This is a genomic window from Streptomyces avicenniae (assembly GCF_000719135.1).
GTDB lineage: Bacteria > Actinomycetota > Actinomycetes > Streptomycetales > Streptomycetaceae > Streptomyces > Streptomyces avicenniae.
The window spans coordinates 113,383-171,053 of record NZ_JOEK01000011.1; the positions used below are offsets into that span (position 1 = coordinate 113,383).

The following is a 57,671-nucleotide window of genomic DNA, read 5'->3' on the forward strand; positions in this document are numbered from 1 at the left end:
GGTGTCGCGTCGGTTCCGCGCATCCGTGGGACGTACGGGGGACGGACGCCCGTGGAACCCCGGTTCCGGCCGGTCCCAGCCGGGCTCCCCACTCTGGGGAAGGGGGAGGGCCGCTGTGCGCCGCTCGTCGGCACGACGTGGCCTGACCTGCGAAGACATCGACACTGCTCCGTGTGTCGGTGGTGCCCCCGGCAGGACTCGAACCTGCGGCCAAGTGCTTAGAAGGCACCTGCTCTATCCGCTGAGCTACGGGGGCTGGTGTGGCGGTCATGGCGTGGGACGGTGCCCCCTCGGTGACCTCGCCAGCGCACAGGATAGGGCTTCGAGGGGTTCGTCCCGGTTGCTTCACGGCAGCGCCGCCGTGTGGAGGTTCAGTGAAGCAGCCCCGATAATCGCAGGCGAGTACGAGGAGCGCAGCGATTTGGGCGGCCCGCATGAGGGGTGTTGCGCACTCGTTATGCCGTCGAGACGGCCGGATATGCTTGGGAAACGGCTTCAAATTGGGCATTCTGCGCATGTGGCGATCTTGGACGCACGGCCCGAACTGCTGGACGCGCTGACCGTACTGCGGGAGCGCCTCGCTGCCGCGCGTTTCCCGCTGGAGCTGCCGGGGGCGGAACGGGCCCGGCGGTCGCGGGGCGAGCTGCTCGCGCAGCTCGACGGATACCTGCTGCCCCGGCTCCGCGAACCCACCGCACCCCTCCTCGCCGTCTTCGGCGGCTCCACCGGCGCGGGCAAGTCCACGCTGGTCAACTCGCTCGTCGGCCGCCGCGTCACCGAGGCAGGGGTGCTGCGCCCGACGACGCGCACGCCCGTGCTCGTCTGCCATCCGGACGACCGCGACTGGTTCGCGGGCGGCCACGTCCTCCCGCAGCTGGGCCGCGTCCGCATGCCACGGCAGGACGTCGAGCAGCCCCCGCCGCCGCCCCGCGACGGGCCGCCCACGCTGGCCGTGCAGACCGTCAGGGCGCTGCCGCCCGGCCTCGCCCTCCTCGACGCCCCCGACATCGACTCGCTCGTCGCCGCCAACCGCGACCTCGCCGCCGACCTGCTGTGCGCGGCCGACATCTGGGTCCTCGTCACCACCGCGTCCCGCTACGCCGACGCGCTCCCCTGGCACCTGCTGCGCAGCGCGCGCGAGTACGACGTCACGCTCGCCACCGTCCTCGACCGCGTGCCCCACCAGATCGCGGGCGAGGTGTCCCGCCACTACGCCGCGCTGCTGGAACGCGTCGGCCTCGGGGAGATCCCGTGCTTCACGGTGCCCGAGCTGCCCGAGTCCGCCGGAGGCGGCTCCGGGCTGCTGCCCGGCACGGCCGTGGCGCCGCTGCGGCAGTGGCTCGCCCGCTGCGCGCAGGACCCGACGACGCGCGCGGGCACCGTCGCCCGTACGGCGGGCGGCGCCGTCGCCTCCCTGCGCTCACGCGTCGCGGCACTGGCCGGGGAGAGCGCCGCGCAGTACGCCACCGCCGTGCGCCTCGGCCAGCGCGTCACCGAGGCGTACACCGAGGCGGAACGCGCCGTCCGCGCCTGCCTCACGGACACCGGGCTCTTCGCCGGTGAGGCCCGCGCGCACTGGCTGGCCTTCCCCGACGACGCCAGCGCCGAGGAACTGCTCGACGCACTCACCGCCGCCCTCGGCGGGCTGCTCGCCGAGGCGGTCGCCACGGCGGACGAACGCGTCGCCGCCGCCTGGCGCGGCGAACGCGGCGCGCCGCCCGGCGGCGTGGACCCGCCGGACGCCGTACGCGAGCGCGTCGGCGTCCTCGTACGCCGCCTGCGCCGCTGCGTCGAGGAACTGGCCGACGAGGCGCGCACCGGCACCGGGCTGCGCAGCGGCCCCCCCACCGCCACCGCCACCGGCCGCGGCACCGGCACGGGCCCCGCCACCAGCACGGGCACCGGCCGCCGCAGGAACCCCGGCACGGACGACGGCGAGACGGCCGCCCTCCTCGCCGCCGCCCTCCTCGGCGGCAGGACCGGCGGCGCACTCGCCCACCAGTCCCTCACCGGCGTGCTCGGCACCCGCGCCGCCGCCCGCCTGCGCGACCAGGGCCGCCAAGAGCTGAACCGCTGCGTGGACCGCGCCCTGCGCGCCGAACGGGAACGCCGCGCCGCGCCGCTGCGGGACCTCGCCATCACCGCCGAGCCGCAGGTCGCGCTCGTCGCCGCGCTCTCCGGCGTCCACGCCGCCCACACGGGCCGCGCCGCCTCCGCCGCCTCCGCCGCGGCCCCGTCCCCGCAGACCGCCACGACCGCCCCCGGAGGGACCCGGTGACCGACACCACCGCGAGCACGATCCACCACGGCCCCCTCGGCGTCCGCCTCGGCGCGCTGCGCGAACTCGTCGGCCTCTCCCGCACCCGCCTGGACGACGCCGTCCTCGCCGAGGCGGGCCGCGTCCTCGACGCCGCAGCCGCCCGCGACCGGCTCCCCACCGCGTACACCTCCGTCGCCATCGCGGGCGCCACCGGTAGCGGCAAGTCCACGCTGTTCAACGCCCTCGCCGGAGCCCAGCTCTCCGAGGCGGGCGTGCGCCGCCCCACCACCGCCACCGCCGTCTCCTGCACCTGGGAGGCGGCCCGCGACCTGCCCGCCGACGGACTCCTCGAACGTCTCGCCGTCCCCGCCCGCGCCCGCCGCCGCGCCCCCGCCCTCGACCCGGGCCTGCGCGGCCTGATCCTCCTCGACCTGCCCGACCACGACTCCATCGACCCCGCGCACCGCGAGCAGGTGGACCGGCTGCTCACCCTCGTGGACGCCGTCATCTGGGTCGTGGACCCCGAGAAGTACGCCGACGCGCTGCTCCACGAGCGGTACCTGCGCGCGTTCGCCGGGCACGCCGACGTCAGCATCATCGTCCTGAACCAGACCGACCGGCTGCCCCCCGACGCCGTGGACGCCGTCCTGGACGACCTGCGCCGCCTGCTGGACGACCACGGCGTCGCCCTCGGCGAGCACGGCGAGCCGGGCGCGGGCGTCCTGCCCGTGTCCGCGCTCACCGGCGACGGCATCGCCGAACTGCGCCAGGCGGTGGGCGAACTCGTCGCCCCGAGGACGGCCGCCGCCCGCCGCCTCGCCGCCGACGTGGACGGCGTCGCCCGCCGCCTCGGCCCCCTGTACATCGCCGACGGCGCCGAGGCGCCCCCGGGGCTCACCCCGCAGGCCCGTGAGGACTTCGAGGACCGGCTCGCCGCCGCCGTCGGCGCCCCGGCCGCCGGGCAGAACGCCGAACGGGCCTGGCTCCGCCGCGCCGACCGCGCCTGCGGTACGCCCTGGGCCCAGGCGCTGCGCCACCTCACGGGCCGTCAGGCCGAACGGCGCGGCGAGCCCGCCGCCCTCGCCGCCAAACGCGCGCAGGCCGGGCCACCGGCCGTCGCCGTGCCCGTCGTCGAACAGGCCGTCCGCCGCCTCGCCGACGAGGCCACGGAAGGGCTGCCAGGACCGTGGTCCGACGCCGTGCGCGACGCCGCCCGCCGGGGCGCCGCCGCCCTGCCCGCCGCGCTCACCGGCGTGCTCGCCGGGCAGCCGACGCAGCGGATGCCGCGCCCGCGCTGGTGGTCCGCCGCCGGAGCGGCCCAGGCCGTCCTGCTCGCCGCGCAGATCCTCGGCCTGTGCTGGCTCGTCATCGCGCTCGTGGGCCACCCGGTGGTCGCCGGATGGCTGCCGTTGCTCCTGCTCATCGGCGGCTCGTCGGGCGCGCCGCTGCTGGCCTGGGGCTGCCGGATGGCCGCGCGCGGCCCGGCCCGTGCGTCGGGCGCCCAGGAGGAGTGGCGGCTGCGGAGGATCGCCGCCGAGTGCGGCCACACGCACGTCCTCGAACCGGTCGCCGCCGAACTGCTGCGCTACCGCGAGGTGCGCGAGCGGTACGTCGTCGCCGCGTCGCCGACCGGAGAGGCCGGTCTGTCACGGACGATCCGCTGAGGTCACGACCTGCCGTTCCGTAACGATTCGACCTCACGGCACCGGAGTTGCGCCCCCCGCCGGGTGCGCCGCGCGCCGCCCCTCCTACGATCGCCCGTATGTACGGGGACGCCCGCCGGACGTCACGTCCGCGCCCTGGGGTCCCGTGCGTCACAGGAGGGGCACACCATGAATCTTGCGCGCAAGCGGGCGTTCACCCGCCTTGCCGCCTCGGCCGTCGCGACGGGCCTGCTCACCGCGGGCACGTTCGCCACCGCGACGTCCGCCACGGCCGACGACGGCCCCGGGCAGCCGGGAGGAGCCACGGCGACGCTGGGCGGCCTCGTCGTCCACGGTTCCATCGACGTCACCACCGCCGACGGGGAGACGCGCGGTGTGGAGGGCGGTCTCTTCGAGATGACCTCCGACAGCGGCAGCACGCTCCAGACGTACTGCATCGACCTGTTCACCGGGACCGTGGCCGACGCCCGCTACCAGGAGGTGGACTGGGACGCGTCCAAGCTCCACGACAACGAGGACGCCGGGCGTATCCAGTGGGTGCTCCAGAACGCGTTCCCCACGGTGAGCGCCGCCGACCTGGCCGCGCAGGCCGGGGTCGGGGAACTGGGCGACTCCCAGGCAGCCGCCGCCACGCAGGCCGCGATCTGGGAGCTGTCGGACGGCGTGGACGCCGAGCCGCGTGACGACGTCGCCGCCGAGGTGACCGACTGGCTGCTGGCCAACGCCGTGGACGCCGAGGAGCCGGGCGCCTCGCTCGCCCTGGCGCCCGACACGGTCAGCGGCGAGGCCGGGAGCCTCGTCGGGCCCGTCACCGTCTCGACCACCGCCGACGCGGTGTCCGTCGTCCTGGACCCGGCGGCCACCGCCGCCGGGCTCACCCTGGTGGACGCCGACGGCGCGCCGCTCTCGCCCGAGGGCGTGACCGACGGCCAGGAGCTGTGGTTCTCCGTGCCCGAGGGCGCGGGCGACGGCTCCGGCGGCGTCACGGCCACCGCGACCTCGACCGTGCCGATCGGCCGTGTCTTCACCGGCATCGCCACCACGACCCAGACGATGATCCTCGCCGGTACCGAGAACACCTCGGTCGAGGCGCGCGCCGGTGTCACCTGGACCGAGGCGTCCGTCGCCCCGGTCGCGGTGAGCTTCGCCGAGCGGTGCGCCGAGGAGGGCGGCGGCATCGAGGTCTCGATCACCAACCACGGCGACGAGCCCCGCAGCTTCGTCGTCGGCGACCAGACCGTGGACCTCGGTCCCGGTGAGGAGTCGGGGCCCGTGTGGGTGCCCGCGGCCGAGGACACCGAGACCACCGTCCAGGTGACGGGCGCCGACGGCACCGTCCACGGCGAGTACACCGTGACCCTCGACTGCGAGCCCACGCAGTCCGAGACCCCGGCCGCGCCGCCCGCGGGCGAGACCCCCGGCGGCGAGACCCCGCAGGACGGCAACACCCCGGCCCCCGCCGGTGACAGCGAGGACCTGGCCGAGACCGGCGGCGGCACCGACCCGGTGCTGTTCGGCGGGATCGCCGTCGCGCTGCTCGTCGTCGGCGGCGCCGTCGTGTTCCTCGTGCGCCGTCGCGGCGCCGGGAACGGCGACTGACGGCCCCGGCCGTGCACGCGTGACCGTACGGCCGCCCCGGCCGTGACGTACCGCGCAGAGAGGGGGCGGGCCCGCGCGAGGGCCCGCCCCCTCCGTCGTTCCCCGGCCACCGGTTTCCGCCGGGCAGGGGGCATGCGGCAGGATGGAGTCGCAGCCCCGCTGCCTGGGCGCCGACGACCACACACCCACCGCTGATCTGCCGGACGGTTTCTCTTGGCTGAGTACATCTACACCATGCGCAAGGCGCGCAAGGCGCACGGCGACAAAGTCATCCTCGACGACGTCACGCAGAGCTTCCTGCCCGGCGCGAAGATCGGCGTCGTGGGCCCCAACGGCGCCGGTAAGTCCACCGTGCTGAAGATCATGGCGGGCCTGGAACAGCCGTCGAACGGCGACGCGTTCCTCACCCCGGGCTACAGCGTCGGCATCCTGCTCCAGGAGCCGCCGCTCGACGAGTCCAAGACCGTCCTGGAGAACGTGCAGGAGGGCGTCGCCGAGATCAAGGGCAAGCTCGACCGCTTCAACGAGATCGCCGAACTCATGGCGACCGACTACAGCGACGCCCTGATGGAGGAGATGGGCACCCTCCAGGAACAGCTCGACCACGCGAACGCCTGGGACCTCGAAGCGCAGCTCGAACAGGCCATGGACGCCCTCGGCTGCCCGCCCGGCGACTGGCCCGTCACCACGCTCTCCGGCGGTGAGAAGCGCCGCGTCGCGCTGTGCAAGCTGCTCCTCGAACAGCCCGACCTGCTGCTGCTCGACGAGCCCACCAACCACCTCGACGCCGAGTCCGTCCAGTGGCTGGAGCAGCACCTCGCGAAGTACGCGGGCACCGTCGTCGCCATCACCCACGACCGGTACTTCCTCGACAACGTCGCGGAGTGGATCTGCGAGGTGGACCGCGGCCGGCTGCACGGCTACGAGGGCAACTACTCCAAGTACCTGGAGACCAAGCAGGCGCGCCTCAAGGTCGAGGGCCAGAAGGACGCCAAGCGCGCCAAGCGCCTGAAGGACGAGCTGGAGTGGGTCCGCTCCAACGCCAAGGGCCGCCAGGCCAAGTCCCGTGCGCGCCTCGCCCGTTACGAGGAGATGGCCGCCGAGGCGGAGAAGACCAGGAAGCTGGACTTCGAGGAGATCCAGATCCCGCCGGGCCCGCGTCTGGGCAACGTCGTGGTCGAGGTCAACGACCTGCACAAGGCGTTCGGCGACAAGGTCCTCGTGGACGGCCTGTCGTTCACGCTGCCGCGCAACGGCATCGTCGGCGTCATCGGCCCCAACGGCGCGGGCAAGACCACGCTGTTCAAGATGATCCTGGGCCTGGAGCCGGTGGACAGCGGCGACGTGCGCGTCGGCGACACCGTCAACATCTCCTACGTGGACCAGTCGCGCGCCAACATCGACCCGAAGAAGTCGCTGTGGGAGGTCGTCTCCGACGGTCTCGACCACATCAGCGTCGGCCAGGTCGAGATGCCCTCGCGCGCCTACGTCAGCGCCTTCGGCTTCAAGGGCCCCGACCAGCAGAAGCCCGCCGGGATCCTCTCCGGCGGCGAGCGCAACCGCCTGAACCTCGCGCTCACCCTCAAGCAGGGCGGCAACCTGCTGCTCCTCGACGAGCCGACGAACGACCTCGACGTGGAGACGCTCTCCTCACTGGAGAACGCGCTGCTGGAGTTCCCCGGCTGCGCCGTCGTCGTCTCCCACGACCGGTGGTTCCTCGACCGCGTCGCGACGCACATCCTGGCGTACGAGGGCGAGTCCCGCTGGTTCTGGTTCGAGGGCAACTACGAGTCCTACGAGAAGAACAAGATCCAGCGCCTCGGCGCGGAGGCGGCCCGCCCGCACCGCACCACGTACAAGAAGCTGACCCGGGGCTGAGGGGCGTGCGGCACCTCTACCAGTGCCCCCTGCGCTGGTCGGACATGGACGCCTTCGGGCACATCAACAACGTGGTCTTCCTCCGCTACCTGGAGGAGGCCAGGATCGACTTCATGTTCCGGCTGGCGCGGGAGGCCGCGTCCGGCGCGTTCACCGGCGGCTCGGTGGTGGCGCGGCACGAGATCGACTACCTGAAGCCGCTGGTCCACCGGCACACGCCGGTGACCATCGAGACGTGGGTGGCCAAGCTGGGCGGCGCGTCCGTGACGGTGGCGTACGAGATCAAGGACGAGGCGGCCGTGTACGCGCGGGCCGCCACCGTCGTGGTCCCCTACGACCTGGAGCAGGCCAGGCCGCGGCGGTTGACGCCCGAGGAGCGGACGTTCCTCCAGCAGTACGCCGACGACCGGTTCGGCGCCCCGGGCGGCGGCACGGCCCCGGAGGGCGCGCCCGCCGTATGACAGCCCACGGACAGCTGGCCCTGGCCGAGCCGGGGGAGGCCGGTGACCTCGCCGCCTTCCTCGGCCGCCAACTGCGCTGGGACCGTACGGCGGCGGCCCGGCTGCGCGCCGACGGCCCGGCCCTCGCCCTCTTCACCCGGCCCGCGCGCTTCGACGTGCTGGCCGTCCGCGTCTGCGCGCTGCGCGAGCACGCCGCGCTCGACACCACCGTGTCGGCGGGCGAGCTGCTGGAACGGCTCGACACCGAGGCGGGCACGGTCGCGGTCCCCGCCTCCGTCACCGGCCCGTCCTGGGCCGGGATGCTGCCGCCGCGCGGCAACTGGCGCGCGCTGGGCGACGTACCGGAGCACGGCGTACGCGGCGCCGCCGCCGCGGTGATCGCCGAGTTCCGCCGCCGCACCGAGGCCCTGCCGGACGCGGGCCGCACCCGCACGGCGCTCGACGCACTGGCCGACGAGATCTGGTCGCGGCACCTGCCGGGCACCACGCTGCCGCTGCGCGCCGTCCACGCGGCGCACGCCCTCGGCTTCCTGCGGGCCCCCGGCCCGGCCGCCGTCCTGACCAGCGGCCCCTGGCTGCGGCTGCGCACGGCCCTCGGCTCCGTCGCCGTCCGCCGCTCCGGCGGCCTGCCCGGCATCGGCGTCACACCGCTGACGCCCTGACACCGCCGGGGGGCGCGATGGGACGGGGCGAGCGGGACGTCCTCACGGAGGGCGCGCGGCTCCACGCGGCGGCGCGGGCGCTGACCGACGACCACGACGCGGCCCTCGCCGCCGCGCGCGCCGCCTTCGCGCCGCTGCAAACCGCCGAGGTGGACGCGATGCTGGACGCGCTCCCCGTCGCCAGGCTCCAGGAGTCCACAGGCGGACGGCTGCGGCTCGCCGCCGTCGAGAAGAGCGGGCTGCGCACCGTCCGGCAGGTGCGTGACGCCGGGGCCCACCGGCTGCGGCAGATCCCGGGCGTGGGGGAGCGTACGGTCGATCAGCTCCTCGGCGCCGCACGTCACTTGGACGAGGCGGCCCGGGAGACCGTCGCCGTGCGCATCGACGTGGACCGGCAGGACCATCCGGGCACGACCGCCCTCGTCACCGCGCTGCACGTCCTGGTCGAGGCAGGGCCGGAGGCGCGGCGTGCCGTGGAGCGGGCCGCCGCCCTCGCGCCGCGGCTCGGCCCGCTGCTCGCCGACGCGGCGCCCGCCGCGGGGCGGGTGCGCATGCTGCTGGCCGGGCGGGAGCGCAGGACGCGGGCCCTGGCGGCGGTCGAGGAGATCCGCGCGCTGCTGGCAGGGGAGGCGGCGGCCGGTACCGAGGCGGCGTTCGCCCAGGCGTCGGCCGACCTGCTGCGGGGGCCCGCGGACCCGGACGGCCTGGTCGCGTGGGTGGACTTCGAGCAGCGTCCCGCCGAGTACCACACGCTGCTCGCGGAGATCTCGGGCGCCGCCCCCGACCGGGCGGCGGCGGAGGGGTTCCTGCCGGAGGACGTCGCCGAACGGGTGCGCGGCCAGCGGCTCGACGACACGCACCGGCGCGTCTCGCTGCGCGGCTACCAGGTGTTCGGCGCGCGCTTCGTCCTCGCGCGGCGCAGGGCGATCCTGGGCGACGAGATGGGCCTCGGGAAGACCGTGCAGGCCGTCGCGGTACTGGCGCATCTGGCCGCCGAGGGCCGCAGCCGCTTCCTGGTCGTCTGCCCGGCGAGCGTCCTGGTGAACTGGGTGCGCGAGATCGAGGCCCGCAGCGCGCTGCGCGTGGTGCCGCTGCACGGCCCCGACCGGCACGACGCGTTCGCCGACTGGCAGGCGCGCGGCGGCGTCGGCGTGACGACGTTCGACGCCCTGCGCGGCTTCCCGGTGCCCGAGGGCGGCGAACTCGGGATGCTGGTCGTGGACGAGGCGCACTACGTGAAGAACCCGGAGGCGCTGCGCTCGCAGGCCGTCGCCCGCTGGGCCGGGAGCTGCGAACGGGTCCTGCTGATGACCGGCACGCCGATGGAGAACCGCGTCGGCGAGTTCCGCAGCCTGGTGCGCCTGCTCGACCCCGGGCTCGCGGACCAGTTGGGGGAGGGGGCGGCGCCGGTCGGGCCGACCGCCTTCCGGAAGGCCGTCGCGCCGGTCTACCTGCGCCGCAACCAGGTGGACGTCCTCACGGAACTGCCGGGCGTCCAGCACACGGACGAGTGGGAGGAGCTGAGCGCCGAGGACGAGGCGGCGTACCGGGAGGCCGTGCTGTCGGGGAACTTCATGGCGATGCGGCGGGCCGCGTACGCGCGTCCCGGCGCATCGGCCAAGCTCGGGCGGCTGCGGGAGATCGTCGCCGAGGCAGGCGAGAACGGGCTGAAGACCGTCGTGTTCTCGAACTTCCGCGACGTCCTCGCGACGGTCGGGGACGCGCTGGGCGGCGCGGTGTTCGGGCCGCTCACCGGCTCCGTGCCCCCGGTGCGGCGGCAGGAGGTGGTGGACGCGTTCTCCGCCGCGCCCGGGCCCGCCGTGCTGCTGGCGCAGATCCAGGCGGCGGGCGTGGGGCTGAACCTCCAGGCGGCGTCGGTCGTGATCCTGTGCGAGCCGCAGACCAAGCCGACGACCGAGCAGCAGGCCGTGGCGCGGGCGCAGCGGATGGGGCAGGTCAGGACGGTGCGCGTGCACCGGCTGCTCGCGACGGGCGGGGTGGACGAACGGCTCGTGCGGGCGCTGGCGCGCAAGTCCCGTCTGTTCGACGTGTTCGCGCGCCGCAGCGCGGTGGCGGAGGCGACGCCGGACGCCGTGGACGTCTCGGACGCGGAGCTGGCGCGGCGGATCGTCGAGGAGGAGCAGGCGCGCCTCGGCGCGGGCGCCGGGGAGCGGGCCGGTACGGCGGCCGGGGAGGACTGAGGAGCGGCCGGTGCGCCGAAGGCGCCGTGGCGGGTGGGCGGAAAGCGGCGGGAACCTGCCAGGGTGGTGGGCTTGCGGTAGGACATACGTACTCGTATGGTCACTTCGCGTGCATCCGGTGTCCGTCCGGAGCACGGCCGTCTCCCGGGAACCGGTCCGCCCCCCGCGGGCCGTACGACCGGCGCGACCTCGCCGTTCCCCCGGGTACGGCCGCCGTGCGGACGCCCGTGGTCCCGCCGTCGCCGACGGGCACCGTGTCACCGACCGCTACGAGGGGGCGAGCCGGTACCCGGCGCCGGGAGGCACCGCTCCGGTGGGACCACGCCCGCCCGTCCCCCCGGCCCAGGGCCGGGGGGCGTCTGCGACGATGGAGGGGTGACCGAGCAGCAGTCGTTCTACGAGCAGGTCGGGGGCGAGCCGACGTTCCGGCGTCTCGTCCACCGGTTCTACGAGGGGGTCGCCGCGGACCCGGTCCTGCGGCCGATGTACCCGGAGGAGGACCTCGGACCCGCCGAGGAACGGTTCACGCTCTTCCTCATGCAGTACTGGGGCGGCCCCCGCACCTACAGCGACAACCGGGGCCACCCGCGCCTGCGCATGCGGCACGCGCCGTTCGCCGTGGACCGCGCCGCGCACGACGCGTGGCTGCGGCACATGCGCGACGCGGTGGACGAGCTGGGCCTCCCGCCCGAGCAGGAGACCCAGCTGTGGAACTACCTGGTGTACGCCGCCGCGTCCATGGTCAACACCCCCGGCTGACGCGGCACATGGCCGGGCGGCGGCCCGCGCTCAGGCGTTGTCCCAGCGGAAGAAGCGGGCCGCGATCGCCGTCAGCACGGCGGTGAACAGCAGCAGCCCGCCCATCACCGGCAGCGCGTCGCCCCAGCCGCCGTCCCGCGTGAGCACGTCCATGACCGCCTCGTTCAGATGCTTGAGCGGCAGGATGTTCGAGACGGCCCGCAGCCAGCCGGGCATCATCTCGGTCGGGAAGAACGACCCGGCGAGGAACGCCATCGGCAGCACGACGCTCTGGAGCGCGCCGTTGGCCGCCTCCTCCGAGCCGACCAGCGCGCCGATCAGCAGCCCGATCGACATGAACGCCAGCGTCCCGCAGGCCACGAGCGGCAGCGTCAGCCACCAGTTGCCGCTGAGCTGGAGCCCGTAGACGGGCAGCGCCGCGACGCCGATGAAGATCGCGACCTGGACGAACGCCACGGCCAGGCTGACGCCGACCCGCGCGCCGACCACGGCCCCCGGGCTCACCGGGGCCAGCCACAGGCGCCGCAGGATGCGCTTCTTGCGCCACGTGACGAGCGTGAACGCCGACGAGTACGCGGCGCCCGTCGCGACCGCGTAGCCGAGCAGGCCCGGCGTCAGGAACTGGATGGGCTTGACCGACTCGTCCTCGACCCGGTCGGTGACGAGGGTGTGCGCCGGGTCCTGGCCGGTCGCCGCGACGTTCGCCGTCTGCACGATCGACTGCATGAGGCCCTGCGCCGTGCCCGCGCGGGCCGCGTCCGCCATGGAGATGCGCAGCTCGACCCGGCCGTCGTCCTCCCAGACGACGGCGTCCACGTCGCCGTTGCGCACGTCCTCAAGTGCCTGCGCGCGGTCGGCGGACCGTTCGATCGTCAGCGCGTCGGACAGCGCGGCGAGCTGCTCCTGCGGCATGTCGTCCAGCACGGCGACGTCGCCGACCTCCACGACCGTGACGCGCGCGCCCGCGGTGTCCTGGAACAGCAGGCCGAACAGCGCCAGGAACATGATGGGGAACAGGATCGTGAAGAAGACGGCCGTGCGGTCGCGCAGCAGCCCCTTCAGCATGGCCCGGGACAGCGCCCGGAACGCCCCGGGGCTCATCCGCGGTACTCCCGTCCGGTCAGCTGGAGGAAGACGTCCTCCAGGGTGCGCACCCCGGCCTCCGCGACGAGGTCGGCCGGTGCCCCTTCCTTGAGGATGCTGCCCTTGTCCATGATGGCGACGCGGTCGCACAGCACCTCGGCCTCGTCGAGGTAGTGCGTGGTGAGGACGACGGTGCGGCCCGAGGAGTTGATCTCCCGCAGCAGGTCCCACAGGTTGCGCCTGGCCTGCGGGTCGAGGCCGGTCGTCGGCTCGTCCAGGAAGACCAGTTCGGGATCGTGCACCAGGGCGCAGGCGATGGACAGGCGCTGCGCCTGGCCGCCGGAGAGCTTGTCGTCGCGGACGTCACGCTTCTCCGTCAGCCCGACGACCTCCAGCATCGCGTCGGCCCGCTCCGGCGGCACGCCGTACAGGGCGGCGAAGGTGTGGATCTGCTCGCGGGCGGTGAGCTTGTCGAAGAACGCGGACGCCTGCAACTGCACACCGATGCGCCGCAGCAGTTCGGGCTTGCGCGGCCACGACGGCTCACCCAGCAGCGTCACGCCGCCCTCGTCGGGTTCGCGCAGGCCCTCGACGATCTCCAGCGTGGTCGTCTTGCCCGCCCCGTTGGGGCCGAGGATCCCGAAGAACTCCCCCCGGCCCACCTCGAACGTCACGCCGTCAACGGCCTGTACATCCCCGTACCGCTTCCGCAGTCCCCGGACCGCTATCGCGGGTATGTCGTCATGGGTCACACGGCGATCGTAGGCGGCGGGCCGCGGGGGAAGGTAAAGGGACGGTTCCGGTTGCGGCGTTCCCGCCCGCGATCAGGACGGGTTGCGGTAGAGCGTCAGGGTCGTCCAGGCGCCGATGTGGACGCGGTCGCCCTCCTTCAGCGGGACGGGGACGAAGGGCTGGATCGGGTCCTCGGCCATGTTGATCGTCGTGCCGTTGGTCGAGTCCTGGTCGATCACGGCCCAGCCGCCGTCGTTCTGCTGCACGAGGACGGCGTGCTGGTGCGAGACGCCCGGGTCCTCCGGGGGGCGCGACAGGTCGATGTCGGGCGACTCGCCGGTGGACTGGCGGCGCCGTCCGACGGTGACCTGCGGGCCCGTGAGCGGCATCTGCTGGTCGGGCGCGTACGCGGGCAGGCTGAGCTGCGCGGCCTCGGGGCCCGAGCGGCGCATCATCGCCGTGAAGTACTGCGGGTCGGCGCCGATGGCGACGAGCCAGGAGCCAGACCGGTCGTCGGGCCGCGCGGGGGCGCCGGGCATCCCCGGGTACGGGGGCGGCTGGTGGGCGGGCGGCGGGGCCGCGTGGGGCTGGTGCTGCTGGTGTTGCTGGTGTTGCGGTCCTGGCGGCGGCAGCGTCCAGTCGTCGGCCGGGCGCGCGGGCGCCGGGGGGAACTGCGGGGAGGGCGCGCCGTGCTGGCCGAAGTCGGGCTCCTGCCGGGCGGGCGGGACCGGCGGGAGGTAGGCGGTCGCCGAGTTGGTGAGGAAGTTGAAGCGGCACTCCTCGCAGAACGGCGACCTGCCCTCGCGGGGGGTTCCGCACTGGGGGCACGTCTCGCCCTGGTGCGGGGCCATGTGCGGCATCGAGGAGGTCGCCTGCGCGGGCTCGCCGTAGTGCTGCGGGCCCGTGGGCTGTCCGCCGTGCCCCGGGTACGACGGAGGGGGCGGCGGCTGCGCGTGGCCGCCGGTGGCGCCTGGCCACGGCGGTGGCGCGGGCTGCCCCCCGGGGCCGCCGCCGTACCCGCCGCCCGGCGGCGGCGGAAGTGGTGGCATACCGGCGGCGGGCGCCGGTATGCGGTGCCCGCACACCTCGCACCAGTCCTCGGCCCCCGACTGGTGGCCGTTCGGGCACGTCGGCATGTGACTGCCTCCCCTTACCTCGACGTCGTCACTCGGCTTCGCTGCTCGGCTCGGCTTCTTCTCTCGCTTCGTGCGACTGCTTCACGCGGACGGTCTGCGTTGACCGGGTCGCCAAAGTCATCTCATCGGTTTGGGTGACCGCAGTCTTCAGTCGAACAGTACCCGTCGCCGCGTCCTCCACGTCCACCACCTTCGCCAGCAGTTTCGCGGTCGCCTCGTTGCCGGACGCGTACGCCAGCCGCACCGCGCGACCCAGCCGCGCCGTCGCGCCGACGCCGTCCCCCGCCTTGCGCAGCCGCAGCCCCTCGTCGATGGCACCGGCCAGTTCCGCCTGGCCCGTGTAGTGCGCCACCTGCGGGCTGATCGCCGTGACGGCCGTCACGTCGTCCGTCCACACCGCCCGCACCAGCCCCTGGCCCAGCGTCACGGCGGGCGGCCCGTCGGGCGCCGCAGGATCGGGCACGACGAGCGTCACCCGCGCCGCGAGCATCTCCTCGCCGAGACCGGCCGCCGGTACCTCGACGCACAGGTGGTAGTCCCGGCTCTCCTCGCCCCACGCGCCGGTCGGGTAGGCACCGGCACGCGGCGGCACCTCCTCCCGGCGCTCCGTCAGGTCCACGACGGTCGGCGCCACCTGCTTCACGAAGCGCACCACCGCATCGCGCGGCGTCCACACCCGCAACGACACGTCGCCGATGCCCTTGCCCATGACGGCCTCCATGAGCGCGGTGAAGTCGCCCGCCAGGCCGCCAGGTTCCGCCACGATGTCGGCCGAGCCGAGCAGCGCCCGCGCGATGCCGGTGACCTCCTCGACCTCCCAGTCGGTGCCGACGCCGCGCGCGTCACACGTGAACCGGCCCGCGCAGGCGTCCAGCGCCGCGCGCAACGCCTCGGGCTCCTCGTGCTCGTTGCGCCCGTCCGTCAGCAGGATGCCGTGCCTGACGGTGGCCTTCGTCGTGCGCAGCAGCCGCTCCGCCAGCGTGAGCCAGGTGCCGATGGCCGTGCCGCCCGACGCCTCCAGGCGCCGCAGCGCGTCCTTGGCCGCGCCCTTCGTCGTGGCGTCGGCGACGGCCAGCCGCCCGCCGCCCGGATACAGCTCCGTCGCCTCGTGCGTGCCCGTCACGACGGCGAACTCCACGCCGTCGCGCAGCGTGTCGATCGCCGCGGCCGTCGCCCGCGCGGCGCCCCGCAGCTTCGCGGGCGGGTACTGCATGGAGCCCGACACGTCGAGCATGATCACGACGGCGGCGGGCGGCAGCGCGGCGCCGCCCGAGGCCGTGACCGTCACGACCGCGTTCACCTCGCGCCCGGTCGCGGGCAGGTACTCGTTCTGGAAGACCTCGACGGCGAACCGGCTCGGTGGGCTCTTCACTCGCGGTCCTCCTTCCGGACGCCGGGCGGGGCCGTCGTCAGGCGCTGTCGGCGCGGGCGGGGAAGGGGATGACGGCCACCGTCACGTTGTCGTGCCCGCCCGAGTCGAGGGCGTGCCTGACGAGGTGGCGCGCCCCGGCCAGCGGCTGCCGCGCCACGTCGTCGGGCACCAGCGCCGCCATCTGCTCGGCGCTGTCCGCGTAGTTCCACAGGCCGTCCGTGCAGACGATGACGACGCCCGGCCTGTCCGGCTCGAACGAGGCGGTGTGCGGCTCGATCTCGACCGCGTCGGCGCCCAGCCAGGCGGTGATGGCGTGCGCGCGGTGGTCCGTCATGGCCTCCGCCTCGCTGAGCAGCCCGGCGGCCACCATCTGCGCCGCCCACGAATCGTCCTCGGTCAGCCGCGCGGACGGCGCGGCCCGGTCCTCCGGCACCCAGTAGGCGCGGCTGTCGCCGATCCAGCCGACCGTGAGGAGACGGCCGCTGGTCACCGCGCCGACGATCGTGCAGGCGGGGGAGTTGCGGCCCGGCTCGGGCGCGGTCGTCTCGGCGAGCGCGGTGACGGCGTGCGCGGCGCTCACCAGCGCGTCGTTCATCGCGCGCGGGCCAGGGACGCCCTGCGGCAGCAGGGTCAGCAGCGCCCGCAGGGCCGCGCGGGCGGCGGTCGCCGAGGCGTCGTCGGGCCGCGTGGAGGACGAGACGCCGTCGCAGACCACGGCGAGGACGGCCGGGGAGCCGTCGGGCAGCGCCGTGGTCGAGACGGTGAACGCGTCCTCGTTGCGGTGGTGCCGGTGGCCGAGGTCGCTGACGGCGGCCACGCCGCCGAGCGCGCTCTCGACATGGTCGCGGTCGCCCGGCTGGGACCGGCCGCACTCCGTGCAGAAACCGTCCTGGTCCACGAAGCCGTTGCCGCAGACCGCGCAGACGCGGCGCGGATCCTCGCGCGGCGCCCGGGCCGCCTGGTGCTGGTGCGCGCGCCGGGGGTCGGCGGGGGCGCTCGGCGGCGCGCCGTGGGCGTCGGCCGCCGGGGCGGCGGGCTCCTGCGCGGCGACGGGCGCAGGCGGTTGCGCCGGGGCCGGGGCCGGGGCCGCGGGCGCGGGGGCGGCCGGGGGAACGGGCGGCGCGGGGGAGCGCGGGTCGGGGCGGCCGACCGCGCGCGGATCGGCGGCCTGCCGCTGCCCGGACGGTGCGCCCGGCTCAGGCCCCGGCTCGATCTGCGCCTCGACGCGCGCCGCGACCGTCTCCCGGGGCGGCGGCAGCCGGAAGTCCGCCTCCGTGCCGCCCGCCTGGGGCGGACGCGCGGCGCGCGCGACGGTCGTCACGTCCGTGCCGCAGACGCCGCAGAAGCGGTCGTCGTCCTCCAGGGGCTCCCCGCAGCCGGGGCAGGTGGAGAGTTGGTCGAGCTGCGGCATCGTCACACCCAAGTTTTCGGGCGGAAGCGGTTGGCCGCCTCCACCAGTTCGGTCCGTTCACTGCTGGTCGGCGCCAGCCGGGCGAGCCGCCGGTGGGACCGTTCCAGGCCGAGCCTGATCCCGGTCTCGTCCAGCGGGCCCCCGAGCAGCCGCCCGGGAGGATCAGTCTGCGGCCGGGACGGCTCCGTGGAACCGGCGAGCACCCAGTCGAGCGCGGACCCCAGCACCTCACAGGACAACTGTTCCCCCAGCCATGGTTCCAGGCCCGCCGCGCGCAACCGCTCGACCTGCGCGCCCGCCGCCAGCAGGTCGGGCAGGAGGTCGTCCCCCGGCTCCCGCTCGCGCAGCCGCGCCCGCACGGCCGCCACCCGGGCCGCCGTCCAGTGCGCGGAGGTCTCAGGCACCGACTCCAACGCCCGTACGGCGCCCTGCCGGTTGCCGGTGGCCAGCCGCACCCTGGCCAGGCCGAAGCCCGCGCTCACATGGCTCGGGTCGGTCGTCCAGACGACGGAGTAGTAGTCCGCCGCGTTGTCCCACTGCCCCAGCACCTCCGCGCACACGGCGAGCGCCAGCTTGGGCGCGATCTCGCCGGGGAACGCGTCGTACACCGCGTCGAAGGCCAGCGCGGCGCTCTCGCGGTCGTCGGCGGCCAGCGCCACGAGCCCCCGGTACCAGACCACGCGCCAGTCGGAGCCGTACCGGCCCGCCAGCGACTCCAGGTGCGCGCGGGCCGTCTCCAGCGCCTCGGCGCCCGGCGTCTCCAAGTGGGCGCGCAGCTCGCGCAGCCGCAGCTCGACGGAGCGCGCGGGCGCCCCGGCCAGCGCCGCCACCGTGTCGCCCGGCGCGGTGCCCGTCAGACCGGCGAGGAAGCCCGCGTTCGGGTCGTCGGGGTCCACCTTGGGCGTGGGCAGCGCGAGGACGGTCGCCCGCGCGTCGAGCGTCACGGTGCGCGGCGCGCCCGGCATCGGCTCGGGGCCTTGAACGGCGGGCGGCGGCAGGGGCGGTGGCGGCGGCACGGCACGCCCCCGCCGCTGCCACGTCAGCCGCGCCGGGAGTACCGGACGCACCGGGCGGACGCCGAGGCGCGACACGGCCCCCTCGGCGCGCGGCACCAGCTCGGTGTCCACGACGCGCGGCTCTGGACCGAACAGCGCCGAGATCGCGGGCTGCGGCTGCGCCGTCCGCGTGGCGACGATCTCCCGCAGCACGCCCGTCAGTTGCTCGGCCATCTCCTGCGCCGACGCGAACCGGCGGTGCGGATCGGGGTCGGTCGCGCGCACCAGCAGCCGGTAGAACGACTCGTACTCGCGGAAGACGTCGATGTAGTCCGGGTCGGGCAGGCTGTCGCGGTAGATCGTCGTGTAGCCCTGGAAGTCGAACGTGAGGACGGCCAGGGTGCGCGCCACCGTGTACAGGTCGGACGCGACGGAGGGGCCCAGCTCCTCCACCTCGGGCGCCTGGAAGCCCGGCGTCCCGTAGATGTTGCTGACGTCGTCGTCCATGCGGCGCACGGCGCCCATGTCTATGAGCTTCAGCTGGTCGCCCTGCTGGATGGCGTTGTCCACCTTGAAGTCGCAGTAGAGCAGGTTGCGGCTGTGCAGGTACGCCAGCGCGTCCAGGGCCTCGATCCCGTAGGCGCACGCCTGCTCGACGGGCATCGGGTCGCGGCGGCCGTCGCGCGTGCGCCGGTCGTTGGCGATCTCCTTCAGCGACCGGCCGCCGACGTACTCCATGACGATGTAGCCGTCCACGCTGCCCGTGCGCTGGTCCAGATGCTCCACGAAGTTGTAGATCCGCACGATGCTGGAGTGCTCGATCTCCGCCAGGAAGCGCCGCTCCGAGATCGCGACCTGCCGCGCGTCCTCGTCGCCCGCGTCCAGCAGGCCCTTCAGCACGACCCAGCGGCGGGAGACGGCCAGGTCGATCGCCAGGTAGATCCAGCCGAGGCCGCCGTGCGCCAGGCAGCCCGCGATCTCGTACTGCCCCTTCACGACGTCGCCGGGCCGCAGCTTGGGGAGGAACGAGTAGGGGTGGCCGCACTTGGTGCAGAAGCCTTCCGTGCGGCCCGCGCGCGCCCCGCGCGAACGGCCCACGGGCGCGCCGCACTCGCCGTTGCCGCAGAACCGCTTGCGCTCGGGGACCTCCGGGTTGTCCAGCACGGCGGTCAGCGGGTCGGGGCGCGGCTCGGGCGGCATGCTGATCAGCCCGGCGCCCAGCCGGGTGCGCCCCGACCCACCGGCCGACGCGCGCGAACTGTGCACCGACACGGACCGGACGGACGGGCCGCCGCCGCGCGACTTGCCCAGCTGCCCGGAGACCGAGCGCTGCGAATAGCGGGAGCGCGCGCTCTCCGACCGCGCGGAGGATTCGGAGGGTTCGGACGCCGCGGAGCCCGACGAGGCCGAGTCCCCCGACGCCTGGCGCGGCAGCCGCCCGCCCGTCCCGCCCGTGCCGTCCCGGCCCGTCGCCATGGTCGAGGTCGCCCCGATCATGCCCTCGGCCGACACGACGGGCGCCAGCCCGCAGACGTCGCAGTACAGCGCCCCGCCGCCGACGTCCTCGTACCCGCCGGGGCAGCCGGGCCGCTGGCACAGCGCCGCGCGTTCGCCGCTCATCGGTCCCCACCTCCCGCGTCCGGCGCCCGCACGGGCCCGGACACCAGCGCCTCCGCCGTCGCCCGCTGGTAGCGCAGCACGGCGTTCTCCGCCGCCCGCAGGTCGCACGGCGCCGACCACAGCATCCGCCGCGCCACGTCGTAGCGTTCCACGAGCATCGGCTCCTCCGCCTTGCCGTACCTGGCGGCCTTCGCCTTGTACGCGTCCAGCCTGCCGCGCAGCTCCGCCCGGACCGCCAGCGGCTCCGTGACGGCCGACAGCGACGCGCGGGCCCGCTGCAACTCGTCCTCGGCGCGCACCTCCAAGTCCTCAAGGAGCGGCGAGAGGCGGTGCCACAGCGCGCGGCGCCGGTAGTCGGCGGCCAGCGCGAGCCGTTCGTGCAGCACCGTCGATGGCCCGGAGACGGCCGGTACCTCGGACGCGGCGATCTTCGCCAGCACCTCGCCGCGCGCGGTGCGGGCCTCGGCGAGCGTGCGGTCGGCGCGCGAGAGGACGTCCCGCAGCCGCACGAGCCGGGCCTCCGCGTCCTTGCGCACGTCGATGACGGCCTCGACCTCCCGCCTGATGTCGTCCAGCGCGCGCGCCGCGCGGTCGTAGCGCGCCGTGTCGGGACGGCCGCCGCCCGGCGCGCTGCTGCCGCCCGTGGGCCGCCAGAAGGCCAGCGGGTCCGCGATGACCTCGGCGCGCAGGGCCGTCAACTCCTCGGTGACGCGCGCCAGTTCGTCGCCCGCCGGGTGTGTGCCCGGCCGTACACCGGCGGCGTGCGCCAGGTCGCGCAGCCGGTGCTGCTCGGCGGCGAGGAAGTCTATGCGGGCGGGCAGCGCGGACCAGACGGCGTCGGCGGCGATCACCATGTCGAGGACGCGCGCGTACCCCGCGTTCATCCGCTCCACGAGGTCGGCCCAGGTGACGCGCTCCACGAGCCTGCCGTCCGTGCCCGCCAGGACGATGCCGTCGCCCGACACCAGCGCCGTCAGCTCGGCCAGGTCGTCGGACGACGGGTGACGGCGCCGCGCCCGCAGCCTGCGGGCGGCCGTCAGCGCGGCGCTCGCCGTGTCGAACCACTGCCACAGGGCGGTGACGGTCTCCTCGGCGTGCGACCAGCGTTCCCGTGTCGTCCCCGACAGCTCGGCGCCGTCGAGCAGCCTGCGGCCCGCGTGGTCCTGGAGGGCGAGCAGGGACGACTCGATCGCCTCGTGCTCGGCGCCACGACGCGCCAGCGCGCGGTCCACCTCGTCACGGCTGAGCACCCTGCCGCCCGCGTCCGGGGCCATCGCTCTCCCCTCGATTGTCGTGCCGCTGTCGGTCGTCCTGCTGCCGCATCCCTTCCCCGCATCGGGGGACGGTCAGTCGCGGTACACGGGGTCGGGCGGCTCGACGCTCCCGCCGAGGTGCAGGGCGAGGTCGTTGCGCCGGTACGCCTCCTCCCACGCGCTCTCCTCCCCGCCCGCCAGGTACTCCGCCAGCACGGCGTTCACCCAGGCGATGAGGTCCTCGTCGTCCTGGTGCATCGCGATGCCGTAGTACTCCTCCTGCCGCCCCTCACCGACGATCTTCATCGTCGGGTCCTGCGCGAGGTGCCCCGCGGCCAACGCCTCGTCGGTCACCAGCGCGTCGGCCTTGCCCAGCTGTATCTTCACCAGGCAGTCGAGGTGGTTGGGCGGGGTCGGCAGGAGCGGCCCGTCCTCATCTTCCACCTCGTCCCACCAGGGGTGCTCCCGGGCGAGTTCCTGGAGCAGCCGGTCGGCGGACGACGACGCGGCGCTGCACACGCGCTTGCCGTTCAGCGAGCTGTCGAAGCCGGTGATCTCCGAGTTCTGCGGCACGACGATCCGCTGACTCGTCGTGAAGTAGGGCGCGGAGAACTCGACCACGTCGGGTTCCGTCCTCTCTCTCCCGTCCTCGCCCACGCTCCTGTTCACGTCGTCGCAGTTGATCGACATCGTGCGCACCACCATGTCCACCGTGCCGCTCGCGAGGGCGGCCTCGCGCTCGCTGGTGGACAGGACGACCAGGCGCAACTCGCCGCTGCTCGGGCCGAGGACGTCCTCGGCGATCGCCTCCGCCAGGTCGATGTCGAAGCCGGAGAGTTCGGCCGTGTTCGGGTCGCGGTAACCCCACAGGAAGCTGTTCTGGTCCACGCCGATGGTGAGGCCGGGTTCCTTCCGTTGCGTGCGGTCGGCCGGGTCGGTGCGGTTGCCCGGGTCGGTGCGGTTGCCACCGGCGCGGATCAGCCTCACCGCCTCGCCCACCGTGCGCTCGGGGCGGAGGGTCGGCTCGAGACCGGCCGCCTCGCACGGCTCGTTCTCCGTGGGCACGGCGGCCGGTGCCCCGCCCGTCGCCCGCGCGGTGCCGTCCCTGGGCGGGGAGGGGGCGGCGCTGCCCGCCGAGACCGTGGTGGCGAGCAGGAGCCCGCCGCAGACCGCGAGGGTTGCCGCGCGCCGCGCCGTCCTGGCGCGCGGAGCCCGCTCCGGCACGCCGCCGTGTTCCCCGATCATCGGACCTTCCCCCTCACCGGTACTCGGAAAGCCTGCGGCCGAGGCCGAACCCCGCGCCCACGACGCCCAGCGCCGCGAGCACCCCGGCGCCCGGCGCGAGCCCGGCCAGCGCCCCGTGCGCCCGGCCGACGGCTGCGTCGAACCGCTCCTGCTCCTTCTCGGCGGCCACCTCCAACCGCCTGGTCACCGCGACGAACATCTCGCCGGTCGAGCCCTCCGCCGCGGTGACCCGATCGACGGCCTGGGCGTAGTCGCCGTCCAACTCCGCGCAGCGGGCCTGCCGGTGCAGGGCGTGCCAGTCCCTTGAGGTGGAGATCGCCTCCTCGATGGACGCGGCGCTCCCCGCGTCCTGCGCCAGGCGCGCCGCCTCGTACAGCTCACCTTCCTGCTCCTCCTCGGCCGTCGCGCCCAGGACCCGGGGCTCCGCCGTTTCCTCGGGGCAGCGGAAGCACGAGGCCCCGCCGTCCCGCGTCGGCTCCTCGCCCGGCCCGCACGTCCGGATGAGGCCGCCGCCGAGCAGTGTGGTCATGCTGTCCTGGAAGTCGTCCTCGAACTGGTTGCTCCCACCCCTGGCCACCAGGCCCAGGCTCTCGATGCCGTGCGCGTTCAGGGCCGTCGCCCAGGCGTCGTTGAGTGCCTGGAGTGAGCTGGCGGCGCCGCGGTCCGCGTCGTTGTTGGCCGCCCGGGACACGAGGTGCGCCCCGCCCAGCCAGCCGAGCAGCACCAGGGTGGCGGCGCTGGCGGCCAGCAGCCCGGGGTTGAGGACGCGGTTGGTGCGCAGGAAGTGCCGCCGCTGCACCCAGGCGAGCCCGACCAGCAGGACGACCCCGAGCCCCAGCGCCGCCCACGGCATCTTCCGCGCGTGCGCCAGGTCGGCGCGCAGCCGCTCGGTCTCCAACTTGTACAGACTGTCGGCCCAGTCGAGGATTCCTTCCGCGTCCTCCGTGCCGTTCATCTGCTGGTCGGCGTAGCGCAGGTAGGCGCCGCCGAGCGGGAAGCCCAGCCGGTCGTTGGCACGGGCGGTCTCCACCAGCCCTGTGTAGATCGGCAGTGCGCGGTTCATGCGCTCGACGTACTCGCGCGTCTGCTCCGTGCCGTCCGTGTCGGCGGCGACCTGGGCCAGCTGTTCGCCCGCGGTCGCGATGTCGTCGTCGTACGCGTCCCGTACGGCCGCGGACTGGCCGGACTGGTCGGCCCCCGTCAGGAAGCCGGTGGCCGCCGCCGTGTTGGCCCTGGCCAGGGAGCGGAACAGCTCGGCGGCGGCGGTGCTCATCTCCTGCCCGTTGCGCCGCACGCTGTCGGCGGCCTCGGCCCGCGCGTTCACCTGATAGGCCGTCACCGCCCCGAGGAGCAGGAGCAGTCCGGCGAGCAGCGCGCCGATGATCCGCAGCCGCCCCGGCTCGGTCCCGGCGGCGCGGCGCGTCCGTCCGACCCACTCGGCCCACACGCCGAGCCGCCTGGGTACGGGGGGCGCGCCCGTGCCCGGCGGCGCCGGGGGCGCGGACGGCGTCCCGGCGGGACCGGCCGCCGCCGCCTGATCAGGCGGTGACGCCGGAGGCGCGGTGGACGGGTGAGTCACAGTGCGGGCCCTCCCCCTCACGAAGTCCGGCACGGGTCACGGCGAGAGTATGCCGTTTCCGTGGGCCCGGCCCACAGATCCGGCCCTTGATCTTGTCAGTATCGCGATCTTCCGGACCTGTCGGTTCCCCCGCCAGGCACCACGCACGGCGGGGCCGCGCGGTTCCCGCAGCTCGCCCGGGTGTTCAGGGCGTCAGGCGCATGCCGAGGTGCAGCGAGCCGCCGTCGCCGTCGGGCGCGGGCAGCTCGTGGAAGCCCAACCGGTCGTAGAACGCGCGGGCGCCGGTGTTCTCCGGGCTCATCCCGAGGTGGACGCCCGGCACTCCGCGCTCGCGCAGGGCGCCGAGGTACGTCTCCATCAGCCTCCGGCCGAGCCCCTGGCCCTGCCCCTCGGGCAGCAGGTCGATGTGCAGGTGCGCCGGGTACTCGGCGGCGATCGCCGGTGCCAACATGCGTTCGGCGTGGTGCAGCAGGTCGCGCAGCTGCTCGTCGGGCCCCTCAGGGGTGCCCTCCGGCGCCGGATAACGCGCCGCGACCTGGGGCAGCCACCGCTCGCGGAAGGCGGCGAAGAACGCCGTGCTGTCCGCCGTCCCCAGGATGTAGCCGATGGCGCGCTCCCCGTCGTCGGCGACGAAGACGAGGTCGGGCTCCAGCTCCGCGTAGGGCGTCGCGAAGATCGCGGGCAGGATGCCCGGGTCCTCGTAGTGGCCTGTGGCGTCCTTGCCGACCTTGCCGGTGCGGACGCAGATGTCGTGCAGCGCGTCGCGGTCGCCGGGGCGGTAGGCGCGTATGACGGCGGGGGCGGTGGTGGTCATGGGCGGCATTCTGGCCGACGGAGCGCCGCGCGGCCATGCCCTCCCGCGAGTGTGCCGCCGGTCACAGCCGCCCCCGGGGGCGTCACGGCGCCGGTTCCGCGCTCCCGCCGCCCGCCTGGCCGCCCGCCGCGCCGGGCCCCGCCGCCGGGCCCGCCTGGGGCGGCACGGCGGCCGTGCCATCGGCCGCGGGCCCCGCCGTCGCGGAGATGCCCGCCGCGGCCAGCGTCCGCCTGATCCGCCAGCGCAGCTCCCGCTCCACCTCCGCGCCGCCGCCCGGCAGCGTCTTCGCCGTGACGCGGACGACCATCGTCTCGCCCGACACCGTGTCGAGCCCGAGCACCCGCACCGGCTCCCACAGCATCTCGTCGAACGGCGCGGTGCGCGACAGCTCCTGCCCCGCCGTCTCGATCAGCTTCCTGACCTGGTCCAGGTCGGCGTCCGCCGCCACCTCGACGTCCACACCGGCCGTGGACCAGCCCTGGCTGAGGTTGCCGATCCGCTTGATCTCGCCGTTGCGGACGTACCAGACCTCGCCCTCCTCGCCGCGCAGCGTCGTGACGCGCAGGCCGATCTCCAGGACCGTGCCCTTCGCCTCGCCCGCGTCGATCATGTCGCCCACGCCGTACTGGTCCTCCAGCAGCATGAACATGCCGCTCAGCACGTCCGCGACCAGGCTGCGCGCACCGAAGCCGATCGCCACGCCCGCGATGCCCGCGCTGGCCATCAGCGGCCCGAGCTGGACGCCCAGCTCCGAGAGCACCATCAGCCCCGCCGTGCCCAGCACCACGACCGACGCGGTGCTGCGCAGCACCGAGCCGATCGTCTCGGAGCGCTGGCGGCGCCGTTCCGAGTTGAGCAGCAGGCCGCCCCGGATCGCGGAGCGGCGCGTGGTCGTCTCGTCCTTGTTCAGCCGCGCGATCAGTCTGCTGATCGCGCGGCGGACGACGAACCGCACGGCGAACGCCACCGCGAGGATCAGCACGATCCGCAGTCCGTGCGTGAGCCAGGACTCCCAGTTGTTGCCCATCGTGCCTACTCGGTCCTCTCGCTCCACTCGTCTCGGACCTCCACCGTAAACAGGCGCGACGAGCCCGCCGACCACGTCGTCCCGCCGGTGTGAGACACCGCACACGCGTTCGGCGCGGGGCAGGAGCGGTACGGGCGGGGCGCATGTGCCGAACGACACAAACGGCGCAATTGCCGATCGTGGTGGCGCCACGGGGCGTGCGCGGGACACACTGAGGGAGATCGTCACGGCGCGAGCCACGTGCCGCCGACGGAAACGGAGGGCGTCCGTGCCACACGTCTTGGTCCTCAACACCTCGTACGAGCCGCTGGGCGTCGTACCCGTCCGCCGCGCACTCATCCTCCTGCTGAACGACAAGGCCGTCAGCCTGGAGACGTCGGGCGCGCTGATGCGCAGCGCCACGCAGGCCATCCCCGCGCCGAGCGTCGTCCGCCTGAAGCGCTTCGTGCGCGTGCCCTACCGCACGGCCGTGCCGCTGACCCGCCGGGCGCTGTTCGCCCGTGACGGCGGCCGGTGCGCGTACTGCGGCGGGGTCGCGACGAGTGTCGATCACGTCGTCCCGCGCAGCCGGGGCGGCCAGCACGCCTGGGACAACGTGGTCGCGGCCTGCCGCAGCTGCAACCACCTCAAGGCCGACCGGCACGTCGCCGAGCTGGGCTGGCGGCTGCGGCACACGCCGGGGCCCCCGTCCGGGCTCGCCTGGCGCATCATCGGCACCGGCCACCGTGACCCGCGCTGGCTGCCGTACCTCCAGCCGTACGGGGCGGACGACGCCCTGGCCCGTATCGACGCGCGGCCCGTCTGACCCTCGGCCGCCGCCTCCCGGCCCGGCGCAAGAAGCGCCGCCCGGTCCCGGGGGCGGCGGCAAATCTTGCGGCGCACAGGGGGGTGACCTGCATCGCTTTCCTGTCGCACGGAGGGGTGTCCTGGCGTTCACTGGGGTAGAGCAAGCAGTACCCGCGCGCCGCCCGCGCGCGGGACGTCCGTCCGCCGGGCGCAGGCCCCCACGCACCCCGGCGAACCCCAGCGAACTCCAGCGAAGGAGTCATCCCGTGGCACGAGCCGCCCGGATCGACGCGCCCGACAGGGAAGCCGACCTGCTGAAACACCTGCTCTACGGTCTCGACCCCGCCCCGCTGCCCAGCCAGAACGGCGCCCCGCAGGACCCGCTGACCAGCGAGCCGCCGCTCGGCGCCGAGGCGCCGCTCACGGCGGAGGCCCCGCTGGCCGCCGAGCCGCCGCTCACGGCGGAGACGGGCGGCCCCGTGGGCACCGGCACGGAGGCAGTCGAGATCTGATGGAAGAGCGGCTCGCGCGGCTCGCCGCGGCGCACGGCGTCGCCACGTCCTACGAACCCTCACCCGGCAACCACGTCACCGTCCCGGACGACACGGTGACCGCCGTCCTCACCGCCCTGGGCGTCGATCCCGGCGCCGAGCCCGACCAGGCCGCCCCAGGCACCGGACGCCTCCTGCCGCCCACGGTCGTGCTGCGCGCCCCCGACGGCCCGCCCGGCACACCGCCCCCCGCCCCCGGCGGCCTCCCGCCCGGCACCGACCTGCGCGTCGAGACCGCGGACGGCCGCAGCCTCCCCTGGGACGACGGCCCCCCGGCCCCCGGCTACCACACGCTGCACGCCACCGCCCCCGACGGCCGCACGGGCAGCGCCACCCTCATCGCCGCCCCCGGACGTCTCCCCGGCCCCCAGGGCCGCACCCACGGCCTCCTCGTCCAGCTCTACTCGCTCCTGTCCACCCGCTCCTGGGGCATGGGCGACCTGGTGGACCTCGCCGACCTCGCCACCTGGGCAGGGCACGTCCTCGGCGCCGGATTCCTCCAGCTCAACCCGCTGCACGCCGCCGTCCCCGGCGCCTCGGGCGAGACCACCGACCCGTCCCCGTACCGCCCCGGCACGCGCCGCTACGCCGACCCCGTGCACCTGCGCATCGAGGACATCCCCGAGTACGCCTACCTCGGCCCCGACGCCCGCCACCACACCGACCGGCTCCTGACCCGCGCCGCCGCCCTGCGCGCCGCCGTGCTGGAGAAGGGCGCGCCCATCGACCGTGACGCCGTCTGGGCCCTGAAGCGGCAGGCGCTGGAGATCGTCCGCGCCGTCCCCCTCAGCCCCGGCCGGTACGCGTCCTACTGGGCGTTCCTCGCCGAGCAGGGGCAGGCCCTGGAGGACCACGCCACCTGGTGCGCCCTCGCCGAGCTGTACGGGCCCGACTGGCACTCCTGGTCGCCAGGGCTGCGCGACCCCAGATCGCCCGAGACCGCCCGCGCCCGGGGCGACCACCTCGACCGCATCGACTTCCACAGCTGGCTGGCCTGGCTCACCGACATCCAGCTGCGGCGCGCGCACCGCAGCGCGCAGGCGTCCGGCATGTCCATCGGCCTCGTCCACGACCTGGCCCTCGGCGTCCATCCGAACGGCTCGGACGCCTGGGCCCAGCAGGACGTCCTGGCCAGCGGCATCACCGCCGGTGCCCCGCCCGACGCGTTCAACGCCAAGGGCCAGGACTGGGGCCTGCCGCCCTGGCGCCCCGGCGCGCTCGCCGAGCGTGGCTACGCGCCGTACCGCGAGCTGCTGGCCGGGCTGCTGCGGCACGCGGGCGGGCTGCGCGTGGACCACGTGATGGGCCAGTTCCGCCTGTGGTGGATCCCGGAGGGCGCCTCGCCCGCCGACGGCACGTACGTCGCCTACGACGCGGACGCCATGCTGGGCGTGCTCGCGCTGGAGGCGCAGCGGGCGGGCGCTGTCGTCGTCGGCGAGGACCTGGGCACGGTCGAGCCCGGCGTGCGCGAGCAGCTCGCCGAGCGCGGCATCTCCGGCACGTCGGTGATGTGGTTCGAGCGTGACTGGGCCGCGAAGGGCCAGCCGCCGCTGCCCCCGGACGCGTGGCGCGCCGACTGCCTGGCCACCGTCACGACGCACGACCTGCCGTCCACGGCCGCCCGCCTCGTCGGCGACCACGTGCGGCTGCGGGAGCGGCTCGGGCTGCTCCAGCCCGGCACCGACGAGCTGAACGCCGCGCTGGCCGAGACGTCCGAGTGGCTCGCCGTGTTCTCCCGGCTCGGGCTGCTGCCCCCCGGCGCCACCGAGGAGGGCCAGATCGCCGCCGCCTACCGCTTCCTCGCCAGGACACCGGCGAAGATGATCGGCATCTGGCTGCCCGACGCGGTGGGGGACCGCAGGCCGCAGAACCTGCCGGGCACCTGGCGCGAGTACCCCAACTGGCGGCTGCCGATCGCGGACGGCACGGGGCGGCCCGTGACCCTGGAGGAGCTGACCACCTCGGGGCGCGTCGCGGCCCTGGCGCGGGCGGTCCGTGAGGAGATGGCGGGGCCGTGAGCCGGGCGCCGGGAGGCGTTCGTTACTGTGGGGCCGTGGTCAACGTGAAGAAGAAGCGCAACGCGAGGCGCGTGGCGGCCGTCACCGCCGGGACGGCGCTGTTCATGCTGCTGTCCTCCCCGTCCGCCCTCGCCCTCTACCCGGACGACGGCGACGACCCGGGCTCCGGCCTGAGCGTCATCCAGACCCTCAGCATGTTCGTCGTCGCGCCGATCGTGCTGTTCGTGGTGATCGCCGGACTGGTGGTCGTCGCGGAACGCAAGCGCTGAGCGGCGCGGCGCGGGCCGCCCCCGGAAGCCGGGGCGCGGCCCGCGCCGGCGTGCGTGTCAGTCGCGCGGCTCGGCCGCGCGGTTGTAGGCGTTGATCATCGCCTGCGCGTAGTGCTGGTACGCGTCGCCCTCGATGTTCCTGACGCTCTCGATGACGTCGGTCTGGTTGAAGCCGCCCTCGGACGGGACCGGGATGCGGTAGTCCTCCGCGTTGCCGTACTCCGCGCGCTGCGCCGCGTAGGCGATGGTCGCGCGGGCGCTGGTGTCGCCCCAGTTGACGGCCTCCCACTGCGCCGCGTCCACGGCGGCGGCGCCGTCAGGCAGCGTGTAGCGCAGCGCCTCGGTGAGGCCGAAGGCCCCGAGCTGGGCGACGAGGTTGCCCTTGCCGAAGTCGCCGATGGTGTTGACGACGCTGGCCGCCGTCGAGATCGCGCCGTAGCCGGTGAACTGGTTCTTCGAGGTGTCGTTGACCGGCGCCACCTCCTGCACGTGCTGCACGGTGCCCGCGATCCGGCCGATGTGGTCGAAGACGGACGACTCGCCGCGCCGCTCCCCGTCCTGCTGCCCCTGCGCGTCCATGTCCCGGCGGAACGCGTCGTGCGCCGACATCTCCTGCCACTGCCCGACGCCGTTGAAGAAGTTCTCCCGCACGTCGCCGTCCGCGTGGTTCATCAGCGTGAACAGGGACTCGCGGTCGCTGTCGGACAGGTCGAACGAGTACCGGTAGTCCTTGCCGTGCAGGTTGACGTCGGTGAAGTCGGTCGCGCTGGAGGCGAATCCGGACGCGGTGCCGCCCTTCGAGATCATGTCCATGTACTGGAGCGCCGTGTCGCCCACCGCGTCCTGGAGCGCGGAGTGGTTGATCGGGCCGTACTCCGAGATGTTGTGGTTCTTGGTGCCGAGGATCTCCTCGTTGTGCCCGGCCGCGTACTCCAGCACGTTGAAGGCGGCGTGGGTGTACGCCTCGGCCTCCGGGTCGTTGTGGTCCACGCCGTCGGGCACCGTCGTGCCGCTGCGCACGAGGTCGCCGACGCCCGTCGAGTCCTCCCAGTGGATGCCGAGCGCGCTCTCGCGGAACGTCCGGTCGTTGAGCAGTTCGGCGCTCGTCCCGCTGTTGAGCGCGACGGCGCGCAGCAGGCCGTCGCTGCCGGTGTTGGCGGTGTCGCCGTAGCCGCCGTCGAAGTAGTGGTACTGCGTGAGGCCCTGGACGTTGACGGCCGCGTGCGCCATGTCGGTGGCGAGGCGGTCGCCCGGCGCGACGGAGGCGGCGCCCATGAGCTGCCCGAAGCCGTTGAAGTCGCGCAGCGCGTCCCAGTAGGCGTCGTCGGGGCCGCCCCGGTTCGGGATGGAGACGTCCACGAAGCCGTCGATGAACGCCTGGCGGTCGCCGTACAGGTGGTCGCGCAGCCCGGCGGGCAGCGCGGCGCGGCCCGCCGCGTTCGACGGGTCGATGCCGCCGATCTCCGGGTTCGTCAGCATCAGCAGGCCGTCGGCGACCCGCTGGGCCGCGGTGAACCGGTTCCCGGCGACGTCGGGGTCCATGCCCTCGGCGCCACGCGCGAGGCCGCCGAGGAGGCTCAGCTCCTCCTTGTCGAGGCGGCCGTAGAACGCGTCGAGGTAGGCGCGTTCGGCGGGGGTCATGTCGCGCAGGGGGGTGTCGGGGTTGTCCGCGGTGTGGATGCCGATGCCGATGGCGTCCAACGTCTCGGTCCAGCGCAGCAGTTCCTCGGGATCGGGGTGGTCCTTGCGCATCTCGTCGGCGAGGTGGTCGGCCGCGTACACGGCCATGCCCTCGCTGGTCCACAGCCCGAGCGGCCCGTCGGACAGGTCGTAGCCGAGGTCGCCCAGCTCCTGGCCGAACTCGGCGAGCTTGCCGCGGTAGGCGTCCAGCGCGTCGGTGATCTCGCCGTCCGCCGTGGTCGCGTCCTCGGCGGCCCTGCGCAGGTACTTGGTCCGTATCCGGGCGTCGAACCCTAACGGGAACTCGAACTCGTAGTTGCCGAGCCCGAGCATGCGCGGGGACGCGATCGCGCGCTCTCCGCCGTACTCCACCGAGATGGGGAACGGCGGGCCGAACAGCACCAGGCCGAGGTCGGGTTGCAGCGCGGCCTCCAACGCCGCCTGCCAGCCGTTCCACTCGGTGATCGCCGCGTTCAGGTGCTCGACGTATTTGGCTTCGAGGCCGCGCTCGCCGTGGATGACGTCGTGCACCTCCTCGTCCGCGTCGAGCGCCCGGTTCATGGCGCGGACGACGTAGCCGACGACGGCGTCCATGTCGGCGCCGTTGCCCTGGAGGCCGCGGGACGTCGCGTCGATCCGGCCCTCCTCGTCCACCAGCGACTCGCCGTCCAGGCTGCCCGAGTCGCCGCCCAACTCGGTGGCGCCACGGGCCAGATCCCCCGCGTCGCCCGCCTCACCGGCCGCACGCGCGTAGATCGCCGCCGTGTCCGCCATGTCGTCCGGGCTGATCTCCTCCCGGAACGCGACCTGGCGTTTCCACGGGCGCGCGTCGGCCGCGGCCTCGACCTCGTCGCGCGTGAAACTGAGGATGGGCACAGGAACCCCCTGGTCACAGGAGTACGGCGAGTAGTTCCCCCGAACTCGCTTGCAATAAGGCCCAGTTGATCCGGGGCAGCTCTCTCCCGGCGCGCTGCGGCCACCTCCCCATGAGATACCCGCCGGACGCCGCTTGACCCCCCGTTACCGCAAATTCACCTACGCCTCCTTGGAATCCCCGCGCCTCGTCCGCCGCTTCACCACCACAGGCGGTCGGACGCCACGGCACCGGGCGCGGGCGGCCACCCCGGATCGCATACGATCGGCGGCCGCGCGCGCCCGCCCGCGCGCACGCGAAGGGCGCCCGGGACGTGAGGTCCCGGGCGCCCGTGGGCCGTTACGCGCGGGCCGTCAGCCCGCCGCGGCGTCCGCCGCCTGCGCGCGCAGCGCCCGCTCGACGCCCGCCCGCGACTCCGTGACGAGCCGCCGCAGCGCCGCGCTCGGCTCGGACGTCGCCAGCCAGGCGTCCGTCACCTCAAGCGTGGCCCGCTCCACCTGGACCGCCGGGTAGAGCCCGACCGCGATCTGCTGCGCCATCTCGTGACTGCGCGACTCCCACACGTCCTTCAGCACCGCGAAGTACTTCTCCGTGTAGGGCGCGAGCAGTTCGCGCTGGTCGGTCTGCACGAAGCCGCCGATCACCGCGTCCTGCACCGCGTTCGGCAGCGTGTCGGACTCCACGACCTGCGCCCACGCCGCCGCCTTCGCCTCGGCCGTCGGCCGCGCCGCGCGCGCCGAGGCGGCGTGCCGCTCGCCCGCCGACGTCGGGTCGCGCCGCAGTTCCTCGGCGATCTCCGGCTCGTCCGCGCGCCCGGTCGAGGCCAGGCGCAGCAGCAGCGCCCAGCGCAGCTCGGTGTCCACCGTCAGGCCGTCCAGGGTCTCCGAGCCGTCCAACAGCCCCGCGAGCAGGTCGAGTTCGGCGTCGGTGCGGGCGCTCGCGGCGAACGCGCGGGCCCACGCCAGCTGGTGGTCGCTGCCGGGCCGCGCCGCCCGCAGGTGCTCCAGGGCCGCCGCCGACCAGGCCGCCAGGCCCTCCTCGCGCCACTCGGGCGCCGCGTACAGGTCGATGGCCAGCCGCACCTGCCGGTGCAGCGACTGCACCACGCCGATGTCCGTCTCCTTGCCGATGCCCGCCAGGACCTGCGTGACGTAGTCGCGGGTGGCCATCTCGCCGTCCCGCGTCATGTCCCAGGCCGACGCCCAGCACAGCGCGCGCGGCAGGGACTCGGCGAAGTCCCCGACGTGCCGGGCGACGACGGCCGTGGACTCCGGGTCGAGCCTGACCTTCGCGTAGGACAGGTCGTCGTCGTTCAGGAGCACGACGTCGGGGCGGGCGCGGCCGACCAGCTCGGGCACGGCCGTCAGCTCGCCGTCCACGTCCAGCTCGATCCGGTCGGTCCTGGTCAGCGTGCCGTCGCGCAGGTCGTACAGGCCGATCGCGATGCGGTGCGGGCGCAGCGTCGGCTCGCCCTTGGCCCCGGCGGGCAGCGCGGGCGCCTCCTGCCGGACGGCGAACCCGGTGACGACGCCCGCGTCGTCCACCGTGATCTCCGGTCGCAGCACGTTGATCCCGGCCGTCTCCAGCCATGCCTTCGACCAGGCCGTCAGGTCACGGCCGCTGGTCTCCTCCAGCGCGGTCAGCAGGTCGGTGAGCCGTGTGTTGGACCAGGCGTGGCGCTTGAAGTACGCCTGCACGCCGCGGAAGAACTCGTCCATCCCGACGTAGGCGACGAGCTGCTTGAGGACGCTGGCGCCCTTGGCGTAGGTGATGCCGTCGAAGTTGACCAGGACGTCGTCCAGGTCGTTGATCTCCGCCATGATCGGGTGGGTGGACGGCAGTTGGTCCTGGCGGTAGGCCCAGGTCTTCATGGTGTTGGCGAAGCTGGTCCACGCCTGCGGCCAGCGGCTGTCCGGCGCGTGCGCCTGGCAGGCGATCGACGTGTAGGTGGCGAACGACTCGTTCAGCCACAGGTCGTTCCACCACTCCATGGTGACGAGGTTGCCGAACCACATGTGCGCCAGCTCGTGCAGGATCGTCTCGGCGCGGCTCTCGTAGGCCGCGTCGGTGACCTTCGAGCGGAACACGTACTGGTCCCGGAAGGTGACGGCGCCCGCGTTCTCCATCGCGCCCGCGTTGAACTCGGGGACGAACAGCTGGTCGTACTTGGCGAACGGGTACGGGTGGTCGAACTTCTCCTCGAACCAGTCGAAGCCCTGCCGTGTGACGGCGAAGATCGCCTCGGCGTCGAGGTGTTCGGCGAGCGAGGGACGGCAGTAGACACCCAGCGGCACGGTCCTGCCCTCGCCGCCCTCCCAGGTGCTGTGCACCGAGTGGTAGGGCCCGGCGATGATCGCCGTGATGTACGTCGAGATGCGCGGCGTCTCGGCGAACTCCCAGACGTTGCCCTTCGGTTCGGGCGTCGGCGAGTTGGAGATCACGGTCCAGCCCTCGGGCGCGGTCACCGTGAAGCGGAACGTCGCCTTCAGGTCGGGCTGCTCGAAGGACGCGAACACCCGGCGCGCGTCCGGTACCTCGAACTGCGTGTACAGGTACGCCTGCTGGTCCACCGGGTCCACCGAGCGGTGCAGGCCCTCGCCTGAGTTGGTGTAGGCGCAGGTGGCGACGACCCGCAGCTCGTTGTGGCCTTCGAGGACCGAGGGCAGCGCGATCCGCGAGTCGGCGAAGACCTCCGCCGGGTCGAGCGCCGTGCCGTTCAGCACGACCTCGTGGACCTCGGGCGCGACCAGGTCGATGAACGTCGCCCCGGCCGAGCGTGCGGTGAACCGCACCGTCGTCTCGGACGCGAACGTGCCGCCGTCCTGCGCCCCCGAGATGTCCAGGGCGATGTCGTAAGCGTCCACGTCCAGCAGCCGTGCCCGCTCCTGGGCCTCCTGCCGGGTCAGATTCGTGCCAGGCACCTGGTGTCTCCTTTAGGTCTTCGGCGTGCGCCCCGCCCATCCTTCCACGGCGGACGCCACGGGGGCGGGCGGACGGCCGGGTGCCGTCAGCCCGCCCCCGTGGGACGCGCGGTGTGTCAGGGGAGGACCGGGGTCACTCCACGACGCTCTCGACGATCACGCCGCCCGAGCCCGTCGCCGTGCCCTGCGCGGTGCGCAGCTCGACCTCGCCGAACAGCTGCCGGTCCGCGCCCGCCTCGGCCGCCGCCGCGCTGACGGTGACCTCCGCCGACGCCTCGGCCGACTCGCCGGTGTCCAGGTCGAGGACCTGGTCCTCGTCCACCGCGACCGACCCGAGCAGCGGGCTCAGGTAGGAGTCGTGGTAGGCGAAGGTGGTGCTGCCGGTCGGGACCGCGTAGCCGTGCACCTCGACGGTGTACGTACCGGCCGCCGGGTCGGTCAGGGAGACGATCTCCTCGGCGCCCGAGCTGGTGGACTCGCCCACCAGCGTGCCGTCCTGGTAGACGAACAGGTCCAGGTCGGAGCCGGGGTCGGACGGGCTGCCGATGATCGCGTCGAACTGGGAGACGCCCTCGCCGAGCACGACCTCCCACGTCTGCCGCTCGCCGTCGCCGATGGTCGGCGTCTCCTCGCGGACCGAGCCCAGCTCACCGGCGGCGAGGCTGCCCTCGACCGGCGCCAGGTCGTTCGTCAGCGTCCAGGTGACCGGCACGGGCACGCCCGCCTCGGCCTCCTCGACGCGCGCCGTCTCCGGGTCGAACGTGGTGGACAGCGCCGTGGAGGTCAGCGTGTAGCGGTTGTCGAGCTGCGGCGTGGTGCGCCGCGCCTCGACCTCGAACTCCCAGACGCCCGGCACCGGGTTGTCGTACGACCGCAGGTCGGGACGGCAGGTGTTGGCGGGTGAGGTGTAGTTCGGGTAGCACTGGTTGCTGGCCGAGCTGTCCTCCAGCATCCCGTACGGGTTGATGGCGATCCAGCGCGTCTGGCTGCCCTGCGCGAGGCCGCTCAGCGACACTTCGAGCGTCCGCGTGCCCTCCGGCACGGTGACGAAGAAGGAGTCGTTGCCGTTGCGCCTGACCGTGTCGCGGTGCGTGATCGTGTAGTCGGGCGCGGACAGCGCGTCGGGGACGACGACCGTCGCGAGGATCTGGTGGTCGATGCCCCGGGTCGTGAGGTCGTTCACGGCCAGGATGGCGCTGTGCGCGCCGCCGGAGCCGGGACGCGCCTGGAGCGTGACCGTGACGGGCTGGTTCAGCGGCAGCAGGACGAGCGGGCTGCCCTGGATGCGCCAGGTGTTCTCGTGGTTGTTGGCCAGCGAGAGCGTGTGCAGCACGCGCCGGTTCGGGCCGGTCGTGCGGGTGATCGTGACCTGGTAGCTCTCGCGCTCGCCGACGGCGGGCGCGCTCTCGCGGTCGTAGACGCCGGTGCCGGAGTCGGGCGTGGCCAGGTACTCGGACTGCGCGTGGTCCACCGGCGCGGTGACGGTGTACTCGTGCGCGGTCGCGCCGCGCGTGATCAGGCTCCACGCGGCCTCGGTGTCCATGAGGCCCGAGCCCTGCTCGTGCGCCTGCACGCCGCTGATGCGGTTCGCCGAACTGGTCAGCGCGGTGCGCAGGTCGGCGGGGGACAGGTCGATGTTCCGCTGCTGGGCGGCCGAGAGCAGCAGGGCGGACGCCCCGGCGACCTGCGGGGACGCCATCGACGTGCCCTGGAGCATGCCGTAGCCCGGCGGCAGGGAGTAGCCCGCCTCGGCGACGGCGCTGCCCGCCTGCCAGGTCGGGATGGAATTGATCGACGCGCCGGGGCCGACGATGGTGGGCTTGAACCCGCCGTCGTCGCGCGGACCCGCCGAGGAGAACGGCATCAGGTCGTAGGAGGTGCGCACCTCGGCGCCGTAGTTGGCGGCCCAGGTGTCGTCGGAGATGCCCGCGCCGACGGCGACGACCTTCTCGGCGACCGCCGGGTCGCCGATCGTGTTGACGCCGGGGCCGTCGTTGCCCGCCGAGATGAACAGCTGCACGTCGTACGTGTCGATCAGCTCGGTGTAGAGCCTGGCGCGCGCGTTGTTGCCGTCGTTCAGCGCCGGGAGGCCGCCGATCGAGACGTTGACGAGGTCCACGTCACGCGTGACGACCAGGTCGATCATGCCTTCGAACAGCGCGGTGTAGGTGCAGCCCGCGACGAAGAGGCAGGCGCGCGCCGAGACGATGTTGGCGCCGGGCGCCGCGCCGTCCATGGCGCCGCCGAACAGCCCGTTCGCCGACGTGATGCCCGCGACGTGCGTGCCGTGCGCGCCGGAGACGATGCCGATGTTGACGAAGTCACGGACCTCGCCGACCCAGTCGCCGCCGTAGGGGTCCATCGGGACGTCCTCGCGGATCTCCACGACGAACGGGACGGCCTCGGCGATCGCGGTGGCCGGGTCGTCGGTCCCGAAGGAGGCGACCTGGTGGTCCTCGCCGTAGGGGGACAGCTCGGTCTCGTCCGTGAAGTCGCCGTCGTTGTCGAGATCGACGCGGACGGTCCCGGCCTCGGGGTCGTAGAGCAGCGCCCAGGCGTCGGTGCTGTCGCCGTCCCGGTTGAGGTCGCCGCCCGCCTCGCCGCCCGCGACCGACTCGCTGAAGCGGTTGACGAAGTAGGAGCCCTCGGGGGCGGTGTAGGCGCGGCCCGACCAGGTGAACGCGGGTCCTGAGACGGCCGTCGTCATGGCACGCCAGGTCGCGTCGCCGTCGATGATCGGGTCGGTGGCGGTGACCCAGTCGGTGATCTTGCGCTCGCCCGTGGTGGTCTCCTGGAGCGCCGGGTGCGCGAGGTCCACGCCGGTGTCGAGGACGCCGATGGTGACGCCGCGCCCGTCGTAGCGCGGGTTGTGGCGCACGAAGTCCACGGCGCCGGTCTCCCCGGCGGGCTGGTACGGGTTGTTCGCGCGGGTGTTCTCGTCCGGCCCGGGGTAGTCCCCGGCGCCGCTGCCGCCGCCCGATCCGTGGCCACGGCCGTCGGGCAGCGGGTCGGGGACCGCGATCTCGTCGTTCATGTCGATCGCGTGGACGGAGGACAGGGCGGTGGCCTCCGCGATCGCGGCGTCGGCCTTGCCGGTGCGGACGGTGAGCCGCACGTAGCCGATGTCGTCCTGCGTGTACCCGACGGAGGCGCCGGAGAGGTCGCCGAGGGTGTCGGCCACCTCCTCGGTCTCCCCGGGCTCCGCGGCGATCAGCATGGTGACGTACGGGTCACCCGCCGTCCGTGCCTCGGCCAGGAGCGCGGCGTCCTGGGTGGAGAACTTCTCGCCGAGCGGCTTGTCCGGCACCGAGCGCGGAGTGTCGTCCGCCGCCAGGGCGGGGACCGCGCCCGTGAGGGCCAGCGCGGCCACCAGGCCGGCCGCGAGGGTCACACGGGACAGGGGTGGCAGGGGTGGTCTCAGTGACATGGGCATCCTTGTTCGGAATTTCCTGAGCAGGACGACCGGTCATCATACGGAAGTGATCAAAGTATGGGGGGACTTGACGAAGAAGATCTTGTCTCCAGAATAAAATTATATTCATTTCACGGGGTAATCTGACGAAAAGTCTGTCCGGGACACCCCGGGAAATGCGCATTGCGCGACGCCCCCGGGAACGGCCCGCACCCCTCCACGGGCCGTGTACACGCGCTTCACGTCAACTCCCCCCCCGGCCGGGCGGCGCGTCAGCGCGGCATCACCACGACATACGTCGCGGGCGGACGCCGCTCCGCCGCCCGCAGCGCGTCCGCCAGCACCGCGGCCTGCCGCTCCGGCGCGTCCCGCAGCCCCCGCGGCGTCAGCCGCACCACCCCCACCCCGAGCCCCACGAGCGTCTGGTGCAGCCGCAGGTCCCGCGCCCGCCGTTCCGGATCCAGCTCGGGCCCCGGCACGGGCCCGGGCCGCCACGCGTCGATCCGCACCGCCACCGCCGGGCGCGGCCAGTACGCGTCCACCGTCCCGAGGAACGGCCCGTCAGGCAGCCACAGCGCCACGTTCCAGCACGGGTCGGGCAGCCCCGCCGCCCGCACCGTCTCCAGCAGCCGCCCCTCGGCCGCCGCGCGCCCCTCGGCGGGCAGCGTCCGCACCGCCTCCGCCACCACGGGCCGCCCGAGCAGCCCGGCCCACGCCAGCTCCCGCACCACCGCGCGCGGCTCGCAGTGCCCGCCGCGCACCGCCTCGCCCAGCAGCCGCCGCACCTCGGGCGTCCCGGGCAGATGTGCGATCGCATCGGCCAGCGCGCGCGCCACCGGCGCCACCGGGAAGCCGCCGACCACCACCGCGCGCGGGAGCGCGGACGTCCGGATCAGCCGCGCCCGCCCCGCCGAACGCAACCGCCGCGTCCTGGGCACCAGCACGTCCACCCGCTCCGTCGCCGACGACGGCGGCACCGCCGTGAACCCGTGCAGTGCCAGGGCCGCGAGCCCGGTCACGACCGCCTCGCCAGGCCGCCCCCCGGCGTAACAGAGCGCGGCCCGCACCGTCTCCTCGCCGGTCGGCGGGCCCGCGTGCAGCAGGAAGACGCCGGGCAGCGGCATCTGCCACGGACCACCGGGGCGGCACAACCGCTGCGCCACCGCCGCCGTCACGCCTCGCTCCCGCAACTGCCGCGCGGACAGCACGCGTTCGGCCACGCCGACCGCGATCCCCGCACCGTCGGGGACGCCGGGGACCGGCGGGATGTCATCGTTCATGCCCGGCCGATTCCCCGCCCGCCCCCGCGGGCCACCTCTGTTACAGACCGGTCGGCAAACCGCGACCCGCCCGGCACGCCGCGCCCGGCGCGCGGCTCACCGCCGGTCGGCCTCCTGCGCGTGCAGCGCACGGGCCAGGTCGGCGTGCGCCTCCAGGACCAACCGGCGCAGCGCCGGTGGCGCGTCCTTGTGCGCGGTCAGCCACGCGTCGGCCGCCTCCCGCGTGTCCCGGTCGCCCTGGAGCGCGGGGAACAGGCCCCGGACGACCGCCATCGCGATCTCGATCGTCCGCGTCCGCCACACCCGCTCGATCATCTCGAAGTACCGCGCGGTGTAGGGGGCCAGCAGCTCCCGCTGCCCCGGCTGCGCGAAGCCGTCGATCGTGGCCTCGACCAGCGCGTTGGACAGCGCGTCCGACTCCACGACGTCCTGCCACGCCCGCGCCTTCACCTCGGCCGAGGGGCGCGCCGCCAGGCAGCGGACCTGATGACGCTTGCCCGACGCCGTGTCGTCGCGGGCCAGTTCGGCGTCCAGCCCCTCCTCACCGACGCGCCCGGCGGCGGCGAGCGCCGCGAGGAACGTCCAGCGCAGCTCCTGGTCCACGTCGAGGCCGTCGATCCTGGCCGTGCCCGCCAGCAGGCCGTCCAGCAGGAGCAGGTCGGCCTCCGAGACGGCCGTCGAGGCGAGGAAACGGGCCCAGGCGAGCTGGTGGTCGCTGCCGGGCGCCGCCCTGCGCAGCTCGGTGAGCGCCACGCCCGACAGCTCGGCGCCCGCCGCCGCGCGCCGCTCCGGCGCGGTGTAGTGGTCGCGCGCCGTCAGGGCCCACGCGTGGACCATCTGGAGCACGCCGATCTGGCTCTCCGCGCCGCTGAAGTCGCGCACGAGACCGAGGAAGTCGCGGGCGGGCAGCAGCCCGTCGCGCGTCAGGTTCCACAGCGCCGACCAGCACAGGGCGCGCGCCAGCGGGTCCTCGATCCCGCCGAGCCCGGCGAGCAGCGTGTCCAGCGAGTCGGCGTCGAAGCGCGCCTTGCAGTAGGTCAGGTCCTCGTCGTTGACGAGGATCAGCTCGGGCCGCTCCTCGCCCGCCAGCTCCGCGACGACCGTGCGCGGCCCCGTCACGTCCGCCTCGGCCCGCGCGTACCGCAGCAGCGGGCCGCGCCCGTCCGCGCGGCGGTACAGCCCGACGGCCACGCGGTGCGGGCGCAGCGTCGGGTGGGACGCGGGCGCCTCCTGCCGTACGGCCAGCTCGGTGATCCTGCCGTCCGCGCCGTACAGGGCCTCGGGCGTCAGGGAGTTGACGCCCGCCGTCTGGAGCCAGGACTCGGCCCAGCCCGCCATGTCGCGCCCCGAGGTCTCGGCCAGCACCGACAGCAGGTCGGCGAGCCGGGTGTTGCCGTACGCGTGGCGCTGGAAGTAGCGGCGCGCGCCGTCGAGGAACGCGTCGCGGCCCACGTAGGCGACCAGTTGCTTGAGGACGCTGGCGCCCTTGGCGTAGGTGATGCCGTCGAAGTTGAGCTTCGCGTCCTGGAGGTCACGGATGTCGGCGGTGACCGGGTGCGTGGAGGGCAGCTGGTCGGCCCGGTAGGCCCACGCCTTGCGCCGGTTGGCGAACGAGATCCAGCCCTCGTCGAAGCGTGTCGCCTCCACGAGGGACAGGGCGCCCATGAAGTCGGCGAACGACTCCTTGAGCCACAGGTCGTCCCACCACTCCATCGTCACGAGGTCGCCGAACCACATGTGCGCCATCTCGTGCAGCACCGTGCTGGCGCGGCCGTGGTAGGCGGCGCGCGTCGTCCGGCCGCGGAAGACGTACTCCTCGCGGAACGTGACGAGACCCGGGTTCTCCATCGCGCCGAGGTTGTACTCCGGCACGAACGCCTGGTCGTACTTGCCGAAGGGGTAGGGGTATCCGAAGTGCTCGTGGAAGAAGTCGAGGCCCTGCTTGGTCACGAGGAAGACGTCGTCCGCGTCGAAGTGCCGCGCGAGCCCCTTGCGGCACAGCGCGCCGAGGGGGATCTCCAGCGTGCTCCCGTCGGGCAGTTCGCGCGTGTAGTGGTCCGCGACGTAGTGGTACGGCCCGGCGAGCACCGCCGTGATGTAGGTGGAGATCGGGCGGGTCTCGGCGAACGTCCAGGTGGCCGCGTCGGTGCCCGGCAGCTCCTCGCGCGACTCCTCGGCGCCGTTGCTGAGCACGGTCCAGTGTGCGGGCGCGGTGACGCGGAAGCGGTAGGGGGCCTTCAGGTCGGGCTGCTCGAAGTTCGCGAACACCCGCCGCGCGTCGGCCGGTTCGTACTGCGTGTAGAGGTAGGTCTCGCCGTCCTCCGGGTCGGAGAAGTGGTGCAGGCCCTCGCCGGTGCGGCTGTAGGCGCAGCTCGCGTCCACGACGAGCGTGTTCTCCCGCTCCAGCCCCCGCAGCGTCACCCTGCTGCCGTCGAAGACGCGGTCGGGCGGCAGGTCGCGCCCGTTCAGCGTGACGGAGTGGACGTGCGGCGCCAGGAGGTCGGCGAAGCTGTCGGCGCCCTCCTCCGTACAGGAGAAGCGGATCGTGGTCGTGGACCTGAAGGTCCGTGGTCCCGGCCCCTGGGCCGGGCCGACGGCCGAGCGGAGGTCGAGCGCCACCTCGTAGCCGTGCACGCGCAGGCGACGCGCCCGCTCGCGGGCCTCGTCGCGTGTCAGGTTCTCTCCGGGCACTGCGTGCTTCCTCTCCTCGCTCGTCGGCGCGTGCCAGCATGTCACGCGCGGTGCCCGACCCGCACAACGGAATGCGGGGGCGCGCGGCATCGTTGAGCACCGGAGATCCGTCCCCGCATTCCCACGGCCGAGGAGCCTGATATGTCCGACAAGACGCCCGCCGACTTCTGGTTCGACCCGCTGTGCCCGTGGGCGTGGATGACGTCCCGCTGGATGCTTGAGGTCGAGAAGGTGCGTCCGGTCGAGGTGCGCTGGCACGTGATGAGCCTCGCCGTCCTCAACGAGAACCGGCTCGACGAGATGCCGGAGCAGTACGCCGAGGCGATGCGCGCCGCCTGGGGGCCGGTGCGGGTGTGCATCGCCGCCGAGCGTGAGCACGGGAGCGAGGTCCTCGGCCCGCTGTACACGGCGCTCGGCACCCGCTTCCACCCGCAGGGCCTGGAGAAGAGCCGCGAGACGATCGTCGCCGCCCTGACCGAGGCGGGGCTGCCCGCCGAGCTGGCCGACGCCGCCGACTCGGACGCGTACGACGCGGAGCTGCGCGCCTCGCACAAGGCGGGCATCGACCTGGTCGGCCAGGACGTCGGCACCCCGGTCATCGCCGTGCCGGGCGCGGACGGCCGGCAGCTCGCGTTCTTCGGCCCCGTGGTCACCCCCGCGCCCAAGGGCGAGGCGGCGGCCCGGCTGTGGGACGGCACCCTGCTGGTGGCGGCCACGCCGGGCTTCTACGAGATCAAGCGCACCCGCGACGTCGGCCCGCAGTTCGACTGAGCCGGGCCGCGCGACACGGCCGGTCCCCGCGCGATGCCTCCGCGCGGGGACCGGCCGCTTTCCCGTCCGTCTGTCCGAGGATCGGTCGATCCGGTGAGAAGACGATCAGACGGCCGGGGGTCCCTGGGGTGCCTGACCCGACGTCAGGGGACGAGCAGCACCCCGGTCGCGCGCGTCTTCGCGGTCGCGTAACGGGTCTGCACGTCCTGCCAGTTCACCACGCGCCACATCGCCTCGACGAAGTCCACCTTCTGGTTGCGGTACTGGAGGTAGAAGGCGTGCTCCCAGGCGTCGAAGACGAGGAGCGGAATCGCGCCCTGGCCGACGTTCCCCTGGTGGTCGTACACCTGCTCGACGACCAGCCGCGCGCTCAGCGGCTCGAACGCCAGCACGCCCCAGCCCGAGCCCTGCGTCGTCGCGGCGGCCTTGGACAGCTGCGCCTTGAACCGGCCGAACGAGCCGAACGACTCGGCGATCGCGTCCGCCAGCTCGCCCGTGCCGTCCGCCTCCAGCGGCTCCCCGCCGCCGTCGCCCGTCATGTTCTGCCAGTAGATGGAGTGGAGGATGTGGCCGGAGAGGTGGAACGCGAGGTTCTTCTCCAGCCCGGTGATGGCCCCCCACTGGTCCTTGTCGCGGGCTTCCGCCAGCTGTTCCAGGGTGTCGTTCGCGCCCTTGACGTAGCCCGCATGGTGCTTGTCGTGGTGCAGCTCGATGATCTCGCCGCTGATCACCGGCTCCAAGGCGACGTAGTCGTAGGGGAGTTCGGGGAGGCTGTAGGTGGCCATGCCGTTGCCCATCTCCATTAGTTGCGAGTCAGTTGCAACAACACGCTAGCAGCAGCAACGCGGCGATGTCGTCAAACTCACGCCGGGCCGAGGCCCCGCGTCCGCTAGCGTCACCGTGACGTCAAGTCAGCGGGCCCCCGGGCCCGGCCCTTCCCGTCACCGTCCCCAGGAGAATCCCCATGAGCACAGCCGTTCTGGCCGATCTGCTCCCCGCCGCCACGGCGCCCCGCGCCCGGGTACGCGACGCGGCGCTCGTCGTCGGCGGCGCGGTCCTCACCGGCATCGCCGCCCAGCTGACCCTGCCCGTGCCCGGCTCGCCCGTGCCCGTCACAGGACAGACCTTCGCCGCGCTGCTCGTCGGCGCCTCCCTCGGCGCGAGCCGTGGCCTCGCCTCGATGGTGCTCTACGCCCTCGTCGGCATGGCGGGCGTGCCCTGGTTCCAGGGCGGCACCTCGGGCCCCGGCGGCGCGACCTTCGGCTACATCATCGGCATGGCGCTCGCCGCCTGGGCCGTCGGCGCCCTCGCCGGACGCGGCGGCGACCGCACCGTCCTGCGCACGGCGGGCACGATGGTGGTCGGCACCGCGCTCACCTACGGCGTCGGCGTCCCCTACCTCGCGCTCGACGCGGGCATGAGCCTGTCGGAGGCCGCCGCGGCCGGGCTCGTCCCCTTCCTCATCGGCGACGCCCTCAAGGCCGCGCTGGCGATGGGAGCCCTCCCCACGGCCTGGCGTCTCGCCGGCCGACGGCCGTGACAGACTCGTCCCCATGCGCGTCTATCTCGGTTCCGACCACGCCGGCTACGAGCTGAAGTCCCACCTCGTCGAGTGGCTCACTGAGCACGGTCACGAGCCCGTGGACTGCGGTCCCTTCGTCTTCGACGCCGAGGACGACTACCCCCCGTTCTGCCTGCGGGCCGCCGAGGGCACCGCCCAGGAGCCCGGCGCGCTCGGCGTCGTCATCGGCGGCTCGGGCAACGGCGAGGCCATCGCCGCCAACAAGGTCGCGGGTGTCCGCTGCGCCCTCGCCTGGAGCGAGGAGACCGCCCGCCTCGGCCGCGAGCACAACAACGCGAACGTCCTCAGCGTCGGCTCGCGCATGCACACGCAGGAGGAGGCCACGGCGTTCGTCGCGGCCTTCCTCGACACCCCCTACTCGGGCGCCGCCCGCCACACCCGGCGCATCGCCATGCTGACCGCCTACGAGACGGACGGCACCCTCCCCGCGCTCCCCGGGCAGGACTGACGCGTCGATGCCCGAAGGCCACACCATCCACCGTCTCGCCGCCGATCTCGATGACGTGCTCGGCGGCGGGCGGCCGGTCAGGGCGGACAGCCCCCAGGGCAGGTTCGCCGACGGCGCCGCCCTCGTGGACGGCAGGCCGCTGACCGCCACCGAGGCGCACGGCAAGCACCTCTTCCTCGGCTGGTCCCTCGCGCCCTCGGGCGGCGCCGAGGCGACGAGCTGGGTCCACATCCACCTCGGCCTCTACGGCAAGGTCGCCTTCGGCGACGGGCCGCCGCCCCCGCCGGTCGGCCAGCTCAGGCTGCGCCTGTGGAACGACACCGGCCACGCCGAACTGCGCGGCCCCACCACCTGCACGCTCATCACCGACGCGGAGAAGCGCGCCGTCGAGGACCGCCTCGGCCCCGACCCGCTGCGCCCCGACGCCGACCCCGAGGCCGCCTGGCGCCGCGTCCACGCCAGCCGCACGTCGATCGCCGCCCTGCTGATGGACCAGAAGGTCGTCGCGGGCGTCGGCAACGTCTACCGCGCCGAAGTCCTCTTCCGCCACGGCATCGACCCGTACCGCGCGGGCCGCGATCTCACCCGGGCGGAATGGGACGCCATCTGGTCGGACCTGGTCACGCTGATGCGGGAGGGCGTGCGGCTCAACCGCATCGACACCGTCCGCCCCGAGCACACCCCCGAGGCCATGGGCCGCCCGCCGCGCGTGGACGACCACGGCGGCGAGGTCTACGTCTACCGCCGCGCGACGATGCCCTGCCTCGTCTGCGGCACCGAGATCCGCACCGCGCAACTCGCCGCCAGGAACCTCTTCTGGTGCCCCACCTGCCAGCACACCACCGCCTGACCCCGCGCGCGTCCGCCGTTCCGCCCGCCAGGTGACGCATGATGCCCCCATGGCAGCAGCGGCAGCGGCACAGACGCCGCACCACGCTTTCTGGGGCTATCTGGTGTGGGCCGTCCTCTTCGGCGCCCTCTTCGCCTGGGAGGGCGCCGGACTGCTCCGCCCCACCGACGGCATCCCCACCCTCAGCCAGGCCATCGACGCCGTGACGCGCCACCACATCGGCCGCTGGGCGCTGTTCGCCCTGTGGCTCTGGGTCGGCTGGCACGCGTTCATCCGCGGCTGGCACTTCCTGCTCCGGGGCCCCGAGGGGTGAGCGCGCCGTGCCGCACCTCCTCGACCTGACGGTGATGCTGGTCGCCTACCTGCTCACCATGGGCGCGCTCGCCTCCGGCCTGCGCACCCTGCGCGACGACCCCGGCGGCCGTCCCCGCAGCGGCGGGCGCCGCGCGGGCTGGCCCGGCCTCGTCCGCCAGGTGCTCGTCACGGCCGCAGGGGGATACGTCCTGCTGCTGCTCGTCGTCGCGGGCTACTACGTCGGAGTGGCCCGCCACGACGGGGACTTCCTCCTCAGCGCCGTGACGGGCGCCGCGTCCCTCGTCGGCGTCGCGCTGCCCCCGCTCCTCGCGGTGAGCGCGGCGCTGACACGGACACGGACACGGACGCGCGGACGCTGATCCCCCCACCGCGCCCGCGCGCCCCACCCCGCCGTCAGAAGTTGTGCGGCAGCCAGGGCGCCACCGGCGAGGAGAACGCCGTCGCCGCAGCCGTCAGCGCACCGGGACGCTCCTCACGCACCTGCCCCGCGCCCGCGAGCGCCGCCAGCGAGGTGCCGCCCAGGTAGGCCGCGCCCAGCGCCCGCACGTCGAGCGACAGGTCGGCCGCGTCCCGCGTCCGCTCGCACACCGCGCCGCCCGGCCCGCCGCTCAGCCGCCAGGCGCCGCTGTTCCAAGGGCAGAAGTCGTCCGTCACGTCCAGCACGACATCCACCTCGGACGCGTACGCACGCCCCCCGAGCGCCGCGCCGACGTCCACCGGGCGCAGATACAGCCGGTCGGCCACCCGCAGCCTGCTGCGCCGCATGTCCGTCACCAGGTGCACCAGCGGATCGTCCACCGGACGGCCCGTCAACTCGACCGACGACATCAGGTCGAGTTCCATGAGGAAGCGCAGCATCGCCGCGTAGGCCGCCGGGTCGGCCGCGTCCAGGTCCTTCACCAGGACGACGCCGTCCGGCACCGACGCGGCCCAGCGGGCCAGCGTCGCGTAGCGCGCGTACCCGACGAGTTCGCCGTCGCGTTCCGCCAGCAGGCAGCGCCGGGGCGACGCGCCCCCGCGCGTGGCGCGCGGGTCGAGCAGCACCATCCCTGGCCAGGACGGCTGCCGGGCGATCATGCCGGGACGGCGGGGCACCAGGCGGGCGTAAAGTTCTTCGCAGCGGTCCACCACCTCGGCGGGGTCGGCGAGGCGGAGCGTCACGTCCTCGGTCCCCGGCGGGAGCCGCAGGCCGGTCCTGGGGACGTCCAGCGTCGCGCTCAGCGCGTGGGTCGCCACCCCGAAGCCGAAGCGCCCGTAGATCGCGGGTTCCGAGGCGGTCAGCACGGCCAGCGGCTCCCCCGCGTCCCGCGCCGTGTCGAGCCCCTGACGCATCATCCGCCGCAGAAGTCCCCGCCGCCGGTGCGTGGGGGCCACATGCACCATCGTCACGCCCGCCGCGGCCACCAGCGCGCCCCCGGGCACCGAGAGCTGGAAGGAAAAGGAACTGAACGAGCCGACGATCCGGTCCTTGTCCCACAGGGCAAGCGACCGATCAATTTCGGTCACTTCTCGCCAGGCGGCCCGCTCCTCGGACGGCTCACGCCCGCCACCGAACGCCCACTCAAGCGAGCGGTACCAAGACTCCCAATCGGCGGCGTCAAGTCCCCGTAGTTCCGTCGTCATGGCGCCATACCTAACAGAGGGCACCGGCGAACGCGACGGATTATCCGTACCCGTACCACGCCAGATCTCCACGGAATCGCCCCAAAGGTTCGACGCGCGGCCGAACGGGTGGCTAAGGTCCCTGGTCATGGCACGCGGCAGCAGGACACGGCCCCGACGCGCACGGGCACCCCGCGCGCACAAGGCTGCGCACCGCCTGCGCACGACCGTGCGCCGCGTCGCCGTCGATTGGTTCCGCGGCAGCGGCTCCGACCGCCTCGCCCTCGCCGCGCTCCTCCTCCTCGTGCCCCTTCTCGGCGGCGCCACCGTCGCCTGGCCCGAATGGTGCCCGCCGGAGTCCCTCGTCCTGCCGCTCGTCGCGGGCGGCCTCCTGCTGCGCCCCGCCAGCCTCCTCGGCCTCTACGCCGTCGTCGCCACGGCGCTGGTGCTGGAGACGGCCCTCATCGAGACCGAACGGCGCATGCCCGACCCGGTGACGCCCGGCAGCATCCTCGTCGTCGCCGCCGTCGCCCTGACCGGCCTGCTGATCGCGCAGTTCCGCAGCCGCGTCGGCGTCCCCTGGCGGCGCGGCGGCACCATGCTGTTCGACCTGCGCGAGCGCATCAGGACGCAGAGCGCCCTGCCCGCGCTCCCCGACGGCTGGCACCGCGAGATGTCGCTGCGCCCGGCGGGCGGCCAGTCGTTCTCCGGCGACTTCGTCGTCGCCACGCGCACCGGCCCGGGGCGGCACGTCCTCGAAGTGGTGCTGGCCGACGTCTCGGGCAAGGGCATGGACGCCGCCTCCCGCTCCCTGCTGCTGTCCGGCGCGTTCGGCGGACTCCTGGGCTCCCTGCCGCCGCACGCGTTCCTGCCCGCCGCCAACGGCTATCTCCTGCGCCAGAGCTGGGACGAGGGCTTCGCCACCGCCGTGCACCTCGTCCTCGACCTGGAGAGCGGCGACTACGAACTGCTCTCCGCGGGACACCTCCCCGGCGTCCAGCTCAGCGCGGGCACCGGCCGCTGGCAGGAGATCGCCGCCGAGGGGCCGCTCCTCGGCGTCTGGGACGAGGCCGAGTTCCACCCGGCCAAGGGCACGCTGCGGCGCGGCGACGTGCTGATGCTCTTCACCGACGGCCTGGTGGAGCGGCCGGGACGCGACCTGAGCGAGGGCATCGACCGCCTCACCGGCGAGGCGGACCGCTATGTCGCCACCGGCTTCCGGGGCGCGGCCTGGCACCTCGTCGAGGCCGTCGCGCGCGATGTGAACGACGACCGGGCGCTGTTGCTCATCGGCCGGGAGTGATCACCCGGCGGGGCGGCCTTGCGCGCCGTGCCCCGCCGGGCCGACTGGCCGCCCTGAGCAGCGCCGATGACGGCGCGGTCCCGGCCGCGCTGTCGGCCGATCGGCGGTGCGGCGCACGTCCCGGCGGATGCGGACGGCCCCCGGCTGGCCTTGGCTCGAAGGCATGAGCCCACTCCCGGCACGGCGCCCCGCGCCGTTCCCCCCGCGACGGTCACCCTCCTCCGCCCGCCTGACCCGCAAGGTCGTCGGCGGCACCCTCGCCGGGGCGCTCGTCATAGCGGGCCCCTGGGCGCTCGCCGGGGGTGACGGCGAGGACGACGGCCGGTCGCCCGCCGAGGCCGCCGCGTCCGGCGCGGTCGAGGACGGCGTACCGCGCGACGTGTCGTACGCCTCGTCCACCCGGCCCGACGCGCCGCCACCGGCCGGACTCCCGTTCGGGACGGGCGGGTTCGCGCGGCCGGAGCCGCAGGACGCGCTCGCGTCCCTCGACGCGTCGGGGCTCCTCGAACCGTTCGAGGCCCTGGAGTTCCTGGAGAGCCTCGACCCTCCGCACCACCTCGAAGCGCTCGGCTCCCACCACCACGCCGAGCGCGCCGCCCCCGCGGACCCACGCGACCGCCGCGCGCAGCGCCCGTACGGACGCCGCGGCTGGGACGAACTCTCCGCCGAGGGCTGGACGGCCCCCGTCAGCGGCCACCCGATCTCCGCCTCCTACGGCAGGCCGGGCGACTGGGCCGCCGGCTACCACACCGGCGTGGACTTCGCGACGCCCGTCGGCACCACCGTCCGCTCCGTCGGCCCGGGGACCGTCGTCACGGCCGCCTGGTCGGGTGACTACGGCAACCTCGTCGTCGTCCGTATGGAGGACGACCACTACACGCTCTACGCCCACCTGTCGGAGATCGACGTCCGGGTCGGCGAGGACGTGACGGGCGGCACCACCGTCGGCGCCTCGGGCAACACCGGGAACAGCACCGGTCCCCACCTCCACTTCGAGGTGAGGACCGGCGAGGACTACGGGACGGACGTGGACCCGCTGGAGTACCTGGCGGGCCACGGCGTGACGCTCGACTGATCAGCCCCCGGCGCTCACCGGGCGCTGGCCGCCGTCGGCGGCGGACGCCTCACCCGGCGACCGGGCGGGCGGGTCCGCGCGGACCACCGCGCCGCCCGGCCCGCCCCGGTCGCCCAGGGGACCGTCGCCCACCGCCCGGTCGCCGCCGGACAGGACGGGCTGCGGCTTCCTGAACGCCCAGTCCATCGACGGCTCGACCAGGGGCCTGAACGCCCTGCGCACCGGGGCCGTGCACAGCGCCGTCACGACGACGGCGCCGATCGCCGTCACCGCCACGCGCCCGGCGGGGGAGCCGACCCAGCCGACGTCGTACCAGTCCCACCAGCGCGACGCCTTGATGACGAAGCCGTGCAGCAGGTAGCCGTAGACGGTGCCCGCGCCGAGCGTGGTGTACCAGGTGCGCCGGGTGGGGACCAGCGCGAGGAACGCCACGGTGAGCAGCAGCCCGCAGCCGAAGAGCGCCAGCGTCATGACGGGCCCGACCCAGCCGGGTTCGCCCATCTCCTGCGCGGAGTTGGTGCGGTAGAGCCAGCTCTGGTCCAGGCGCCCGACGGACCAGTAGGCGACGGCGAGCGCGACGAGGAGCACCGGCACGGCCAGGGCCCGCACCTCCGTGCGCCTCATCCAGGTGAAGTGCTCGCGGCGCATCATCGTGCCGAGCACGAAGAACGGGAGGAACTGGAGGACGCGCTGGATGTTGAGGTCGTTGCCGAAGTGGGGGGACATCGACGCGATGGCCGCGACGGCCAGCGCGATCGGCAGGGGGTGGCGCACGAGGCGCCAGATCGGCGCCGTCAGTCGCCAGAGGAACAGGGCGACCAGGAACCAGGTCACGTAGTAGGGGTCGAGGAGACTCAGCGGGAGGTCGGGGTCGTCACCGCCCCAGCCTGCCCTGGCGAACAGGATGTACAGCACCTCGAAGACGAGGTACGGCACCCCGACGCCGGTGATCAGCCGCTTCAGCTGGTCGGGACGGGCGGTGAAGCTGCGCGAGAAGTATCCGGCGATGAGGATGAAGGCCGGCATGTGGAACGTGAAGACGAACGCGTAGAGGGCCGAGGCCGCGCGCGAGTCGTCGCGCAGCGGGGTCCAGGCGTGACTGACGGCCACGAGGACGATGGCCAGGTACTTCGCGTTGTCGAAGAAGGGATCGCGCTCCTTGCGCCCGGTCCGTGCACCGTCGTCCGCGACAGCAGGTGGGGGGTCGGCCGCGGGCGCCGTGGGGGCGGGCGGCGACGCTTGTTGATTACGGACGTGCAACATTGTCCGCACGATAGCGGCTCGCGCGGCATTCGTACATTCCGCGTCGGGCGGTGTGGCGATTCCCATGGAGATTTCGGTGACGATTCGCGACCGGCCTGTGCAATCCGGCGGCACGATGACCGTTATGGGATGGTTCGCCCCTGAAGAAGAAGGAGTAAAAGGGGCGTAACGGTGGCGTCCTGCAAGGGGGTTGACGCGCGGGTGTTCCCCTGGGAAATCCGGCTCGGAAGGCCCCGGAGGCGAATTGGTCAGCCTCTCCGGATGCCCGGGAAATCACCCCTCATGCACGGGCCCCGTTTAACGGAACGGTAACGCGCTCCCCGGCGGCCCCGACGGTGCGCAGGTGGCCGGACAGTGGTGGACGGAGCGTCACCGCTCTCCACCTGGGGCGTAGTTGATGGCACGATGGTTCCTGCGAGGCCGCGGCGGTCGTGGTCAAGCTGTTGACGGAGCAGAGGCGAACCTTCCGTAAGGTGTGATCAGTTGTGGTTATCTCGTTCTCTCTGGCCCTCCTGTTCGGGGTGATCTTGTTCTTCATGATCAGGAGCGGGTCCATGAAGTGGGGCCCGGCCATCGTGGCCATCCTCTTCGGCTTCTCCCTCGCCTCCACGGGCGCCGCCGACCCCATAAACAACTTCCTTGAGTCGATCACCGACGGCGTCAACTCCGTGGACGACTCCATCAACAGCTCGTCGGGCGGCGAGTGACCGGCCGGGCGCACGCGAGAGGCCCGGCCCCCGAGGGGGAGCCGGGCCTCGTGAAGAGCGGGCGACGGGAATCGAACCCGCGTAGCTGGTTTGGAAGACCAGGGCTCTACCATTGAGCTACGCCCGCCGGGCGCCGGGGACCGTGACGGTCCATCGGCCGGTCGTGCCGACCGGGTACGGCGCGATGCGTATCGTACCAGCGCCGCCCGCCGAGGCGGCGCGGGCCGCCCTCCCGCCCAGGTCGCCGGCCGACGCCCCGGGGAAACCGGACCGCGCGCGGCCCTGTACGCTACGTGTCGCATCGTGAGCCGGACGGGGTGTGGCGCAGCTTGGTAGCGCGTCCGCTTTGGGAGCGGAAGGCCGTCGGTTCGAATCCGGCCACCCCGACCACGTACTATGAGTAGCCTGCCTGCGCGCCTGTGGTGTGTCCGCATACGGGGCGCCATCGGCGCCTCCCGGAGCCTCCAAGGGCCTCCAGGGAGTGCTTCCCCTGACGTCAGCCCCAAGGAGACCGACCGTGAAGAGCGCCGTGGAGACCCTGAACCCCACCCGGGTTCGGCTCACTGTCGAGGTGCCCTTCGAGGAACTCAAGCCCAGCCTCGACGCGGCGTACCGGAAGATCAACCAGCAGGTGACGGTGCCCGGCTTCCGCAAGGGCAAGATCCCGGCCCGCATCATCGACCAGCGTTTCGGCCGTGGCGCCGTGCTGGAGGAAGCGGTCAACGAGGCGCTGCCGAAGTTCTACAGCGAGGCCGTGACCGAGGGCGAGCTGAACCCGCTGGGCCAGCCCGAGGTGGACATCACCGAGCTGCGCGACAACGAACTGCTGACCTTCACCGCCGAGGTGGACATCCGCCCCGAGCTGACGATCCCGGACTACTCCGGCATCGAGGTCACCGTGGACGCGGTCGAGATCCCCGAGGAGGACGTGGACGAGGCCGTCGAGCGGCTGCGTGACCGCTTCGCCTCCACCACCGTGGTCGAGCGGGCCGCCGCCGAGGGCGACGTCGTGAAGATCGACCTCGAAGCCCGCGTGGACGGCGACGTGCTGGACGACGGCGTCGCCCAGGGCGTCAACTACACGATCGGTTCCGGCCAGATGCTGGACGGTCTCGACGAGGCCGTCACCGGCCTGGAGGCCGGGGGCACCGCCACCTTCACCAGCGAGCTGAAGGGCGGCTCCGCGGCCGGGCAGGAGGCCGAGGTGACCGTCACGGTCGAGACCGTCTCCTCCCGCGAGCTGCCGGAGCTGGACGACGACTTCGCCCAGCTGGCCAGCGAGTTCGACACCCTGGCCGCGCTCCGCGAGGACAGCACCCGCCGCCTCGGCGACGAGCGCAGGTACCAGCAGGCCACCGAGGCGCAGGAGAAGGTGCTCGACGCCCTTCTCGAACTGGTCGAGGTCCCGATGCCGCAGAAGCTCCTCGCGGACGAGATCGAGACCCGCAAGCACAACCTGGAGCACCACCAGCTGCCCCAGCTCGGCATGGACTTCGACGCCTACCTGAAGCTCCAGGAGAAGACCGCCGACGAGTTCGACGAGGAGCTGCGCGAGCAGGCCGAGAAGGGCATCAAGACCCAGTTCGTGCTGGACCAGATCGCCCGCGTCGAGAACCTCAACGTCAGCCAGGAAGAGCTGACCGAGCACCTCATGCGCCGCGCGCAGTCCTCCGGCATGAGCCCCGACCAGTTCGCCAAGGCCGTCGTCGAGGGCGGCCAGGTGCCGATGCTCGTCGGCGAGGTCACCCGCGGCAAGGCCCTGGCCCTGGTGGTCGAGTCCGTCACCGTCAAGGACAGCAACGGCGAGCCCGTCCGGCTGGACGACGAGGAGGAGGACGCCGCCTCCGACGCCGACGCGCAGGCCGACGTCACCGCGGACGCGGCCGAGACCGTCGCCGACGGCGAGCAGGCCGCCGACAAGTCCTGACCCCGCCGCGCGGACCGGGACCCGGCGCTCCGCCGGGCCCTGGCGCGGGCATGAACCGGCCATGGTCCCGGCCCCGGAACGCCCGGGGTCGGGACCCTGCGCTCACAGCGAACAGTTCCCTGGTCGGGATGGGTCCGTCGGTACCGCGCGTTAGGGTCCGTAAGTACAACCCGGACGTCGAGTGACGGCCAGGCGGATGCCGCCGGCCGTCCGAGAATGAGCAGGTGGATACGTGACGCTCTCGATGCCTTCCGCCATGGCGGAACCGCTGAACAGTGGCCTCGGTGATCAGGTCTACAACCGGCTGCTGGACGAGCGGATCATCTTCCTGGGTCAGCCCGTCGATGACGACATCGCCAACCGGATCACGGCCCAGCTGCTCCTGCTGGCCGCCGACCCGGACAAGGACATCTTCCTTTACATCAACAGCCCCGGCGGCTCGATCTCCGCTGGCATGGCCATCTACGACACCATGCAGTACGTGAAGAACGACGTGGTGACCATCGCCATGGGTCTGGCGGCCTCCATGGGCCAGTTCCTGCTGACGGCGGGTGCCCCCGGCAAGCGCTACGCGCTGCCCAACGCGGAGATCCTGATCCACCAGCCCTCCGCCGGTCTCGCGGGCTCCGCCACGGACATCCGCATCCACGCCGAGCAGTTGCTGCGCACGAAGCGCAAGATGGCCAAGCTGTCCGCCTTCCACTCCGGCGTCAGCGAGGAGCAGTGGGAGCGCGACGCCGACCGGGACCGCTGGTTCAGCGCCGAGGAGGCCCAGGAGTACGGCCTGCTCGACCGCGTCATCACCAGTGCCGCGGACATCGCGGGCGGCGGCGGCACGGGCGCCTGAGCCCACCCCGCGCGCGCGAAGCCGAGATCCCAGCCGAGACAGCAGCCGATCCCAAGGCGGTTTACACCAGATGAACAACTTCCCCGGTTCGGGCCTCTACGACCGTCTCCCGGCCGAGGCCCGCTACGTCGTCCCGCGCTTCGTCGAGCGCACCTCGCAGGGCGTGCGCGAGTACGACCCGTACGCGAAGCTCTTTGAGGAGCGCGTGATCTTCCTCGGCGTGCAGATCGACGACGCCTCCGCGAACGACGTCATGGCCCAGCTGCTCTGCCTGGAGTCGATGGACCCGGACCGCGACATCCAGATCTACATCAACAGCCCCGGCGGCTCGTTCACGGCGCTGACGGCCATCTACGACACGATGGAGTTCGTCAAGCCGGACATCCAGACCGTGTGCATGGGCCAGGCGGCCTCCGCGGCGGCCGTCCTGCTCGCGGCGGGCACCCGTGGCAAGCGGATGGCGCTGCCGAATGCGAGGATTCTCATCCACCAGCCGTACAGTGAGACGGGACGCGGTCAGGTCTCCGATCTGGAGATCGCCGCCCGTGAGGTCGCGCGCATGCGGACCCAGCTGGAGGAGATGCTCGCGAGGCACTCCACCCAGCCGATCGAGCAGATCGCGGACGACATCGAGCGCGACAAGATCCTCACCGCGGGCGAGGCCGTCGAGTACGGCCTGATCGACCAGATCGTGACGACCCGGTCCTCGACCGCGGTCTGAGCACGGCGGGCGGCGCACGCCAGGCGGCACCCCCGCAGGACCTGTACGACCCAGCACGACCAGCAAGCACCCGGTACGACCGGTACCACCAGCACAGAGCGGGAACGTGACTGGCCGCCCCCTTTTGACGGGAAGGCCCCGTGGAGGGGGATTCCCGTCAAGGGGGGCCACTCGCCCCGGGCGACAAGGTACCGTCGTCTACAGAAAGCATCAGTGCGCCGTCTCCCCGGCGGTGCGCAGGCGAAGGGGAAGCACCTCGTGGCACGCATCGGTGATGGCGGCGATCTGCTCAAGTGCTCGTTCTGCGGCAAGAGCCAGAAACAGGTGAAGAAGCTCATCGCGGGCCCGGGGGTCTACATCTGCGACGAGTGCATCGACCTGTGCAACGAGATCATCGAGGAGGAGCTGGCCGAGTCGCCGGACTCCGACCTCGGCGAGCTGCCCAAGCCCCGGGAGATCTACGACTTCCTGGAGAGCTACGTGGTCGGCCAGGAGGACGCCAAGAAGGCGCTCTCCGTCGCCGTGTACAACCACTACAAGCGGGTGCGGGCCAGCGAGGCCGACTCCGGCAGCTCGCGTGACGAGGTCATCGAGATCGCCAAGTCGAACATCCTGCTGCTCGGGCCCACCGGCTCAGGCAAGACGCTGCTCGCCCAGACCCTCGCGCGGATGCTGAACGTCCCCTTCGCGATCACCGACGCGACCGCGCTCACCGAGGCCGGGTACGTCGGCGAGGACGTCGAGAACATCCTGCTCAAGCTGATCCAGGCGGCCGACTACGACATCAAGAAGGCCGAGCAGGGAATCATCTACATCGACGAGATCGACAAGGTCGCCCGCAAGAGCGAGAACCCGTCGATCACGCGCGACGTCTCCGGGGAAGGCGTCCAGCAGGCGCTGCTGAAGATCCTGGAGGGCACCACGGCGGCCGTGCCGCCGCAGGGCGGGCGCAAGCACCCGCACCAGGAGTTCCTCCAGATCGACACCTCCAACGTGCTGTTCATCGTCGGCGGCGCCTTCGCCGGTCTCGACGACATCATCCGCGCCCGGTCCGGGGCGCGCGGCATCGGCTTCGGCGCGGACATCCGCTCCAAGCGCGACCGGGACGCCGCGGAACTGCTCGCGGACGTCCTGCCGGAAGACCTGGTGAAGTACGGCATGATCCCCGAGTTCATCGGGCGGCTGCCGGTCATCACCTCGGTGCACAACCTCGACCGCGAGGCCCTGCTGCGCATCCTCGTGGAGCCGCGCAACGCGCTCGTCAAGCAGTACCAGCGCCTCTTCGAGCTGGACGGCGTCGAGCTGGAATTCGACCTCCCGGCGCTGGAGGCCATCGCCGACCAGGCCATCCTGCGCCGCACCGGCGCGCGCGGCCTGCGGGCGATCATGGAGGAGGTCCTCATGTCGGTGATGTACGAGGTGCCGTCCCGCCAGGACGTCGGCCAGGTCGTCATCACGGAGGACGTCGTCCGCTCCAACGTGAACCCGACGCTCGTCCCGCGCTCGCGGCTCGCCAAGCAGCGCGGCCCCGGCACCACGCCGCACGAGAAGACGGCCTGAGCGGCGGCGGCGGACCGCCGCGTACCGCACGGAGGGGCGGGGCCCGGATCTGCGATCCGGGCCCCGCCCCTTGCCGTGTCCGGTCCCGCGCACGGGTCAGGCGGACTCGCTCGTGTCCGCCTCCTCGACGGGGGTGAGCGCGTCCACCCGCAGCTGGGCCGCCGCGGCGGCGGCGTCCTCCGCCGGGACATCGACGTTGCCCTGCCCGTTGACGCTCTGGAGCACGACCGCGCCGAGCGTGCTGGTGTCGCCCCAGACACAGACCGGGATCTGCACCATCTCCTGGAGCACCGGGTCCATGACGTCGGCGTCCTGGCACTTCATGACGGCGTCCCCGAGCCCCTCGGGGGTGTACGCCTGCGGCTCGCCGACGAGCGTGAACTCCTCCATGGCCTCCTGCTCCGAGGCGACGTAGGCGAAGAGGGCGTCCACGGCGGCGGCCGGGTCCTCGACCTCGCCCCACATGC

General features: G+C 73.6%; 45 protein-coding genes and 3 tRNA genes (1 of these 48 running past the window's edge). 26 read left to right on the forward strand and 22 right to left on the reverse strand.

Going from position 1 to position 57,671, the window contains the following annotated elements; all coding sequences use genetic code 11:
* Positions 1-180: 180 nt before the first annotated feature.
* A tRNA-Arg gene (locus IF27_RS19660) sits at positions 181-256 on the reverse strand.
* Positions 257-478: 222 nt separating this feature from the next.
* Between IF27_RS19660 and IF27_RS19665 the strand changes: the two genes are divergently transcribed.
* From IF27_RS19665 to IF27_RS19700, 8 genes are all read left to right on the forward strand, one after another.
* Positions 479-2,278, forward strand: a complete 1,800-nt coding sequence (locus IF27_RS19665; protein WP_190233038.1) for a dynamin family protein — start codon at positions 479-481, stop codon at positions 2,276-2,278.
* On the forward strand, positions 2,275-3,924 hold the full coding sequence (locus IF27_RS19670; RefSeq protein WP_052850985.1) for a GTPase: 1,650 nt from the start codon (positions 2,275-2,277) through the stop codon (positions 3,922-3,924). The genes IF27_RS19665 and IF27_RS19670 overlap by 4 nt, the downstream gene beginning before the upstream one ends.
* A gap of 168 nt (positions 3,925-4,092) precedes the next feature.
* Positions 4,093-5,523, forward strand: a complete 1,431-nt coding sequence (locus IF27_RS19675; protein WP_052850986.1) for a thioester domain-containing protein — start codon at positions 4,093-4,095, stop codon at positions 5,521-5,523.
* A gap of 213 nt (positions 5,524-5,736) precedes the next feature.
* Positions 5,737-7,401, forward strand: coding sequence for an energy-dependent translational throttle protein EttA (gene ettA / locus IF27_RS19680; RefSeq protein ID WP_052850987.1), 1,665 nt, complete (start codon positions 5,737-5,739; stop codon positions 7,399-7,401).
* Positions 7,402-7,445: 44 nt separating this feature from the next.
* Positions 7,446-7,862 (forward strand): acyl-CoA thioesterase, encoded by a 417-nt coding sequence (locus IF27_RS19685; protein WP_052851104.1) that lies wholly within the window; start codon positions 7,446-7,448, stop codon positions 7,860-7,862.
* The gene (locus tag IF27_RS19690) at positions 7,859-8,524 is read left to right on the forward strand and encodes a DUF8185 domain-containing protein (protein ID WP_052850988.1); all 666 of its coding nucleotides are present in this window, start codon (positions 7,859-7,861) and stop codon (positions 8,522-8,524) included. Before IF27_RS19685 ends, IF27_RS19690 begins: the two co-directional genes overlap by 4 nt.
* A 17-nt stretch (positions 8,525-8,541) precedes the next feature.
* On the forward strand, positions 8,542-10,725 hold the full coding sequence (locus tag IF27_RS19695; protein ID WP_052850989.1) for a DEAD/DEAH box helicase: 2,184 nt from the start codon (positions 8,542-8,544) through the stop codon (positions 10,723-10,725).
* A 375-nt stretch (positions 10,726-11,100) separates the two neighbouring features.
* Complete coding sequence (locus IF27_RS19700; RefSeq protein WP_052850990.1) at positions 11,101-11,484, forward strand: globin; 384 nt, start codon at positions 11,101-11,103, stop codon at positions 11,482-11,484.
* Between the two features lie 30 nt (positions 11,485-11,514).
* Here the strand turns inward: IF27_RS19700 and IF27_RS19705 are convergent, their stop codons facing one another.
* The 11 genes from IF27_RS19705 to IF27_RS19755 all read right to left on the reverse strand — a co-directional run bounded on the left by IF27_RS19705 (position 11,515) and on the right by IF27_RS19755 (position 25,751).
* The gene (locus IF27_RS19705; RefSeq protein ID WP_052850991.1) at positions 11,515-12,585 is read right to left on the reverse strand and encodes an ABC transporter permease; all 1,071 of its coding nucleotides are present in this window, start codon (positions 12,583-12,585) and stop codon (positions 11,515-11,517) included.
* A complete protein-coding gene (locus IF27_RS19710; RefSeq protein ID WP_190233039.1) occupies positions 12,582-13,319 on the reverse strand; it encodes an ABC transporter ATP-binding protein in 738 nt (245 codons plus the stop codon). Before IF27_RS19710 ends, IF27_RS19705 begins: the two co-directional genes overlap by 4 nt.
* A 72-nt stretch (positions 13,320-13,391) precedes the next feature.
* Complete coding sequence (locus IF27_RS19715) at positions 13,392-14,435, reverse strand: FHA domain-containing protein (RefSeq protein ID WP_052850992.1); 1,044 nt, start codon at positions 14,433-14,435, stop codon at positions 13,392-13,394.
* A 28-nt stretch (positions 14,436-14,463) separates the two neighbouring features.
* On the reverse strand, positions 14,464-15,807 hold the full coding sequence (locus tag IF27_RS19720; protein ID WP_052850993.1) for a vWA domain-containing protein: 1,344 nt from the start codon (positions 15,805-15,807) through the stop codon (positions 14,464-14,466).
* 37 nt (positions 15,808-15,844) lie between these two features.
* Entirely contained in the window at positions 15,845-17,218 is a 1,374-nt protein-coding gene (locus tag IF27_RS19725) for a PP2C family protein-serine/threonine phosphatase (protein ID WP_052851106.1), read from the reverse strand.
* A 2-nt stretch (positions 17,219-17,220) separates the two neighbouring features.
* Positions 17,221-19,833 carry a serine/threonine-protein kinase gene (locus tag IF27_RS19730; RefSeq protein ID WP_052850994.1) on the reverse strand — a complete coding sequence of 871 codons (2,613 nt, stop codon included), beginning with the start codon at positions 19,831-19,833 and terminating at the stop codon, positions 17,221-17,223.
* Positions 19,830-21,107 (reverse strand): hypothetical protein, encoded by a 1,278-nt coding sequence (locus IF27_RS19735; RefSeq protein WP_052850995.1) that lies wholly within the window; start codon positions 21,105-21,107, stop codon positions 19,830-19,832. The genes IF27_RS19730 and IF27_RS19735 overlap by 4 nt, the downstream gene beginning before the upstream one ends.
* A gap of 72 nt (positions 21,108-21,179) precedes the next feature.
* Complete coding sequence (locus IF27_RS19740) at positions 21,180-22,331, reverse strand: glutamate ABC transporter substrate-binding protein (protein WP_052850996.1); 1,152 nt, start codon at positions 22,329-22,331, stop codon at positions 21,180-21,182.
* Between the two features lie 13 nt (positions 22,332-22,344).
* Positions 22,345-23,910: a hypothetical protein gene (locus IF27_RS19745; protein ID WP_223291117.1), complete on the reverse strand. Its 1,566-nt coding sequence runs from the start codon at positions 23,908-23,910 to the stop codon at positions 22,345-22,347.
* Between the two features lie 184 nt (positions 23,911-24,094).
* Positions 24,095-24,724, reverse strand: a complete 630-nt coding sequence (locus IF27_RS19750; protein ID WP_052851107.1) for a GNAT family N-acetyltransferase — start codon at positions 24,722-24,724, stop codon at positions 24,095-24,097.
* 82 nt (positions 24,725-24,806) lie between these two features.
* A complete protein-coding gene (locus tag IF27_RS19755) occupies positions 24,807-25,751 on the reverse strand; it encodes a mechanosensitive ion channel family protein (RefSeq protein WP_110946059.1) in 945 nt (314 codons plus the stop codon).
* Between the two features lie 268 nt (positions 25,752-26,019).
* Between IF27_RS19755 and IF27_RS19760 the strand changes: the two genes are divergently transcribed.
* The 4 genes from IF27_RS19760 to IF27_RS19775 all read left to right on the forward strand — a co-directional run bounded on the left by IF27_RS19760 (position 26,020) and on the right by IF27_RS19775 (position 29,375).
* A complete protein-coding gene (locus IF27_RS19760) occupies positions 26,020-26,556 on the forward strand; it encodes an HNH endonuclease (RefSeq protein ID WP_052850998.1) in 537 nt (178 codons plus the stop codon).
* A gap of 247 nt (positions 26,557-26,803) precedes the next feature.
* Positions 26,804-27,049, forward strand: a complete 246-nt coding sequence (locus IF27_RS19765; RefSeq protein WP_110946060.1) for a hypothetical protein — start codon at positions 26,804-26,806, stop codon at positions 27,047-27,049.
* Complete coding sequence (gene malQ, locus IF27_RS19770) at positions 27,049-29,106, forward strand: 4-alpha-glucanotransferase (RefSeq protein WP_052850999.1); 2,058 nt, start codon at positions 27,049-27,051, stop codon at positions 29,104-29,106. Before IF27_RS19765 ends, malQ begins: the two co-directional genes overlap by 1 nt.
* 35 nt (positions 29,107-29,141) lie before the next feature.
* Positions 29,142-29,375, forward strand: coding sequence for a hypothetical protein (locus IF27_RS19775; RefSeq protein ID WP_052851000.1), 234 nt, complete (start codon positions 29,142-29,144; stop codon positions 29,373-29,375).
* Between the two features lie 57 nt (positions 29,376-29,432).
* Here the strand turns inward: IF27_RS19775 and IF27_RS19780 are convergent, their stop codons facing one another.
* The 5 genes from IF27_RS19780 to pepN (IF27_RS19800) form a co-directional block, all read right to left on the reverse strand.
* Entirely contained in the window at positions 29,433-31,931 is a 2,499-nt protein-coding gene (locus IF27_RS19780; RefSeq protein ID WP_052851001.1) for a hypothetical protein, read from the reverse strand.
* Between the two features lie 351 nt (positions 31,932-32,282).
* A complete protein-coding gene (gene pepN / locus IF27_RS19785) occupies positions 32,283-34,850 on the reverse strand; it encodes an aminopeptidase N (protein WP_052851002.1) in 2,568 nt (855 codons plus the stop codon).
* A 133-nt stretch (positions 34,851-34,983) separates the two neighbouring features.
* Positions 34,984-38,277, reverse strand: a complete 3,294-nt coding sequence (locus IF27_RS19790; RefSeq protein WP_052851110.1) for a S8 family serine peptidase — start codon at positions 38,275-38,277, stop codon at positions 34,984-34,986.
* Positions 38,278-38,534: 257 nt separating this feature from the next.
* On the reverse strand, positions 38,535-39,542 hold the full coding sequence (locus IF27_RS19795; RefSeq protein WP_052851003.1) for a hypothetical protein: 1,008 nt from the start codon (positions 39,540-39,542) through the stop codon (positions 38,535-38,537).
* Between the two features lie 96 nt (positions 39,543-39,638).
* Positions 39,639-42,233 carry an aminopeptidase N gene (pepN, locus tag IF27_RS19800; RefSeq protein ID WP_052851004.1) on the reverse strand — a complete coding sequence of 865 codons (2,595 nt, stop codon included), beginning with the start codon at positions 42,231-42,233 and terminating at the stop codon, positions 39,639-39,641.
* Positions 42,234-42,374: 141 nt separating this feature from the next.
* On the opposite strand from pepN (IF27_RS19800), the gene IF27_RS19805 reads away from it, so the two are divergent.
* The gene (locus tag IF27_RS19805) at positions 42,375-43,004 is read left to right on the forward strand and encodes a DsbA family protein (RefSeq protein ID WP_052851005.1); all 630 of its coding nucleotides are present in this window, start codon (positions 42,375-42,377) and stop codon (positions 43,002-43,004) included.
* A 143-nt stretch (positions 43,005-43,147) separates the two neighbouring features.
* On the opposite strand, the gene IF27_RS19810 is transcribed toward IF27_RS19805, so the two are convergent.
* Positions 43,148-43,789, reverse strand: a complete 642-nt coding sequence (locus IF27_RS19810) for a superoxide dismutase (RefSeq protein ID WP_052851111.1) — start codon at positions 43,787-43,789, stop codon at positions 43,148-43,150.
* A gap of 179 nt (positions 43,790-43,968) precedes the next feature.
* Between IF27_RS19810 and IF27_RS19815 the strand changes: the two genes are divergently transcribed.
* The 5 genes from IF27_RS19815 to IF27_RS19835 are packed head-to-tail and all read left to right on the forward strand — an operon-like array spanning position 43,969 to position 46,558.
* Complete coding sequence (locus IF27_RS19815) at positions 43,969-44,544, forward strand: biotin transporter BioY (protein WP_052851006.1); 576 nt, start codon at positions 43,969-43,971, stop codon at positions 44,542-44,544.
* 13 nt (positions 44,545-44,557) lie between these two features.
* Positions 44,558-45,034, forward strand: coding sequence for a ribose-5-phosphate isomerase (locus tag IF27_RS19820; protein WP_052851007.1), 477 nt, complete (start codon positions 44,558-44,560; stop codon positions 45,032-45,034).
* A 7-nt stretch (positions 45,035-45,041) separates the two neighbouring features.
* The gene (locus IF27_RS19825) at positions 45,042-45,884 is read left to right on the forward strand and encodes an Fpg/Nei family DNA glycosylase (protein WP_052851008.1); all 843 of its coding nucleotides are present in this window, start codon (positions 45,042-45,044) and stop codon (positions 45,882-45,884) included.
* Between the two features lie 49 nt (positions 45,885-45,933).
* Positions 45,934-46,197: a DUF6186 family protein gene (locus IF27_RS19830; protein WP_190233040.1), complete on the forward strand. Its 264-nt coding sequence runs from the start codon at positions 45,934-45,936 to the stop codon at positions 46,195-46,197.
* A gap of 7 nt (positions 46,198-46,204) precedes the next feature.
* Positions 46,205-46,558 (forward strand): DUF6256 family protein, encoded by a 354-nt coding sequence (locus IF27_RS19835; protein WP_052851010.1) that lies wholly within the window; start codon positions 46,205-46,207, stop codon positions 46,556-46,558.
* A 34-nt stretch (positions 46,559-46,592) separates the two neighbouring features.
* On the opposite strand, the gene IF27_RS19840 is transcribed toward IF27_RS19835, so the two are convergent.
* Positions 46,593-47,822, reverse strand: coding sequence for a GNAT family N-acetyltransferase (locus tag IF27_RS19840; protein WP_052851011.1), 1,230 nt, complete (start codon positions 47,820-47,822; stop codon positions 46,593-46,595).
* Positions 47,823-47,949: 127 nt separating this feature from the next.
* On the opposite strand from IF27_RS19840, the gene IF27_RS19845 reads away from it, so the two are divergent.
* On the forward strand, positions 47,950-49,104 hold the full coding sequence (locus tag IF27_RS19845; RefSeq protein WP_052851012.1) for a PP2C family protein-serine/threonine phosphatase: 1,155 nt from the start codon (positions 47,950-47,952) through the stop codon (positions 49,102-49,104).
* 163 nt (positions 49,105-49,267) lie between these two features.
* Positions 49,268-50,179, forward strand: a complete 912-nt coding sequence (locus IF27_RS31915; RefSeq protein WP_052851013.1) for a M23 family metallopeptidase — start codon at positions 49,268-49,270, stop codon at positions 50,177-50,179.
* On the opposite strand, the gene IF27_RS19855 is transcribed toward IF27_RS31915, so the two are convergent.
* Positions 50,180-51,442 carry an acyltransferase family protein gene (locus IF27_RS19855; RefSeq protein WP_110946062.1) on the reverse strand — a complete coding sequence of 421 codons (1,263 nt, stop codon included), beginning with the start codon at positions 51,440-51,442 and terminating at the stop codon, positions 50,180-50,182.
* 485 nt (positions 51,443-51,927) lie between these two features.
* On the opposite strand from IF27_RS19855, the gene IF27_RS19860 reads away from it, so the two are divergent.
* Positions 51,928-52,149: a hypothetical protein gene (locus tag IF27_RS19860; protein ID WP_052851014.1), complete on the forward strand. Its 222-nt coding sequence runs from the start codon at positions 51,928-51,930 to the stop codon at positions 52,147-52,149.
* Between the two features lie 56 nt (positions 52,150-52,205).
* Here IF27_RS19860 and IF27_RS19865 read toward each other — a convergent pair.
* Positions 52,206-52,276 (reverse strand) — tRNA-Gly (locus IF27_RS19865).
* A 186-nt stretch (positions 52,277-52,462) separates the two neighbouring features.
* Between IF27_RS19865 and IF27_RS19870 the strand changes: the two genes are divergently transcribed.
* The 5 genes from IF27_RS19870 to clpX all read left to right on the forward strand — a co-directional run bounded on the left by IF27_RS19870 (position 52,463) and on the right by clpX (position 57,204).
* Positions 52,463-52,539 (forward strand) — tRNA-Pro (locus IF27_RS19870).
* Between the two features lie 127 nt (positions 52,540-52,666).
* The gene (gene tig, locus IF27_RS19875; protein WP_052851015.1) at positions 52,667-54,076 is read left to right on the forward strand and encodes a trigger factor; all 1,410 of its coding nucleotides are present in this window, start codon (positions 52,667-52,669) and stop codon (positions 54,074-54,076) included.
* A 232-nt stretch (positions 54,077-54,308) separates the two neighbouring features.
* The gene (locus tag IF27_RS19880) at positions 54,309-54,923 is read left to right on the forward strand and encodes an ATP-dependent Clp protease proteolytic subunit (RefSeq protein WP_052851016.1); all 615 of its coding nucleotides are present in this window, start codon (positions 54,309-54,311) and stop codon (positions 54,921-54,923) included.
* A gap of 70 nt (positions 54,924-54,993) precedes the next feature.
* Positions 54,994-55,644: an ATP-dependent Clp protease proteolytic subunit gene (locus IF27_RS19885; protein WP_052851017.1), complete on the forward strand. Its 651-nt coding sequence runs from the start codon at positions 54,994-54,996 to the stop codon at positions 55,642-55,644.
* A gap of 258 nt (positions 55,645-55,902) precedes the next feature.
* Entirely contained in the window at positions 55,903-57,204 is a 1,302-nt protein-coding gene (gene clpX / locus IF27_RS19890) for an ATP-dependent Clp protease ATP-binding subunit ClpX (RefSeq protein WP_052851018.1), read from the forward strand.
* A 96-nt stretch (positions 57,205-57,300) separates the two neighbouring features.
* Here the strand turns inward: clpX and IF27_RS19895 are convergent, their stop codons facing one another.
* Positions 57,301-57,671: the end of a hypothetical protein gene (locus tag IF27_RS19895; protein ID WP_052851019.1), read on the reverse strand. 736 nt of this gene lie beyond the right edge of the window; only the last 371 of its 1,107 coding nucleotides appear in the window; its start codon lies beyond the right edge, outside the window; its stop codon occupies positions 57,301-57,303.

Excerpts from the sequence above, each read along its gene's own strand:
- IF27_RS19715 (WP_052850992.1), bottom strand. The coding sequence starts at position 14,435 with ATGCCGACGTGCCCGAACGGCCACCAGTCGGGGGCCGAGGACTGGTGC.
- IF27_RS19705 (WP_052850991.1), bottom strand. The coding sequence starts at position 12,585 with ATGAGCCCCGGGGCGTTCCGGGCGCTGTCCCGGGCCATGCTGAAGGGG.
- IF27_RS19750 (WP_052851107.1), bottom strand. The coding sequence starts at position 24,724 with ATGACCACCACCGCCCCCGCCGTCATACGCGCCTACCGCCCCGGCGAC.
- IF27_RS19825 (WP_052851008.1), top strand. The coding sequence starts at position 45,042 with ATGCCCGAAGGCCACACCATCCACCGTCTCGCCGCCGATCTCGATGAC.
- IF27_RS19735 (WP_052850995.1), bottom strand. The coding sequence starts at position 21,107 with ATGGCCCCGGACGCGGGCGGCAGGGTGCTCAGCCGTGACGAGGTGGAC.
- IF27_RS19810 (WP_052851111.1), bottom strand. The coding sequence starts at position 43,789 with ATGGCCACCTACAGCCTCCCCGAACTCCCCTACGACTACGTCGCCTTG.
- IF27_RS19695 (WP_052850989.1), top strand. The coding sequence starts at position 8,542 with ATGGGACGGGGCGAGCGGGACGTCCTCACGGAGGGCGCGCGGCTCCAC.
- IF27_RS19755 (WP_110946059.1), bottom strand. The coding sequence starts at position 25,751 with ATGGGCAACAACTGGGAGTCCTGGCTCACGCACGGACTGCGGATCGTG.
- IF27_RS19845 (WP_052851012.1), top strand. The coding sequence starts at position 47,950 with ATGGCACGCGGCAGCAGGACACGGCCCCGACGCGCACGGGCACCCCGC.
- IF27_RS19795 (WP_052851003.1), bottom strand. The coding sequence starts at position 39,542 with ATGAACGATGACATCCCGCCGGTCCCCGGCGTCCCCGACGGTGCGGGG.
- IF27_RS31915 (WP_052851013.1), top strand. The coding sequence starts at position 49,268 with ATGAGCCCACTCCCGGCACGGCGCCCCGCGCCGTTCCCCCCGCGACGG.
- IF27_RS19730 (WP_052850994.1), bottom strand. The coding sequence starts at position 19,833 with ATGAGCGGCGAACGCGCGGCGCTGTGCCAGCGGCCCGGCTGCCCCGGC.
- IF27_RS19805 (WP_052851005.1), top strand. The coding sequence starts at position 42,375 with ATGTCCGACAAGACGCCCGCCGACTTCTGGTTCGACCCGCTGTGCCCG.
- IF27_RS19740 (WP_052850996.1), bottom strand. The coding sequence starts at position 22,331 with ATGATCGGGGAACACGGCGGCGTGCCGGAGCGGGCTCCGCGCGCCAGG.
- IF27_RS19855 (WP_110946062.1), bottom strand. The coding sequence starts at position 51,442 with ATGTTGCACGTCCGTAATCAACAAGCGTCGCCGCCCGCCCCCACGGCG.
- IF27_RS19790 (WP_052851110.1), bottom strand. The coding sequence starts at position 38,277 with ATGTCACTGAGACCACCCCTGCCACCCCTGTCCCGTGTGACCCTCGCG.
- malQ (WP_052850999.1), top strand. The coding sequence starts at position 27,049 with ATGGAAGAGCGGCTCGCGCGGCTCGCCGCGGCGCACGGCGTCGCCACG.
- IF27_RS19830 (WP_190233040.1), top strand. The coding sequence starts at position 45,934 with ATGGCAGCAGCGGCAGCGGCACAGACGCCGCACCACGCTTTCTGGGGC.
- IF27_RS19840 (WP_052851011.1), bottom strand. The coding sequence starts at position 47,822 with ATGACGACGGAACTACGGGGACTTGACGCCGCCGATTGGGAGTCTTGG.
- IF27_RS19665 (WP_190233038.1), top strand. The coding sequence starts at position 479 with ATGCTTGGGAAACGGCTTCAAATTGGGCATTCTGCGCATGTGGCGATC.
- IF27_RS19690 (WP_052850988.1), top strand. The coding sequence starts at position 7,859 with ATGACAGCCCACGGACAGCTGGCCCTGGCCGAGCCGGGGGAGGCCGGT.
- IF27_RS19685 (WP_052851104.1), top strand. The coding sequence starts at position 7,446 with ATGGACGCCTTCGGGCACATCAACAACGTGGTCTTCCTCCGCTACCTG.
- IF27_RS19675 (WP_052850986.1), top strand. The coding sequence starts at position 4,093 with ATGAATCTTGCGCGCAAGCGGGCGTTCACCCGCCTTGCCGCCTCGGCC.
- IF27_RS19885 (WP_052851017.1), top strand. The coding sequence starts at position 54,994 with ATGAACAACTTCCCCGGTTCGGGCCTCTACGACCGTCTCCCGGCCGAG.
- IF27_RS19815 (WP_052851006.1), top strand. The coding sequence starts at position 43,969 with ATGAGCACAGCCGTTCTGGCCGATCTGCTCCCCGCCGCCACGGCGCCC.
- IF27_RS19820 (WP_052851007.1), top strand. The coding sequence starts at position 44,558 with ATGCGCGTCTATCTCGGTTCCGACCACGCCGGCTACGAGCTGAAGTCC.
- IF27_RS19725 (WP_052851106.1), bottom strand. The coding sequence starts at position 17,218 with ATGCCGCAGCTCGACCAACTCTCCACCTGCCCCGGCTGCGGGGAGCCC.